46 protein-coding genes (1 of these 46 running past the window's edge) are annotated in these 57,671 nt (G+C 54.8%); 41 read left to right on the plus strand and 5 right to left on the minus strand.

Annotated elements, in window-relative coordinates; genetic code table 11:
- The first annotated feature begins 79 nt into the window (after window positions 1-79).
- The 5 genes from ELY25_RS04705 (at window position 80) to ELY25_RS04725 (ending at window position 7,669) form a co-directional block, all read left to right on the plus strand.
- Window positions 80-970, plus strand: coding sequence for a flagellin N-terminal helical domain-containing protein (locus ELY25_RS04705; protein WP_126950136.1), 891 nt, complete (start codon window positions 80-82; stop codon window positions 968-970).
- Window positions 971-1,240: 270 nt separating this feature from the next.
- Entirely contained in the window at window positions 1,241-2,092 is an 852-nt protein-coding gene (locus tag ELY25_RS04710; protein ID WP_126950137.1) for a flagellin N-terminal helical domain-containing protein, read from the plus strand.
- Between the two features lie 290 nt (window positions 2,093-2,382).
- A complete protein-coding gene (locus tag ELY25_RS04715) occupies window positions 2,383-3,240 on the plus strand; it encodes a flagellin N-terminal helical domain-containing protein (protein WP_126950138.1) in 858 nt (285 codons plus the stop codon).
- Window positions 3,241-3,441: 201 nt separating this feature from the next.
- Window positions 3,442-4,335, plus strand: a complete 894-nt coding sequence (locus ELY25_RS04720) for a flagellin N-terminal helical domain-containing protein (protein ID WP_126950139.1) — start codon at window positions 3,442-3,444, stop codon at window positions 4,333-4,335.
- Window positions 4,336-4,597: 262 nt separating this feature from the next.
- Window positions 4,598-7,669: a glycosyltransferase gene (locus ELY25_RS04725; protein ID WP_126950140.1), complete on the plus strand. Its 3,072-nt coding sequence runs from the start codon at window positions 4,598-4,600 to the stop codon at window positions 7,667-7,669.
- Window positions 7,670-7,700: 31 nt separating this feature from the next.
- On the opposite strand, the gene ELY25_RS04730 is transcribed toward ELY25_RS04725, so the two are convergent.
- The 4 genes from ELY25_RS04730 to ELY25_RS04745 form a co-directional block, all read right to left on the minus strand.
- Window positions 7,701-8,495 (minus strand): hypothetical protein, encoded by a 795-nt coding sequence (locus tag ELY25_RS04730; RefSeq protein WP_126950141.1) that lies wholly within the window; start codon window positions 8,493-8,495, stop codon window positions 7,701-7,703.
- Window positions 8,485-9,600, minus strand: a complete 1,116-nt coding sequence (locus tag ELY25_RS04735) for a hypothetical protein (protein WP_126950142.1) — start codon at window positions 9,598-9,600, stop codon at window positions 8,485-8,487. The genes ELY25_RS04730 and ELY25_RS04735 overlap by 11 nt, the downstream gene beginning before the upstream one ends.
- A gap of 82 nt (window positions 9,601-9,682) precedes the next feature.
- Window positions 9,683-10,771, minus strand: coding sequence for a DegT/DnrJ/EryC1/StrS family aminotransferase (locus ELY25_RS04740; RefSeq protein ID WP_126950143.1), 1,089 nt, complete (start codon window positions 10,769-10,771; stop codon window positions 9,683-9,685).
- Between the two features lie 666 nt (window positions 10,772-11,437).
- Window positions 11,438-13,261, minus strand: a complete 1,824-nt coding sequence (locus ELY25_RS04745; RefSeq protein WP_236995646.1) for a methyl-accepting chemotaxis protein — start codon at window positions 13,259-13,261, stop codon at window positions 11,438-11,440.
- A 689-nt stretch (window positions 13,262-13,950) separates the two neighbouring features.
- On the opposite strand from ELY25_RS04745, the gene ELY25_RS04750 reads away from it, so the two are divergent.
- From ELY25_RS04750 to ELY25_RS04820, 15 genes are all read left to right on the plus strand, one after another.
- The gene (locus ELY25_RS04750; protein ID WP_126950144.1) at window positions 13,951-14,727 is read left to right on the plus strand and encodes an amino acid ABC transporter substrate-binding protein; all 777 of its coding nucleotides are present in this window, start codon (window positions 13,951-13,953) and stop codon (window positions 14,725-14,727) included.
- An 80-nt stretch (window positions 14,728-14,807) separates the two neighbouring features.
- Window positions 14,808-15,476 carry an amino acid ABC transporter permease gene (locus ELY25_RS04755; protein WP_126950145.1) on the plus strand — a complete coding sequence of 223 codons (669 nt, stop codon included), beginning with the start codon at window positions 14,808-14,810 and terminating at the stop codon, window positions 15,474-15,476.
- On the plus strand, window positions 15,473-16,228 hold the full coding sequence (locus ELY25_RS04760; RefSeq protein WP_126950146.1) for an amino acid ABC transporter ATP-binding protein: 756 nt from the start codon (window positions 15,473-15,475) through the stop codon (window positions 16,226-16,228). The genes ELY25_RS04755 and ELY25_RS04760 overlap by 4 nt, the downstream gene beginning before the upstream one ends.
- 264 nt (window positions 16,229-16,492) lie before the next feature.
- A complete protein-coding gene (gene rpsT / locus ELY25_RS04765) occupies window positions 16,493-16,759 on the plus strand; it encodes a 30S ribosomal protein S20 (RefSeq protein WP_126950147.1) in 267 nt (88 codons plus the stop codon).
- Window positions 16,760-16,879: 120 nt separating this feature from the next.
- On the plus strand, window positions 16,880-18,469 hold the full coding sequence (murJ, locus tag ELY25_RS04770; RefSeq protein ID WP_126950148.1) for a murein biosynthesis integral membrane protein MurJ: 1,590 nt from the start codon (window positions 16,880-16,882) through the stop codon (window positions 18,467-18,469).
- A gap of 125 nt (window positions 18,470-18,594) precedes the next feature.
- Complete coding sequence (ribF, locus tag ELY25_RS04775) at window positions 18,595-19,638, plus strand: bifunctional riboflavin kinase/FAD synthetase (RefSeq protein WP_126950149.1); 1,044 nt, start codon at window positions 18,595-18,597, stop codon at window positions 19,636-19,638.
- 7 nt (window positions 19,639-19,645) lie between these two features.
- On the plus strand, window positions 19,646-22,477 hold the full coding sequence (gene ileS, locus ELY25_RS04780) for an isoleucine--tRNA ligase (RefSeq protein WP_185856302.1): 2,832 nt from the start codon (window positions 19,646-19,648) through the stop codon (window positions 22,475-22,477).
- A complete protein-coding gene (gene lspA / locus ELY25_RS04785; protein WP_126950151.1) occupies window positions 22,470-23,015 on the plus strand; it encodes a signal peptidase II in 546 nt (181 codons plus the stop codon). The genes ileS and lspA overlap by 8 nt, the downstream gene beginning before the upstream one ends.
- 94 nt (window positions 23,016-23,109) lie before the next feature.
- Window positions 23,110-23,556: an FKBP-type peptidyl-prolyl cis-trans isomerase gene (gene fkpB, locus ELY25_RS04790; protein WP_126950152.1), complete on the plus strand. Its 447-nt coding sequence runs from the start codon at window positions 23,110-23,112 to the stop codon at window positions 23,554-23,556.
- A gap of 74 nt (window positions 23,557-23,630) precedes the next feature.
- Window positions 23,631-24,608: a 4-hydroxy-3-methylbut-2-enyl diphosphate reductase gene (gene ispH, locus ELY25_RS04795; RefSeq protein ID WP_126950153.1), complete on the plus strand. Its 978-nt coding sequence runs from the start codon at window positions 23,631-23,633 to the stop codon at window positions 24,606-24,608.
- A 60-nt stretch (window positions 24,609-24,668) separates the two neighbouring features.
- Window positions 24,669-25,073, plus strand: a complete 405-nt coding sequence (locus tag ELY25_RS04800) for a type IV pilin protein (protein ID WP_236995647.1) — start codon at window positions 24,669-24,671, stop codon at window positions 25,071-25,073.
- Window positions 25,074-25,493 carry a type IV pilus modification PilV family protein gene (locus ELY25_RS04805; RefSeq protein ID WP_126950154.1) on the plus strand — a complete coding sequence of 140 codons (420 nt, stop codon included), beginning with the start codon at window positions 25,074-25,076 and terminating at the stop codon, window positions 25,491-25,493. It abuts the gene before it with no gap.
- A complete protein-coding gene (locus tag ELY25_RS04810) occupies window positions 25,493-25,957 on the plus strand; it encodes a PilW family protein (protein ID WP_236995648.1) in 465 nt (154 codons plus the stop codon). Before ELY25_RS04805 ends, ELY25_RS04810 begins: the two co-directional genes overlap by 1 nt.
- A complete protein-coding gene (locus ELY25_RS04815; RefSeq protein ID WP_126950155.1) occupies window positions 25,954-26,475 on the plus strand; it encodes a pilus assembly PilX family protein in 522 nt (173 codons plus the stop codon). The genes ELY25_RS04810 and ELY25_RS04815 overlap by 4 nt, the downstream gene beginning before the upstream one ends.
- 64 nt (window positions 26,476-26,539) lie before the next feature.
- A complete protein-coding gene (locus ELY25_RS04820) occupies window positions 26,540-27,562 on the plus strand; it encodes a tryptophan--tRNA ligase (protein ID WP_126950156.1) in 1,023 nt (340 codons plus the stop codon).
- A 78-nt stretch (window positions 27,563-27,640) separates the two neighbouring features.
- Here ELY25_RS04820 and ELY25_RS04825 read toward each other — a convergent pair whose 3' ends face one another.
- The gene (locus ELY25_RS04825; protein WP_126950157.1) at window positions 27,641-28,159 is read right to left on the minus strand and encodes an Hcp family type VI secretion system effector; all 519 of its coding nucleotides are present in this window, start codon (window positions 28,157-28,159) and stop codon (window positions 27,641-27,643) included.
- A gap of 624 nt (window positions 28,160-28,783) precedes the next feature.
- Between ELY25_RS04825 and tssB the strand changes: the two genes are divergently transcribed.
- The 21 genes from tssB to ELY25_RS04930 all read left to right on the plus strand — a co-directional run.
- On the plus strand, window positions 28,784-29,290 hold the full coding sequence (gene tssB, locus ELY25_RS04830) for a type VI secretion system contractile sheath small subunit (RefSeq protein WP_126950158.1): 507 nt from the start codon (window positions 28,784-28,786) through the stop codon (window positions 29,288-29,290).
- A 56-nt stretch (window positions 29,291-29,346) separates the two neighbouring features.
- Window positions 29,347-30,825, plus strand: coding sequence for a type VI secretion system contractile sheath large subunit (gene tssC / locus ELY25_RS04835; RefSeq protein WP_126950159.1), 1,479 nt, complete (start codon window positions 29,347-29,349; stop codon window positions 30,823-30,825).
- A 15-nt stretch (window positions 30,826-30,840) separates the two neighbouring features.
- On the plus strand, window positions 30,841-31,272 hold the full coding sequence (gene tssE / locus ELY25_RS04840; protein ID WP_126950160.1) for a type VI secretion system baseplate subunit TssE: 432 nt from the start codon (window positions 30,841-30,843) through the stop codon (window positions 31,270-31,272).
- Window positions 31,273-31,290: 18 nt separating this feature from the next.
- Window positions 31,291-33,054 carry a type VI secretion system baseplate subunit TssF gene (gene tssF, locus ELY25_RS04845; protein WP_126950161.1) on the plus strand — a complete coding sequence of 588 codons (1,764 nt, stop codon included), beginning with the start codon at window positions 31,291-31,293 and terminating at the stop codon, window positions 33,052-33,054.
- On the plus strand, window positions 33,018-34,040 hold the full coding sequence (tssG, locus tag ELY25_RS04850; protein WP_126950162.1) for a type VI secretion system baseplate subunit TssG: 1,023 nt from the start codon (window positions 33,018-33,020) through the stop codon (window positions 34,038-34,040). The genes tssF and tssG overlap by 37 nt, the downstream gene beginning before the upstream one ends.
- Before the next feature lie 3 nt (window positions 34,041-34,043).
- Window positions 34,044-35,423, plus strand: a complete 1,380-nt coding sequence (gene tagH, locus ELY25_RS04855; RefSeq protein ID WP_126950163.1) for a type VI secretion system-associated FHA domain protein TagH — start codon at window positions 34,044-34,046, stop codon at window positions 35,421-35,423.
- Window positions 35,420-35,971, plus strand: coding sequence for a type VI secretion system lipoprotein TssJ (tssJ, locus tag ELY25_RS04860; RefSeq protein ID WP_126950164.1), 552 nt, complete (start codon window positions 35,420-35,422; stop codon window positions 35,969-35,971). Before tagH ends, tssJ begins: the two co-directional genes overlap by 4 nt.
- Window positions 35,971-37,305, plus strand: coding sequence for a type VI secretion system baseplate subunit TssK (gene tssK, locus ELY25_RS04865; RefSeq protein ID WP_126950165.1), 1,335 nt, complete (start codon window positions 35,971-35,973; stop codon window positions 37,303-37,305). The genes tssJ and tssK overlap by 1 nt, the downstream gene beginning before the upstream one ends.
- 3 nt (window positions 37,306-37,308) lie before the next feature.
- Window positions 37,309-38,151 (plus strand): type IVB secretion system protein IcmH/DotU, encoded by an 843-nt coding sequence (gene icmH, locus ELY25_RS04870; RefSeq protein WP_126950166.1) that lies wholly within the window; start codon window positions 37,309-37,311, stop codon window positions 38,149-38,151.
- 8 nt (window positions 38,152-38,159) lie between these two features.
- Complete coding sequence (gene tssH / locus ELY25_RS04875) at window positions 38,160-40,808, plus strand: type VI secretion system ATPase TssH (RefSeq protein WP_126950167.1); 2,649 nt, start codon at window positions 38,160-38,162, stop codon at window positions 40,806-40,808.
- 3 nt (window positions 40,809-40,811) lie between these two features.
- On the plus strand, window positions 40,812-42,416 hold the full coding sequence (locus ELY25_RS04880; protein WP_126950168.1) for a sigma-54 interaction domain-containing protein: 1,605 nt from the start codon (window positions 40,812-40,814) through the stop codon (window positions 42,414-42,416).
- Window positions 42,413-43,066 carry a type VI secretion system-associated protein VasI gene (gene vasI, locus ELY25_RS04885; protein WP_126950169.1) on the plus strand — a complete coding sequence of 218 codons (654 nt, stop codon included), beginning with the start codon at window positions 42,413-42,415 and terminating at the stop codon, window positions 43,064-43,066. Before ELY25_RS04880 ends, vasI begins: the two co-directional genes overlap by 4 nt.
- Window positions 43,067-43,076: 10 nt before the next feature.
- Window positions 43,077-44,534 (plus strand): type VI secretion system protein TssA, encoded by a 1,458-nt coding sequence (tssA, locus tag ELY25_RS04890; protein ID WP_126950170.1) that lies wholly within the window; start codon window positions 43,077-43,079, stop codon window positions 44,532-44,534.
- Window positions 44,535-44,571: 37 nt separating this feature from the next.
- Window positions 44,572-48,219, plus strand: a complete 3,648-nt coding sequence (gene tssM, locus ELY25_RS04895; RefSeq protein ID WP_126950171.1) for a type VI secretion system membrane subunit TssM — start codon at window positions 44,572-44,574, stop codon at window positions 48,217-48,219.
- On the plus strand, window positions 48,203-48,790 hold the full coding sequence (locus ELY25_RS04900; protein WP_126950172.1) for a GNAT family N-acetyltransferase: 588 nt from the start codon (window positions 48,203-48,205) through the stop codon (window positions 48,788-48,790). Before tssM ends, ELY25_RS04900 begins: the two co-directional genes overlap by 17 nt.
- A 66-nt stretch (window positions 48,791-48,856) precedes the next feature.
- Window positions 48,857-49,144 (plus strand): type VI secretion system PAAR protein, encoded by a 288-nt coding sequence (locus tag ELY25_RS04905; RefSeq protein ID WP_126950173.1) that lies wholly within the window; start codon window positions 48,857-48,859, stop codon window positions 49,142-49,144.
- Window position 49,145: 1 nt separating this feature from the next.
- On the plus strand, window positions 49,146-51,224 hold the full coding sequence (locus ELY25_RS04910) for a type VI secretion system Vgr family protein (RefSeq protein WP_126950174.1): 2,079 nt from the start codon (window positions 49,146-49,148) through the stop codon (window positions 51,222-51,224).
- Entirely contained in the window at window positions 51,224-52,051 is an 828-nt protein-coding gene (locus ELY25_RS04915; RefSeq protein WP_126950175.1) for a DUF4123 domain-containing protein, read from the plus strand. Before ELY25_RS04910 ends, ELY25_RS04915 begins: the two co-directional genes overlap by 1 nt.
- Window positions 52,052-52,062: 11 nt before the next feature.
- Window positions 52,063-55,629 (plus strand): hypothetical protein, encoded by a 3,567-nt coding sequence (locus ELY25_RS04920; protein ID WP_126950176.1) that lies wholly within the window; start codon window positions 52,063-52,065, stop codon window positions 55,627-55,629.
- On the plus strand, window positions 55,629-56,822 hold the full coding sequence (locus ELY25_RS04925) for a hypothetical protein (protein WP_126950177.1): 1,194 nt from the start codon (window positions 55,629-55,631) through the stop codon (window positions 56,820-56,822). The genes ELY25_RS04920 and ELY25_RS04925 overlap by 1 nt, the downstream gene beginning before the upstream one ends.
- A 266-nt stretch (window positions 56,823-57,088) precedes the next feature.
- A protein-coding gene (locus ELY25_RS04930; protein WP_126950178.1) for an AI-2E family transporter crosses the window boundary here: on the plus strand, window positions 57,089-57,671 show its 5' portion. The gene runs 431 nt beyond the window's last position; 583 of the gene's 1,014 nt are visible here — the first part of the coding sequence; it begins with the start codon at window positions 57,089-57,091; its stop codon lies beyond the right edge, outside the window.

The following is a 57,671-nucleotide window of genomic DNA, read 5'->3' on the forward strand; positions in this document are numbered from 1 at the left end:
CTGCCGTTAATTATAACAACGGCGGCGTACGCGCCACCAAGCAGGCCATAAGGCCAGTTAATCTTTGGAGAGCATTTCCATGTCTGTAATCAACACTAACATCACTTCCATGATTGGCCAGAACAACCTGCGTTCTTCGCAGAGCATGCTGGCTCAGGCGCAAGAGCGCCTTTCTTCTGGCCTGCGTATCAACAGCGCATCTGACGATGCTGCCGGCCAAGCCATCGCCAACAAAATGACTGCCCAAATCAAGGGTATGGACCAGGCGAGCCGTAACGCTAGTGATGGTATCTCTCTGGTTCAGACCATGGAAGGCGGTCTTGATCAAGTTAACGATAACCTTCAGCGTATTCGTGAGCTTGCTGTCCAGGGCGCTAACGACACGAACACTGCCGATGACCGCGCCGCCATTACTACTGAAATCAACGAGCGTCTGGCAGAAATTGACCGTGTTGCGGGTAGCAACAACTTCAACGGTACTAACCTGTTGAACGTTGCCAGTGGTGCTGGTTCAACATTAAATATTCAGGTCGGTTCCAACACTACCGATCAGGACGTTATTACCGTTCAACGAATTGACGCAACTGTGAATGGTCTTGGCCTTGAAACGCAAGCTTCTGGTGCTACTGCTGCTGCAGTAGTTGGGGGAGAGTTTAATGTTGCTGACGCTTCTGGTGGCGCTACTCACGCTGAATTCCAGACGCTAATTAATGCAGTGGATACTGCTACCAAGTCACTCGACACTAACCGTGCAACGCTGGGTGCTACGCTTAACCGTTTTGACTCAGTAATTGATAACCTGGCTACCACGACCACCAACCTTTCTGAAGCGCGCTCGCGCATCGAAGATGCTGACTATGCGGTAGAAGTATCCAACATGACGCGTGCCAACATTCTTCAGCAGGCGGGTACCTCCATGCTAGCACAGGCTAACCAGACGCCTCAGTCTGTCCTGTCCCTGCTGGGCTAATACCTTAGGCAGTAATGTTTTACGAGTGACAGTAATGACGGGGCCAATAGGCCCCGTTTTTTGTTTGGACTTATCATTCTAAATATATTGATCACCTGCAGGGTAGTCATCAGAATTCACAAGCACAGTGGGCTGCTCATACAGGGCCAGCGATAAAAAAAAACGGGTATTTTTTAAAGTAATGACCGCTACTGCCGTTAATTATAACAACGGTGAAGCAAGCGCCGCTGAGCAGGCCGCTAGGCCAGTTAAATTCTGAGGAGCATTTCCATGTCTGTAATCAACACTAACATCACTTCCATGATTGGCCAGAATAACCTGCGCTCTTCACAAAGCATGCTGGCCCAAGCACAAGAGCGTCTCTCTTCCGGCCTGCGTATCAACAGCGCTTCTGACGATGCTGCTGGCCAAGCCATCGCCAATAAAATGACTGCCCAGATCAAGGGTATGGACCAGGCGAGCCGTAACGCCAGCGACGGTATCTCCTTGGTTCAAACCATGGAAGGCGGTCTTGACCAGATCAACGACAACCTGCAGCGTATTCGTGAGCTAGCGGTACAGGGCGCTAACGACACGAACACTGCAGATGACCGTGCCGCTATTACTACCGAGATCAACGAGCGTATCGCTGAAATTGATCGTGTCGCGGGTAGTAACAACTTCAACGGTACTAACCTGCTGGCCAGTGGCGCTTCTACTGCACTCAACATTCAGGTGGGTGCTAATACTTCCGACAACGACGTTATTACAGTCAATACTATTAACGCATCTACTTCTGGCCTGGGCATTAGCGGTTCGGCTGCTGCGTTGTCTGCCAACTCTGGTGCTGACGCAACGCATGCTAACTTCCGTACGTTGATTGATGATGTTGATGCTGCCGTTAAAACACTAGATGAGAACCGTGCAACACTGGGTGCTACGCTTAACCGTTTTGACTCGGTAATCGACAACCTAGCGACAACAACGACCAACCTTTCTGAAGCGCGTTCACGCATCGAAGATGCCGACTACGCAGTCGAAGTGTCCAACATGACGCGTGCCAACATTCTTCAGCAGGCGGGTACTTCGATGCTGGCACAGGCCAACCAGACGCCTCAGTCTGTCCTGTCCCTGCTGGGCTAATACCTAGGCAAAAATTTTCTCCAATGAACATAATGACGGGGCCAATAGGCCCCGTTTTCTTATTTAAGCTTGTCACCTGGCATACCGTTTTTCATAGGTAGTAGCCAGCCTGTATCAGTAGAAGGAGCATCAAGTACAGATAAAAAAGTCATCAGCTTGGTTACTTTTTCTTACACAGAAACAGGCTTATTTTCTAAAGAAATGGGCGAAGCTGCCGTTAATTATAACAACGGCGACGTAAGCGCCGCAGAGCAGGCCACTAGGCCAGTTAATTTTTGAGGGAGCACTTCATGTCTGTAATTAACACTAACATCACTTCCATGATTGGCCAGAACAACCTGCGCTCTTCGCAAAGCATGTTGGCTCAGGCGCAAGAGCGCCTTTCTTCTGGCCTGCGTATCAACAGCGCTTCTGACGATGCTGCCGGCCAAGCCATCGCCAACAAGATGACTGCTCAGATCAAGGGTATGGATCAGGCTAGCCGTAACGCTAGCGACGGTATCTCTCTGGTTCAGACCATGGAAGGCGGTCTTGATCAAATCAACGATAACCTGCAGCGTATTCGTGAGCTGGCGGTACAGGGTGCCAACGACACCAATACTGCTGATGACCGCGCCGCCATTGAAACTGAAATCAACGAGCGTCTGGCAGAGATCGACCGCGTTGCTGGTAGCAACAATTTCAACGGTACTAACCTGCTGAACGTTAGCGGTGGCGGTACTCTTAACATTCAAGTCGGCGCCAACACCGATTCTGAAGATGTCATCAGCGTTAGCACTATTGATGCAACTGTAAGCGGCCTAGGTCTGTCTGGCGGTGGCATGTCGGGCTCTACGTTTGCCGCAGGTGCTGCGAGCGGTGCACATGATAACTTCCAAAGCCTGATCAACTCTGTTGATGATGCAGTAAAATCTCTGGATACCAACCGTGCCACCCTTGGTGCTACGCTGAACCGTTTCGATTCTGTGATCGATAACCTAGCGACCACGACCACCAATCTGTCTGAAGCGCGCTCACGCATCGAAGATGCTGACTACGCGGTAGAAGTGTCCAACATGACCCGTGCCAACATTCTTCAGCAGGCGGGTACTTCTATGCTGGCACAGGCGAATCAGACGCCTCAGTCTGTACTGTCTCTGCTGGGCTAATACCTTGTAAGGTAATATCGCGATTGAAATTAAGAACGGGGCCACAAGGCCCCGTTTTATGTTTAGGTTTGATACCACTTTTTACATAAAATAGGGGAGGAGGGCTAAAGAATCGGGACTAATGGCCGTTAATTATAATAACGGCGATGAAAGCGCCGCCAAGTAGGGCGCAAGGCCCATTAAATCTTAAGGAGCTCTTCCATGTCCGTTATCAACACCAACATTACTTCCATGATCGGCCAGAATAACCTGCGTTCTTCACAGAGCATGCTGGCCCAGGCACAAGAGCGCCTCTCTTCTGGCCTGCGTATCAACAGCGCTTCTGACGATGCTGCCGGTCAAGCCATCGCCAACAAGATGACTGCCCAGATCAAGGGTATGGAGCAGGCGAGCCGTAACGCTAGCGACGGTATCTCCCTAGTTCAGACCATGGAAGGCGGTCTTGACCAGATCAACGATAACCTGCAGCGTATTCGTGAACTGGCAGTACAGGGTGCTAACGATACCAACACGGCTGATGATCGTGCGGCGATTAAAACTGAAATCGACGAGCGCCTGGCAGAAATTGATCGTGTAGCCGGTAGCAATAACTTCAATGGTACGAACTTGCTGAATGTGGACAGCGGCAGCACCACTGGTGCACTAAATATCCAGGTTGGCTCCAATACTGAAAGCGAAGACGTGATCAGTGTTTCAAGGATTAATGCCACTACTAGTGGCCTCGGACTAGTGACTGGTTCAAGCGGTTCCCTCACAACAGCTTCTGGCGCGACCACTCTAACTGGTACTGGTGCTTCAGGTGCGGTGACACACGGCGATTTCCAAAATCTGATCGACGCAGTCGACGCTTCTACTAAAACACTAGATACCAGCCGCGCCACCTTGGGTGCTACGCTAAACCGTTTTGACTCGGTGATTGATAACCTCGCAACAACGAAAACCAACCTTTCTGAAGCGCGCTCGCGTATTGAAGATGCTGACTACGCAGTGGAAGTATCGAACATGACGCGTGCCAATATTCTTCAGCAAGCGGGTACCTCCATGCTGGCACAGGCGAACCAGACTCCTCAGTCGGTACTGTCCCTGCTGGGCTAATACCTTACCGGTATGCTGATCAAGCAAGTAATGACGGGGCCAATTGGCCCCGTTTTTGTATAAGTGGGTAAAACGTTTTGTGAACCAATCACTCACACTTAGTAGCTCTAACCAGCCCGCGCTTAAGCTCTTTTGTTGTTTCTGCTCTTGCCTTCTGCCTATTGCGGGAAAACCTACGTAAATACGGCTGCATTCCTTCCTTTGGGGCTGACACTAACACAGTAAACTAGGCATATTGCCCTTTTCTCCTGTGAGCCGCTTAATGGTTAAGAATACCCCCTCGTCTGCCACTCAAAAACGCAAGCCCCGTCTGCTTTGGGCTAACCCTTTTTGTCTGCTGGATACCTCTAGCGGTGCCAGCATGACCGTGCGCCAAATGCTTCTGCAACTGGTAGCACAGGGTTATGAGATTCAGGTGCTAGGGGCGACCGTGTTCGATAACCCCAAAGGTATGGGTAAACTAAAAGAACAGTATCCAGACCTGAGTGCCCATCATCACCAGCTGATCGAAGCCGAAGACGGGCCGCTAACGCACAAGCTGGTAGTGAGCTACAGCCATAACCGTAATCACTTTACGACGCACGAAGAAGGGCTTTGGTACAGCCAGTATCTCTACATGCTGGACTCCTTTAAACCGGATATAGTCTGGTTCTACGGAGGCCAGACGCTCGACATGCTGATTGCTGATGAGGCACGTGATCGTGGCATTCCTGTTGCCTTCTACTTGGCCAACGGAAACTATAAATCGCCTCGCTGGTGCCGAGATGTGGATCTAATTCTTACTGACAGCCAAGCTACGGCGGATATGTACCGCAAGGCAATCGGCTTCGTTGCTAAACCAGTGGGCAAGTTTATCGCTCCGGAAAGCTTTATCGCGGAACATCACGAACGTAAGCGCTTGTTGTTCGTTAACCCCAGCTGGCAAAAAGGCGTTAGTGTATTTGTACAGCTGGCAGAGATATTAGAGCGGGAAAGGCCCGACATTGAGCTTGAAGTGGTGGAAGCCCGTGCCGACTGGCAGGCGGTACTACGGGAAACCACACGTAATATGGGGCAGCAACGAAGCTCATTAAGCAACGTAACCATAACGGCCAATACCAGCGACATGCGTGCTCCTTATAGCCGCGCACGAGTATTGGTTGCCCCTAGCCTTTGGTGGGAAAGCTCTGGGCGTGTACTGGCCGAGGCCATGCTCAATGGAATCCCTGCACTTATTACCAATCGTGGCGGCATGCCTGAAATGGTCGACAACGCGGGCATCGCTTTTGATTTTCCGGATGCCTGCTATGAAGAACCCTATCAACATCTGCTTAGTGACGAAGAGCTACAGCCGCTAGTTGAGTCTGTAATCCGCCTTTTTGATGATGAAGCCTTTTACCAGGAGTATGTGGCTCGCGCCTGGCAGGTGGGAGAAGAGAAACATCACATTGACCGTGCCACGGAACGGTTGCTTGCAGCTCTATCGCCTTTGGCGCAATTACGTGTTGGTAATAAAGAGTTCGCTATTACCCAGAAAAAGCACCACCGCCAGCGTTTAACTAGCCGAGCAATCAAACCCGAATTCAAAGTTGATAACTCGCTTCAGCATTTGTTTAATCATCAATCGGTGCATCAGCCAGGCCAGGCGCCACAGGTTAATAAGCTATGGCTGGTCGATGATTTTACTTGGCAAATCAAAGGCAAGATCGTGGTGCTCGACAATCGGGCGAGCCTGATCAAAAGTGGTCTGGCAGATCAGATGATTACTACAGGAGCGTTTGGAATCGTTGCTTTTGATCCCGCCAGCGAAATCAAGGATGCTAAGAAATACGAAGGCAGCGACACTGTCCAGTTATTCCAGCACGCCCTGCTAGGCGATGGAAAAGCAACAACACTGCACGCCTGTGTTGCCCCTGAGATGACCAGTACGCTAGCACCGTTACCAGCTGAGAAACTGCCTAAACGGCATCACTTGGGTACTCAAGCTCTGGCTGAACTGCCCATCAGTACCATAGCTTTGGATAGCATTAGCGGTCTGGACAGCCTCGATTGGTTGATTCTGGATGAGCTTAGTGATTCCATGGCGATATTGGAGCATGGCAAAAAGTCGCTCGTCGATACGTTATTGATCCAGGCCAGTGTTCCCTTCCAGCTTACCCACGAAAAACAACCCAGCCTTGCCGAGCTGCAACACTGGGCCAGCCGCAACGGCTTCCGTTTCTACCGCATGCATAACATTCAGCATTACAGCCATTTGCCGGAAAACCTGAATGCCGTGTCACCCTGCGCTACTGAACAGGAAAGTGCGGATGTACTATTTTTGCCCAGTCATGAGCGTATGGCAGAGCTAAACGATAAAGACAAGACAAGACTTGCCTTTATCATGAGCACCTGTTTTGGTGCCCATGATATTGCGTTTGAGTTAATGGCTGATGTTAGCCAGGAAAAAGCACTGGAGTTTCTTGAAGGCCAGAAGCTTTTACCGAAGGCTTCCGCGCCAAAGTCTCAGCTACCACTACCAGCAGGCCCACCGATCCCGCAGGTTGAGCATGTTAAAGGTGAGCCAGTCGTGAGTGTGATCTGTTCTACGTACAATCATGTAAATTATATAGAAGATGCTATCAAGGGCATTATTGCTCAGAAGACCGATTTTCCTTTTGAATTGATTATCCATGACGATGCATCCACGGATGGAACTCAAGAAATAATTAGAAATTACGCGGAGGAATATCCAGAACTCATTCGTCCAATTTTCCAGGAAATAAACCAATATTCACAGAACAAAAAGCCTATGGATATTTGCTTGCCGTTGACGAAAGGTAAATACGTTGCCATCTGTGAAGGCGATGATTACTGGACAGATCCTAGTAAGCTCAAAGTACAATTTAAATATATGGAAAACAACCCTAAATGCGTGATTACACATCATAATGCGTTTGTATTTAATGAAAATGGGCTTGTAAGAGATTCTAAACTCCCTGAACATATGATTAAAAGCTTTTCAAAAAATGAGCTGCTTAAAAACAACTGTTTTGTGTTGACGCTTTCGATGATGTTTAGAAAAGTGTTTGATAAGTTTCCTAAAGAGAAAGGAACCGTTGTCAATGGAGATAATTTTCTTATCTCTATGTTAGGACTCTACGGAGAAAGTGTGTTTATAAAGGATATTAAGCCAGCAGCGTACAGACTCCATGCTGATTCAACGTGGTCTAGTAAGAATGAAAATCAAAAAAGAAAAATACTGAGTAATAGTTTTTATTGGATCGGTAAGTATCATGAAAGAAAGTCTAGAAAGGAGCTTTCAGACTACTATTTCAAAGAGTCTCGAAATTTCTTGCAAGAGAACGGCAACTAAGGTGACGCCCCCAGCTTTGCTGGGGGAAAGTTTAACTAATAGCGCTACTTTTCTTGGCTTCTAAAATAAACAGCGGACGGTTGAGGAATTCGCCCAGGCTATTGTTTCTATCAAGATTTTGATTGTTAGCATCACAATATACAATTTTATTGTCAATTATTTCAGGAATGCCAATGTTAATGATATCCCAATTGTTTTGTGTACCTTTAACTAGATAATCTATCATTTCTCGCTTCTGTCCATTTTCGAATAGACCCATTTCTCGATCGCCTTTCCAGTTGAACCCCAGTTGGAAAACACAGAAATGGGTAATGTTGGCAATGGAGTTAAGTTGCTCAATGATTTTTGATTTTACTACTGGGATACTGTTTTCAACTCCATAGTCATCACCTAAATGATGTAAAACATTAAGTAACAGTACGATATTGAAATGCTCTCCATCAGCTACAGAATTCTCAAAATTATAGTACTCTGAAGTTATACTGATTTTTTCATTCCATTTTAATGCTCTAGAAGCAGCCTGAACAAATTCGGCGTGTGTTTTGTTACCTTCCACGTAGTTTGCGTTTTTAGCTCCCTCTGCTATTGATTGAAATGTAAAATAACCGGTGTTGCCTCCAATATCCATTATTTTCTTATCTTTGAAATGAAGAACACGTTGTATATAGTCAAAACGTTCTTTTTCAAAGCGAGATTTAGTGGTAATTGATTGTTCACTGATAAGGTTTTTTAAACAGTCAGGTAGAGTCTGATAATTTGAATGCTTGCTGGTCTTTTGATACAGTGCAGTGAGCTTTTCATGTTCATTTAAATAATTAATTGGCATGACCTAACTCCTCCTTGAAAAGTTCGTTAGTATCTTGACGGTTATAAACATCATTTTTTTCCCATTCAATGCAATTTTTATCCATATCTAAAGGAGAATGGACGACGATATCAGCTCCTTCTTTTTTAGCTAGCGAAACGCCACCTTGCCAATAATAACTCATTAACATGTTAGTCGAACCAATTGTTGGTTCCTTTTTCAATAGACCATAATCATAAAGAAGAAACTCAAAAAAATTGGTATTGTTATCTACAAATAGTTGAGAAGGGCCCCAAAAGCGAGGGTTAGCTTCGATCATATAGTATTCGTTTTTCTTTGTGTCTTTGATTATTTCCACCATGACAAGTCCATGAAAACCAATGCTACAAAAAAGGTTTTCATATTGAGTAGAAATAGGGTCGCCATGAATTTTTGAAGGTAGTGCAGCTACTATAGATTTTCCTTCTGTTTGTTGAGCCACATTTTTTTGCGAAAATTTATAAACTTGACCATCCCTGGAAAAATAATAAAGCAGGTAGTAACTTTGACCTATCACCAGTTCTTGATAATAGAATGAATTCTGGGGATAATTAGTCTTAAATTTTATTAGATCATTTTTATTATAAATGAGGATTGGCTTGAAGGCTTTTCCATCATCATTCAAGTATTTGATCGGTTTTGCTACTATAGGTAAAGAAGTATTGTTAAGGTCAAAATGTTCTACAGGGATTTTTATATTATTTGATTGGCATAGTTTAGAAAAGCTCTTTTTGTCTGATATCTCAATATATAAGTCGTGATTGACCAAGGGGATTTCTATAGAGTAGAGTTTGTAGAAAGACATGTTATCAAGAAAGTGGCGATTAAGAGCCTCTGTCGAAGGCGCCACTAAAAACTGGGAATGACCAGTTTGTTTCTTTATTTTTTGTATACAAAAGATAATATCTTTTTTGACAAGAGCCTCTTTGGTACGTACTGCTTTAACTTGGTTTCTGTACGAAGTCTTAAAGATAGGGTCATTATGAGATTTAGCAATGATAGAGGGTGTTACGCCGCACTGTTTGAGAGTCCGGAGAAAAGCTATAACAGCACGCTGATTGTAACCGCTAAAAATAATAATATGCATTTTTTCTATTGTCCATCCTTCATTAACAGTGAAGGTTTCGTTAAATTTTTATTTATTTCTAAATAATAAATTATTCTTTATTTTAAAATTCTAATAAGTGTTTAACTATTTCATGAAGAGTGCTTTCGGAAAGATCTGAGTAAATAGGCAAACAGACGATTCGGGATGCGATACTATCAGATATCATGGTTTTTTTATTTTTTTTATGCTCAATCTGAATGGTGCTTAAAGATGGATAAAAATACCTACGAACAGTAATATTCATATCTTGAAAATATTCAACTAGCTTTACAGTACGTTCTTCAGTATCTAGTACTAAAGGAATATAGGCGTTGTTCTGAGTAGCATCGCCATTCCAGACTTGATGTTGATAGTGGTTGGATAGTTGCTGGCGATAGAATTCAGCAACTTGATTCCTTGCAAAAATATTTTTATCAATCTCATCTAATACGCTTAAACCAATAGCCGCATGTAATTCACTCATCTTAGCATTGATGCCCAATTCTTCAATGCTTTCAGGCCCGGTGATGCCAAAATTGATCATCTTTTTCGCGCGTTCTAAATCCTCCTTTCGCTTGAAGATAATGGCGCCACCCTCACCTGTATGAAACAGTTTAGTGGCGTGAAAACTGAGTGTCGCGGCATCTCCGTAGCTAAGAATGCTTTTTCCTTGATACTTAACGCCAAAAGCATGTGAAGAATCATACACTACTTTGAGGTCGTACCTTTGTGCGATAAGATCAATTGCTTCTATATCGCAAGCGTTACCAAATACATGAACAGGCACTATAGCTTTGGTGCGCGAAGTGATCGCCTGTTCAATTAGAGAAGCGTCTAGGCACCAAGTTGTCTCGTCAATATCCGCAAAAACAGGCTCGACTCCCTCCCATTTAAGCGAGCTTGCGGTGGCGACAAAAGTAAATGGAGTGGTAATTGCTTCTGCTTCATAACTTGTACCACTGATTCCAAGAGCTCGGTAAGCAATTTGTAAGGCCAAAGTCCCATTAGCTACTAATAATAAATTTTCAACCTCTAGATATTCCTCAAGCCGGCGGGTGAGCTCTTGTACCAGCTGGCCATTATTGGTAAGCCAAGCGCGTTCATAAATACCGTCAATATAAGAATCTAGCTTTTCACGACTTGGCAAATAAGGTTTGGCTACTGGAATCATAAAGTACCTATAATTAAGCTTTCTAAAATATTATTGATAGCCAGATTTTCATAGCTATCTAAAAATAGTCTATATTGAAATAGTTTGACCAATGAATAATTTTAAACTAAATGTTTTATCTTTCTGATTTAAAAAACTTTATAGTTAGGGAGGCAATATTGATACGATATACTCGACATAGTTAAAAGATAGAATGTTAATTCTAATATAATTCCTTGCTTCTTGATTAATATGAGTTATTAGTCTCTGAAGTATTTTTAATACTGATTAGGTGTGTACATTCAATTGAGCTGTCTGTTGTGATTGGTAATTTTTCCAAAAAAATTCCGTCTCAATAATGATTGGAATTGCCATTCTTATGTACGTCTTAATATTCTGTTTTTGCGAACGAAGAGACCGAAGATTTTAAATATTTTGCCACTTTTTTACTGAATCAAAGGGTAGAAAAGGCTTGATGTATTGGCCTATGAAAGCCATTTAAATTCTGGTTCAAAAACTCGCCCTGGTTTGCCAAGGCGGTTTTATAGGTACAAAATGTGCAAAAAATGTGAAAGGACATTGCTTTGTCAGCAAAAAACTAAGCTGCATTGGCATTTGCTAAGAAAACTAGCGAGCTACGCCTAGCATGGCGAAACTGCTTTTCATACGCTACTTTTCGTGTAATTACTAATACCCCTGATGCGCCAACACCAGCGAACCACTTTCTTCAGTGACCTTGAAACGTCCCACCATATCCGCCATATCACCAGCTTGATCATCCAGCGAGCGGCTTGCGGTGGCTACTTGCTCTACCAGCGCCGCGTTTTGCTGGGTCACTTCTTCCAACTGGGTTAAGGCTTGGTTGATTTGCTCAATGCCCGCTGATTGTTCACTGGTGGCTGCTGATATTTCTGAAACCAGCGCGGCCGTATGCTGAGCGCGTTCTGCGATGGCCTTTAGCGTTTCGCTGGTTGACGTTACAAGACTTTCTCCTTCTTTTATGCTTTCAACATTGTTGTTGATAAGCATCCGAATCCGCTTGGCTTCTTCAGCACTTCGGCTAGCCAGATTCCGCACCTCTGAGGCCACTACCGCGAACCCACGCCCTTGCTCGCCTGCGCGCGCTGCTTCTACTGAAGCATTCAGGGCAAGAATGTTGGTTTGGAAAGCAATGTTGTCGATGGCTTCCACTATCGCGGTTACTTTCTGGTTGGCTTCGTGGATCTGCTCCATCGCCACGCGTGCCTGGTCGGCTATGTCATTAGCCGCATTCGCCTGATTGGCCATGTCCTGTGTGGAACGACGCGCTTCCTGAGCGGTATCCGCACTCTGTTTTACGGTAGCCGTAATCTGTTCCATGCTGGAAGCCGTTTCCACTAGCGAAGCGGATTGCTCTTCGGTGCGCTGAGCCAGGTCCGCATTACCTTTCGCAATTTCCTTACTGGCTACCTCAACGGACTCGGCCCCCTGTTTGATACTGGCAACTAATGCTTCTGTTTCAATTGTCGATTTATTGAACGCTTGGTACAGCTGAGAAAGCTCATCACTTCCTGGAACGGCCAAGCGCTGGGTAAGATCGCCCCCGCGTGTCTGAATGTTTTCAAGCGCTGCTTGCAAAGGGCGCACAATACTGCGGACGATAAGCACAGAAAATAGAATTGCTAGACCTGCGGCGGCAAATGAGAGCGTCAAGTAATAAGCCAGTTCGCTTACCGCTTTATCACGCAAGTCCTGGGCGGTCTCAAGAAGAAGGCTGGATGCGCTCAGGCCAACCTCGCCTAATCGATTGATCAGTTGGGTTTGCTGCCCAAACCATTGTTGATGGTCAACGCCAAAGTTGCCGGCAATACCTTGTTCCGCCGCGATACGCCGCATATTCGCCAGATTTCTGGCAAGATCGCTGGCCAATATCTCGGTTAGATCGCTTTGGATACGTTCATTCGATGAGTTGTTAAAGCTACTGATATACGCCTCAGAACGGCCTGTTAGAGAAAGAAGATTGGCATACATGGCGGTAGACATGGTGTCTGTACTAAAGGCGGTCGTTAACAGAGCACGTTCTATGCCGGCCAGCTCTTTAATATTCAATAGGTTGTAGTAAGCGTTAAGCTGTCTGACGATTTCTCCGCGTTCAGCGCTAAATGTCAATTTGCTTACGATGTTAATCAAAAAGCTATTGATATCTGTGTAATAAGCATTTGACTGCTCACCTGCTATATCTTGGCGGTCAGCGCGCTGGCGAAGGGTGGTTAATTCATTCAAAAGGCTTTTGGCTTGGTTTACCTGCGCCTGTACACCTGCATCTTTTTCAACAAAGACCAGGTTATTTGTATATGCATTGAATTCTTTGATTTGCTCGTCCGTGTTCTTCCGCTGCTGAGGCAGTTCCGTACGAAAGTTTTGCCCATTGCTGCCCAAGAATGCTGCTGTCATTCCGCGCTCGCGCTGAAGCTCGTGAACCAGATCACCGGCATATTGGCTCAGCACCGTCATTTCTTGAAGGTGGCTCATTTCCGAGACAACCGCTTTACGTTCCCAAATACCTGACGTCGCTAACCAAGCCATTGCTATTAGCGGTAAGGCTAACACCAGCACAAACTTACGGCCTATAGAAATGCGGTGTAGTACCTGCAGCATTATGTTTTCTCACGTTAAAAGGATAGTTCATGGCGTTTGCGGAGGGGGGGCGACCGTAAGCAGCACAATATTGAGTGCTATAGGCGCCTTTCTTATATCGACGCTGAGGTTTGTTACTAAAGTCTTGATAGGGGGTATTTGTTGGAAAATTGACCTACATCAAACTTATGGGCGTAGCGCTGCTCACAAGAAGGTTCAACTGGGTAAGTTGGTAACGCTGAGTAAAAAATTTGCCGCTCTGTAGGATCGGGGCTGGATGGAAAACGCCAGCCAGCCTCGCATAAAACGTTTAAAAATATTACCGGTGGTTAGGCTGGTTAATTGCCCTCCCTGGCTAACGCGCTCGTTCATCTATGTCTACACTTTGTGATCAAGGGCATTCGTATGCCTCTATAAGCTTGAAGCGTATTACGCCGTTTTTAATAACCATGATGCATAAAAACTATTTTTAATATTCTTTTTTGTGTTTATTATGCATGCATAGCGGATACGCTAACGTTTAGCGCCTGCTCAGCTTTTGCCCTAGAAGGGCAGCTACTCTTTGCCGATGAGGATGCCAATAGATGACACGATCACGCCGTTTAAATGCATTAGTCGCCGCGCTTTCATTAAGCGTTGTCAGCGGTTTGGCAGCTGCGCAGGCCCAGGCGGATACCCTGCGGGTCGGTATGTCCGGCGGCTATTTTCCGTTTACCTTTGTCGAGCGCGATGAACTTAAAGGTTTCGAAGTCGATGTCATGAACGCGGTGGGTGAAGTAACCGGCGACGATATTGAATTCGTGACGGCCAGCTTTTCCGGGTTGGCTGGCCTTTTAGATTCAGGGCGCATCGATACCATTGCCAACCAGATCACCATTACCCCCGAGCGCGAAGCCAAATACGTGTTCACCGCGCCTTATGTGTATGACGGCGCCCAGGTCGTTGTGCGGGCCGGTAACGACACTATTCATGGCGTTGAAGATCTTTCCGGTAAAACCGTAGCTGTTAACCTGGGGTCCAACTATGAGCAGCTGTTACGCGAGCTGCCTAATGCCGATGAGATCGATATCCGCACCTATGAATCCAACGTGGAGCAGGATGTAGCGCTAGGCCGTACCAATGCCTTTATCATGGATCGGGTAAGTGCCACACAGGTCATCAAGGAGCGTGGTCTGCCGCTGGAGCTTGCTGGTCAGCCGTTTACAGTGATTGAAAATGCACTACCGTTTCGTGATGACGAAGCGGGCAACGCCCAGCGTGACCGCGTCGATGAAGCGCTAGCAGAACTTCGCGATAACGGTACGCTGCGTGAAATTTCAGAGAAGTGGTTTGATACGGATATCACCCAGCAGCCGGAATAGCGCTACGCTATAACCTGAAGTCTGTGTATTGAACTCGGCCGTGGTTAACCCACGGCCGTTTGCTTATAAGCGAAACTGCCATGCTAAACTTGGAATACATGTGGGAGCTGTTGCCGGTCCTGCTGAGTTACCTGCCACTGACGCTTGAAATGGCCACCATTGCCATGCTGTTTGCGCTGGTGCTCGCCTGTCTATTGGCCGTGATTCGCGTGTCCCGCGTGCCGCTGTTGAACGGCTTCTCCTTGCTATTTATCTCGTTTTTTCGCGGTACGCCGCTGCTGGTTCAGCTTTTTCTGTTCTATTACGGCCTGCCTCAACTGGTGGAGGCGCTAGTGTCAATTAACGGTGTCACGGCGGCCGTGCTGGGGCTGACACTGCATTTCTCGGCATATATGGCCGAGTCGATTCGCGCGGCGATTGTGGGGATCGACCGCAGCCAGACGGAAGCGGCGCTCTCCATTGGCATGACCCAATCCCAGCTAATGCGGCGCATTATCCTGCCTCAGGCGACACGCGTGGCTACGCCCACATTAATGAACTACTTCATCGATATGATCAAGGCGACCTCGCTGGCCTTTACGCTGGGCGTCACCGAGCTAATGGGGGCGACACAAAAAGAGGCTTCCAGCAGCTTCTTGTACCTTGAAGCGTTTTTATTGGTCGCAATTATCTATTGGGTGGTGGTGGAGTTGCTCTCCTGGGGGCAGCGGCGTTTGGAGGTTTACCTGAACAGGGCGTACCAACGATGATTTCCCTTGAGGCGGTTACCAAGCGCTTTGGCAAGCAGAACGTGTTTGCCGACATCGATTTACAGCTTGAGCGGGGCGAGATCATCGTCATTATTGGCCCTTCCGGCACGGGCAAATCAACGCTTTTGCGGTGCATCAATTTTTTAGAACGCCCCGAATCTGGCCGGATTACCGTAGGTGATTTACGCGTGGATGCCCAACACGGCACCCGGGAGGATATTCTGAAGCTGCGTCGGCGGACGGCGTTTGTTTTCCAGAATTATGGGCTGTTTGCCAATAAGACGGCGCTTCAGAACATCAGCGAGGGCATGATCGTGGTGGATAAGATGCCCAAGGAAAAGGCCCACGCCCGCGCCAGGGAGATTCTCAAGCGCATCGGCCTGGCCGATAAAAGTGATGCTTACCCGGCGGCACTTTCCGGTGGCCAGCAGCAGCGCATTGGTATTGGCCGCGCCATGGCCGCTAACGCTGAGGTAATTCTATTTGACGAGCCGACGTCATCCCTGGACCCCCAGTGGGTGGAAGAAGTCTTGAATCTGATGAAGCAGCTAGCGGCTGAGCAGCAGACCATGATCATCGTCACCCATGAAATGCAGTTTGCCCGAGACGTGGCGGACCGCGTGGTCTTCATGGATGAAGGGCAGATTATTGAACAGGCGCCGCCAGAAGAGCTGTTTACCGCACCGAAAGATCCACGTACCCAGCGCTTTTTACGTAAAATACTCGCGCCTACTGGGCAAACGGTGCCATAAAAAGCTTGAAGCGTGCTTCATGACGCGCTAGCAAGGGGGCTTTGCGCGTGATAGACTACGCCATCCTCTCAGACAAGACCCGTGGGCGGGCAGCTAAATTGACTGCCGGTCACACTATTTGATTAAGCTTAATTGCTTGTCAAATCAATTGGTTGTTACGGAAGCCGCGTGTTGGGCACCTTTATGAGTGAACATATCAGCGGCGAACACATAGTTAATCCGTTGCCGAATTAGCGGCAACCTTTATTCTCCAAGGAGATACCTGTGGCGAACAGCAAGCAAGCACGCAAGCGCGCCCGCCAGGCCGAGACTCGTCGCGTCCTGAAAGCCAGCCAGCGCAGCATGGTCCGCACCTACATCAAGCGTGTGATCAAAGCGATCAGCACCGGCGACCACGGCAAGGCGATGGAAGAGTTCAAGGTGATGCAGCCGGTCGTTGACCGTATTGCTGATAAAGACGTGCTTTCCAAGAAGAAAGCGGCGCGTCTGAAAAGCCGTTTGAACAAGCGTATTAAGGCTCTGGCGGCGTAAGCCGGCAGGCGCCATAAAAAACCGGCTGCGGCCGGTTTTTTTGTGTCTGATGGTTTTTCCTGACATGGTTTTTGACGAAGGTTACTGGGTATTACCTGCCCGCGTGAATGGATACAAGCGATGACCTCAACCACGCCTCCAAATCAACCCTCCTCTGAGACAATCGCCCCGCCTGGCCGTGGGCTAATGCGCTCAGGGCTGGTGGTCAGCGTCATGACGATGCTTTCGCGTGTCATGGGGCTGGTGCGTGATGTGGTGGTGGCAACCCTGTTGGGGGCCAGTGACGGCGCAGACGCTTTTTTTGTGGCATTTAAAATACCCAACTTTCTGCGTCGGTTGTTTGCTGAAGGGGCGTTCAACCAGGCTTTTGTGCCGGTGCTTTCTGAATACTCTTCTAAGCGCAGCAAGCAGGAAATACGCGAGCTTTTAAACGCGGTGGCGGGCAGCCTGACCGCCTTGCTTGCGCTGATTACCGCCTTGGCGATGCTGTGCGCGCCGTGGCTTATTTGGGTGTTTGCGCCTGGTTTTGGCAGCGACCCGGAAAAGCTTGCCATGACCGCCGATATGCTGCGCCTCACGTTTCCGTATTTGCTGCTCATCTCGTTAACCGCCTTTTCGGGTAGCGTGCTGAATACCTGGAACCGTTTTGCGGTGCCTGCCTTTACACCAGTGTTGCTTAACCTTTCTCTGATTGGCGCGGCGATGTTCTTGACGCCGATAATGGATGAGCCGGCCATGGCGCTGGCCTGGGGCGTCATGATTGCAGGCGTGGCCCAGCTGGCTTTTCAGGTGCCGTTTTTAATGCGCCTAGGGTTAATGCCGAAGCCGTGGCCCAATTTCGCTCATGAAGGCGTCAAGCGTATCTTGAAGCTGATGGCGCCCGCGCTGTTCGGGGTGTCGGTTTCGCAGATCAATCTGTTGCTGGATACCGTCTTGGCTTCCCTGCTTACGGCAGGTAGCGTCTCCTGGCTTTATTACTCTGACCGGCTGGTCGAGCTGCCCCTTGGCGTGTTTGGCATAGCGATTGGTACGGTAATCTTACCTGCGTTATCCCGGCGCCATGCCGAGCAGTCCCAGGATCACTTTGCCGCGATGCTCGACTGGGCGCTGCGCGTGGTGCTGCTGCTTGGCTTACCTGCCGCGCTGGCACTGGCGGTGCTGGCGGAGCCTTTGTTGATTACCCTGTTTCACTACGGCGCGATGACCGACACCGATATCCAGATGGCCGCCATGAGTCTGCGTGCCTATGCATTTGGCCTGGTGGCATTCATGTTGATCAAGGTACTGGCCCCCGGCTTTTTTGCCCGTCAGGACACGAAAACGCCAGTGAAAGTGGGAATTATCGCCATGGTGGCCAATATGGTATTCAACCTGATCTTGATCTGGCCGCTTGCCCACGCTGGCTTGGCGCTTGCGACCGCGCTTTCAGCGTTCTTGAATGCCGGGCTGCTGGGGTATCTATTACACAAGCAGGGCGTTCTGGTCTTTCAGCCCGGCTGGGGCCGTTATGCGGTACAGCTGCTAGGAGGAAGCGCTTTGATGACGGCTGGCCTTTATGCGGTGTCGCCTGAGTGGCAGACATGGCTGGCATTTAGCCTGTGGCAGCGGGTTGGCTGGGTCGCCGGGCTGGTCGGTTTAGGGGGCGCGCTTTACTTTATCTGGCTGGCAGCGCTTGGCCTGCGGCCACGGCATTTCAAAATGCAGAGTTAAATCTGTACGTTGATATGCATAGAGTTAGACATTTAGTGCGGCGGGTTCGCTATAATCAGGAGTTTTTACGCTCGTCTAAGCCTTACAAGGCGTAGGCGTTGCAAATTATCAACGGCTGAGGTGCCATGCGCGTCATTCGAGGTCTGCACAATCTGGCAGCGGTCAATCAGGGCTGCGTGGCCACCATCGGTAATTTTGATGGTGTGCATCGTGGCCATCAGGCGATCTTGCAGCAGTGTCGCGAGCACGCCGCACGCCTGAACGTGCCGCTAAGCGTCGTGGTGTTCGAGCCCCAGCCGCGCGAATATTTTGCGGGTGACCAAGCCCCGCCGCGATTGACGCGCCTGCGCGAAAAGGTTCGCCTGCTGGGCCAGCATGGGGCGGAGCAGGTGGTGTGCCTGCCTTTCAACAATGCGCTTCGAAGCCTAACCGGCCGTGAATTTATCGATCAGGTGCTGGTCGAGGGGCTGAACGTCAAACACCTGGTGGTTGGCGATGACTTTCGCTTTGGCTGCGACCGGCAGGGCGATTTTGCGCTACTGGCGGCCGTGGGCGAGAAGTGCGGCTTCGGGGTAGAGCATACCCGCACCTTCACGGTTGAAGGCGAGCGGGTGTCCAGTTCGCGCGTGCGTACCTTGCTTGCCAGCGGCAATTTTGCAGCGGCGGCCACCCTGTTAGGGCGGGCATATTCGATTGCCGGACGCGTGGTACGTGACCAGCAGCTGGGCCGCACCATTGGTGTGCCTACTGCGAACCTGCCGCTGTTACCCCAGCCGTTAACGCTGCGCGGCGTGTACGCCGTTGAGGTAGCGCTTGAAAACGGCCAGCGTTACCAGGGCGTTGGCAACATCGGCTTTCGCCCAACGGTTGGCGCCAAGCGGCCAACCCTTGAGGTCCACCTGTTTGATTTTCAGGGAGACCTCTACGGCCAGCGCATGACGGTATTTCCCTGTGCACGGCTACGGGGTGAAGTGAAATTCGACAACTTTGATGCGCTAAAAGCGCAAATTGAGCGCGACCAAGGCCAGGCGCATCGCTATTTTGCGACAGCAGTGACTGACCGTAACAATGCGCTACCGCTGGCCTCGGCCCCGCTTGGGCGGGTTTCCAAGACAATTTCTTCTGATCCTTCTTCGGCGGATGACGCTGCCGATGCTAACAACGGCTGACCGAACCATGGACTATAAGCACACGCTAAACTTGCCTGAAACCGACTTTCCCATGCGTGGCATGTTGCCCAAGCAGGAGCCGGGGCGCGTTTCCCGCTGGCAGGATATGAACCTGTACCAGCGTCTGCGCGAAGCGCGGGCGGGCGCACCGCTGTTTGTACTGCACGATGGCCCTCCCTACGCCAACGGCAGTATCCATATTGGTCATGCCGTTAATAAAATTTTAAAAGATATTATCGTTAAATCGAAAAACCTGGCGGGCTTTGATGCGCCTTACGTGCCGGGTTGGGACTGCCACGGTCTGCCCATCGAGCACAAGGTGGAAACGACCCACGGTAAACACCTGGCACCGCAAAAAGCGCGCGAGTTGTGCCGCGAGTACGCGGGTGCCCAGGTCGAAACACAGCTGGCCGACTTTGTGCGTCTGGGGATCATTGGCGACTGGAATCACCCTTACCGCACTATGGACTACGCCAATGAAGCGGGTGAGATTCGCGCCCTGGCCGATATGGTGGAAGCGGGTTACGTCTTCAAAGGTCTGAAGCCGGTCAACTGGTGCTTTGACTGTGGCTCGGCCCTGGCCGAAGCGGAAGTCGAGTATCAGGACAAGAAGTCCGATGCGATTGATGTCGCCTTCCCGGTGGAAGATGCCGACAAGCTTGCCGCCGCGTTTGGCCTGAGCGAACTGCCCAAGCCCGCGGCCGTCGTGATCTGGACCACCACGCCCTGGACCATTCCCGCCAACCAGGCGCTTAACGTTCATCCCGAATTTACCTACGCGTTGGTGGATACCGGTGAGCGCCTATTGCTGCTGGCCGAAGAGCTGGTAGAAAGCTGCCTGGAACGCTTTGGCCTAGAGGGTGAGGTTATCGCCACCACCCAAGGCGAGAAGCTCGATCTGATCAATTTCCGCCATCCGTTCTATGAGCGGCTGTCGCCGGTGTATCTGGCTGATTATGTCGAGTCGGAAGTGGGCAGCACGGGTATCGTTCACTCGGCGCCTTCTTACGGCCTGGACGACTTCAATACCTGCCGCGCCCACGACATGAGCTTTGATGACATGCTGAACCCGGTACAGGGCAACGGCGTGTATGTCGATGACCTACCGTCCTTTGGCGGCCAGATGATCTGGAAGGCCAACCCCAACATCATCGAAAAGCTTGCCGAAGTGGGTGCACTGATGGCACATAAGCCCATCGTGCACAGCTACATGCATTGCTGGCGCCACAAGACGCCGGTGATCTACCGCGCGACAGCCCAGTGGTTCGTCGGCATGGATATTCAGGGTAAAGATGGCAAGACCCTGCGCGAGCGCGCTCTGGAAGGCATTGAAGCGACGCAGTTCACGCCCGCCTGGGGCCAGGCGCGTCTGCATAGCATGATCGCCAATCGCCCTGATTGGTGTATCTCGCGCCAGCGTAACTGGGGCGTGCCGATTCCCTTCTTCCTGCACAAGCAAACTGGCGAGCTGCATCCGCGCACTATTGAGCTGATGGAAGAAGTCGCCAAGCGCGTAGAGGAGCAGGGCATTGACGCCTGGTTTAACCTGGATGCCTTTGATCTGCTGGGTGCTGAAGCGGCCGACTACGACAAAGTGACCGATACGCTGGATGTCTGGTTTGACTCCGGCACCACGCACCGCCACGTGCTGCGCGGCTCGCATCCCCATGGCCACGAAAGCGGCCCGCGCGCTGACCTGTACCTGGAGGGCTCGGACCAGCACCGCGGCTGGTTCCACTCGTCGCTGCTGACCGGCTCGGCAATTGACGGCCATGCGCCATATCGTCAGCTGCTGACTCACGGTTTTACCGTTGATTCACAAGGCCGCAAGCAGTCCAAATCGCTGGGTAACGTCGTCGCGCCGCAGTCGGTGATGGACAAGCTGGGTGCGGATATTCTGCGTCTTTGGGTGGCCTCGACCGATTACTCCAATGAAATGGCCGTGTCTGATGAGATCCTCAAGCGCACGGCGGATGTGTACCGGCGTATTCGTAACACGTCGCGTTTCCTTCTGGGCAACCTGAACGGCTTTGACCCGGCGCGCGATATGGTAGCTTTCGAAGATATGATCGCTCTGGATCGTTGGGTCGTTGACCGTGCGCTGCAGCTGCAGGAGCGCATTCAGAAAGCGTACGACGAATACCGCTTCCTGGACGTTTACCAGCAGGTGCATACCTTCTGCGCGCGTGACCTGGGTGGCTTCTACCTGGATATCATCAAAGATCGCCAGTACACCACTCAGCCTGATTCACTGGCACGCCGCAGCTGTCAGAGCGCGCTCTATCACGTTGTCGAGGCGCTATCCCGCTGGGTCGCACCGATCCTCTCTTTCACCGCGGAGGAGATCTACGAGCATATCCCGGGCGAGCGTGGCGATAGCGTGCTGCTGGAAACCTACTATACCGGCCTGAAGCCCCTTGATGCCGACGCCGAGATGGGGCGCGAGTACTGGGAGGCCGTACTAGAGGTCAAACAGGCGGTGAATAAGCGCCTGGAAGAAGCACGCAGTGAAGGCGCAATCAAAGGCTCGCTGGATAGCGAAGTCACCCTTTACGTCAGCGACGAACTCAATGCGTTGCTGTCACGACTGGGCGACGAGCTGCGCTTTGTGCTGATCACTTCTGAAGCGACTCTCAAGCCGCTTGCGGATGCCGAGGCATCTGCCTATAGCGAGCTTGAAGGACTCAAGGTAGCGGTTGTGGCCAGTACGTTTGATAAGTGCGAGCGCAGCTGGGAGCGTCGCCCGGACGTAGGCACGCATCCTGAGCATCCTACGCTGTGCGAGCGCTCGATTCTTAATCTGCCGGATGGCCCGGGTGAGGTGCGTCGCTATGCCTGAGTCCAAGGAGCCCGTCTCTTCTTCCAGCGCCTGGCCGCCCATGCGGCAGCCGCTGCGCTGGCTGTGGGTGGCGGTCGCCGTTATCGTGCTGGATTTGGCTACCAAGGCGCTTGCCAGCAGCCAGTTGGGTTACCTGCAACCGGTGGAAGTGCTGCCGTTTTTTAACCTGACGTTAATGCACAACACCGGCGCGGCCTTCAGCTTTCTGGCCACCCACCCTGGCTGGCAGCGCTGGTTTTTTGCGCTGATTGCGATTGGAGCGAGCGTAGGCTTAACCATCTGGCTTTCGCGCATCAGGGCCGATGAGAAGGTGCTGGCCATTTCTCTGCCGCTGATTATCGGCGGGGCGCTGGGTAATCTTTATGACCGCCTGGTGCACGGCTATGTGGTCGATTTCCTGTCGTTTCATGTGGCAGGCTGGTATTACCCGGCCTTTAACGTGGCGGATATCGCGATTACCCTGGGAGCCATCGGCTTGATTTGGGAGTCCATCATGGGTGACCGGCGGCGCAGAAAGGCCCATCGGACGACGGCTTAAAAACTGTTTAGGTCAGACAAGACTCCATCAGGTCAATGTCTGGCCAAGCCTTGGTTGGGTTAAGCCAGGGCGTAACCATATAGCGAGCAGCGTAATGAGTGATTACCTGATTGATGACGGGATGGAAGTGACCCTACACTTCACCTTGAAACTTGAAGATGGCACGGTGGTGGATTCAACCAAGGAAAAGGCACCGGCTACCTTTCAGTATGGCGATGGCAATTTGCCCCCGGGCTTTGAGCATCCCATTAAAGGCATGGCTGCGGGCCAAAACGGGTCGTTTCAAATAACCCCTGAGCATGCGTTTGGCCAGCACAACCCGCAGAATATTCAGACGTTGAAACGGTCAGATTTTGGTGACGAAGCGCCCGAGCAGGGAATGGTCATGTCATTTGCCGATAAGGCGGGAACGGAACTGCCCGGCGTGGTCAAAACCATCGAGGGCGACCGGGTTGAAGTAGACTTCAATCATCCGTTGGCAGGGCGTACGCTGACCTTTGAGGTTGAAGTACTCGACGTCAAACCTGTCACCACGCACTAATCTACACGCACTAATCTATTAGTTATTCTGGTTTACTGTTCATCAACGATGCGGCTACGCATCAAGGCGCTATTATGCAATCGACGCAAGCACAGCCCATACAGATCAAATTGGCCAATCCGCGTGGTTTTTGTGCCGGCGTGGATCGCGCTATCGATATCGTCAACCGGGCACTGGATGTATTCGGGCCGCCCATCTATGTCCGCCATGAGGTAGTGCATAACCGCTTTGTGGTGGAAACCCTGCGCGAGCGCGGGGCTGTCTTTGTTGAAGAACTCGACGAAGTGCCGGATGACGTGATCGTTATCTTCTCGGCTCACGGTGTCTCCCAGGCCGTGCAGGCTGATGCTGAACGGCGTGGGCTGAAAGTGTTTGATGCCACCTGCCCGCTGGTCACCAAGGTACATTTGGAAGTCCTGCGTTACGCCAAGCGAGGCCATGAGTGCGTGCTGATCGGGCACGCGGGCCACCCGGAAGTAGAAGGCACCATGGGGCGCTATGATACTTCGCATGGTGGGCATATCTACCTGGTGGAGGACGAGCAAGACGTCGCCAATCTGGCGGTCAACGATCCTTCGAAGCTGGCGTTTGTCACCCAGACGACGCTGTCGATGGATGACACAGCCAAAGTGATCGACGCGCTGCGCGAGAAATTCCCCGAGATCAGCGGGCCTCGCAAGGACGATATTTGCTATGCCACGCAAAATCGTCAGGACGCGGTGCGCGAGCTGGCCGCTGACAGCGATCTAGTACTCGTGGTGGGAAGCCCCAATAGCTCCAACTCCAACCGCCTGCGCGAGCTATCAGAGCGGATGGGCACGCCAGCCTACTTGATCGATAACGCTGATCAAATTGAGGCTGCCTGGCTTGAAAGTGTAGGCCGTATCGGCGTTACCGCGGGTGCTAGTGCCCCCGAGGTGCTGGTAAAAGGAGTAGTTGCCAAGCTGCAATCCTTGGGGGCCGCCGTGCCTGAAGAATTGCTTGGCCGGGAAGAGAACATTACCTTCTCCATGCCTAAAGAGCTTCGCGAGCAGGTAATTGTTAGCAGCTGATGCTGCGTATCGGTTTCTGACATACTCAATACGTATGGGTGGCTGAGACAGGAGCCCCATTTGGCGTTTTTGGTTTACCCCGTCCCGTTACGCGCTGGCTACCCGGTAGGTGGCCAGCGCGGCTTTACACTGATTGAGTTAGTGGTGGTGTTGGCCATTCTTGGCCTGCTAGCTGCCATGGCGTACCCCAGTTTTACCCGTCAACTCCAATCGTCCATGCGTACCGATGCCCATGCGGGGCTCTTGAAGGCGGCCGCTGAGCTGGAACGCTGCCATACCCGTACCTTTGCCTACCATGAGTGCACCATTACGCGCGAGTCGCCAGACCGGCGCTACACCATTACTCCCACAGAAATTACGGCACATACCTACCTGATAAGCGCCTCCTCGGCGCAGGATGATGGCTGTGAAAGCGCCATAACGCTTGATAGTCGTGGGGAGCGTTTGCCCGAGGCCTGCTGGTAGATGCCGCGCCAGGCGGGGTTTTCGCTGGTAGAGGCGCTGATAGCACTGGTGCTGTTGGCGTTTGGGCTGATAGGCATCGCGGCAATGCAGTTGACGTCACTGCAGGGCGCCGCCGCTGGTTTTCAGCGTTCAGTAGCCAGCTTGGCAGCGATTGATGCTCAAGAGCGCGCCTGGGCGCGGCTTTCAACTGCGCAAAGTTGTCAGCGTATTGACCTGACAGCATTGGAGCGTGATTGGCAAGCGCAGTGGCTTGAAGATGCCCATGCGCCGCTTGGTAATGCCGCAGGTACTATTAGTCGCGCTGTAATACATGACAGCTGCCAGTTGACGGTTACTATCGTGGTTAAAGCGCGTGCCTCAGAAGATACTGAGGAGCGCTTCGACTACATGTTTACCCTGCCGGCGTGGGAGGAAACCTAGTGCTTTACAGGCGCCAAGCTGGCTTTACCCTGGTTGAGTTGATGGTTGCCATGGCGATTGGCACCATCATCATTCTGGGAGCCGGGCAGCTGTTATTGACCACGTTTACCACCTTTGAACGTGTGGATACGCTAAGCCGCCAGCAAGAGGCGCTGATCTTTGCCGCCCAGACGCTCACGCGGGATATTCGCCGGGGCCAGGGGCATCTTTATGAGATCAACGACTCACTGGTAGACGATGCCACCTGCGCCTTGCGCCGAGACAGTCAGCCGCTGATTGAAGGGCTTTATAAAGGTAGTAATAAGTGCTCGGCCATTACGCTTTTCGATAAAGATGCCCAGGGTATTGCGGGGCTTCACCACGTCACGCTCACGTTTGCAGGCGATAGCCAGCGTTCCTTTTCATGGCACGTCATGCAGCGTGATCAGATAACCAATCTCGCCCTCCCGGATGATGGATTATGAAGCATCAACAGGGCGCTGCGTTGGTGATCGTGATGGGGCTTCTATCCGCAGCGCTGCTGGTGGGTGTGGCGAGCATGCGGTCCGCGTTGGTGGACGAGCGTTTAGCGGGTAATTTTCGTGCCTATGTACAGGCGCAAATGGTGGAGGAGAGCTTGCTAGTCGCCGTGGCAAGCCATCACCACACCACTCAGCGGGACGCACTTTTTACCCGGTTGTCAGAGGTTCTAGGTAGTGGCGATCATTATCAACTTCAAGAAAAGCAGTTAGCTGAATTGCTTGGCGCGGGCACGCTTGAAGTACTTTCAAGCCATTTACCGTTTACTCAAAAGACTGCTGACGGTAACCCACAGGCAAATAGCCTTGCCGTTGCTATCAAGAAGCTTGATAGCAAACGTATGGCCGTTACGGTGAGCCGCCATGGCCAGGCTGGCACTCAGTCGGATACCCCATCCCAGGCGCAGCTGGTGTTTGTTCAAATGGATGCTGAGCCTCGCTGGCATCTGAACAGCTTTCACTGATGCTATTCGCCACGCGATAGGTGGCGCGTTATCATAGGATTATTTGCCCAAGAGCCTGAATACAATGAGTCAAACTGCTAAAACCCGCGTCCTGACGGGTATTACCACTACTGGTACGCCGCATTTAGGTAACTATGTCGGGGCCATCAAGCCGGCTATTGAAGCAAGCCAGGATCCTAACGTGCAGTCGTTCTATTTTCTGGCCGATTACCACGCGCTGATCAAGTGCCAGGATCCCAAGCGCGTGCAGGAATCGCGCTTGGAGATCGCGGCCACCTGGCTGGCATTGGGACTGGATACCGACAACGCGATTTTTTACCGCCAGTCTGATTTGATTGAAGTTCAGGAACTTTCCTGGATGCTCTCTTGCGTATGCGCCAAGGGGTTGATGAACCGGGCTCACGCCTATAAGGCAGCCGTTGCAGAGAATGAAGAGGCGGGCGATCAGGACGCCGATAAAGGGATTACCATGGGGCTGTTCGGCTATCCGGTGCTGATGGCTGCCGATATTCTGATGTTCAACGCCAATAAAGTACCTGTCGGGCGCGATCAGATTCAGCATATCGAAATGGCGCGTGATATGGCGGGGCGTTTCAATCACCTTTATAAAGGCCAGTACTTTACCCTGCCAGAAGCCGTGGTGAGTGAGAAGGGCGAGGTGTTGAAGGGATTGGATGGGCGCAAGATGTCCAAAAGCTATAACAACACCATTCCGCTATTTTCGCCTGAGAAAAAACTGCAGAAGTTGGTGCGCAAGATCAAGACCAACTCCCTGGAGCCAGGTGAGCCCAAAGACCCGGATACCTGTACGTTATTTCAAATTTATTCGGCGTTTGCCAGCGAAAGTGAAACCGCGGCCATGCGTGAGCAGTACGCAGAGGGTATTGGCTGGGGGGATGCCAAAAACCAGGTCTTTGACTATCTCAACGCACACCTGGCCGCCCCGCGTGAGCGCTACAATGCGTTGATGGAAGACCCCGCCTATATCGAAAGCGTGCTGCAAAAAGGCGCTCAACGCGCGCGTGAAGAAGCGGCTATTACCATGGATAGGCTGCGCAGTGCTGTAGGGCTTGGGCGCTTTATATAGAGCCTTTAAGTATTACCCACTAAAAACCCCTCCCAGCTCAGCTGGAAGGGGTTTTTTAATGCGAGCATCAAAAAAGGCTTAGCCTTCGATGGGTGCGCGCCAGTCGTCCGAGCCAGAAGTGCCAGCAACGGTGTGTTCCCAATCAATCTTGCGGTACGCCAGAGAAACGTCCATCAGCTGGGTAAACTCAGCCTTGTTGATGTCCTGAGCGTGCGGCATGCGCAGGTTGATATCCACGATAGTGGCATCGGTCAGCGTAGTGGTGAAGAAGTGCTCCTGCTTACCTTCAACGGAGGTGCGGTACCATTTCAGCGCAACGTTCGGCAGCATTTCACCAGAGGCGAGTGCGTTGTACATCAGCGGCACGGCCTTGTTCAGGGCGACCGTAAAGACAAACGGCTTATGAGCACGCTGGCCGGAAGGCTGGCCTGACTGCGGGTCGGTCGGCACGGTGACGACGTGCTTGAACTCTTGTACCAGCATTTCATCTTCATGGCCTTCAACGTAGATGTTGCCTACGGAATCAGGGGTGAACGCGCCGGCAGTGATGTTGCCCTGAGTCTGGCCTTCAATGCTGATATAACATGGTGTTGGCATGGTCTGCTCCTTGACGAAAAAGTCATTAATGTCCAACGGACACGAGTATATAAGGCAAATCTTATGCCAAATGTATTAATTTATTTTAATTCAACAGTTTGTGGATTATCCAGAAATTAATTTAATCATAATTAGGCAATGAGTTGCTTGTTATAAAGCAAGTTGTTGCTTCGCTGGCAATAAATTGCTTGCTTTGAGTATTAAATAAAAATAGTGCGGCTTCCTTTTATTGAATGATACATTCTGTATTTAAAAGTAAATAATGTGTTTTTTTAATTAGAATAAATTGTAGTTATTGCCTTGCTTACCCTCATGTTTATTTAATTGAAGTGTATTTCCTTCCTTGCGATTTGTACGTAAAAAAGGACAGTTTTGTTAAGAGATTGACGACAGTTTTTGTAAGATATTTCTTACAAATCAACTGATTTTTATAAAGTATAATTAATTATATGTTTATCTGTTTTTAAGATCGCTGAAAATGCAGAGGAAATGACGATTCCTTAGTGCAAAGTGTTGTCTCAATTTAAAGGTGTAAGTAGAGATTTCATGCTTATTTCGTTACCTTTGTTTGATTAAGAATTATTCGCTGTTACATTTTGAAAACCTCTTTCAGGGCGGAGTAACATGGCTAAGCAAGGGACCGTTGCGCCAAAAGAGCGCATTAACATCAAGTATGTGCCAGCAACTGATGGCCAGCAGGCTGATACTGAACTTCCGTTAAAACTGTTGGTTGTTGGCGATTTTAAAGGGGGTGAAGAAGAAACTCCTATTGAAGAGCGCCAGGCTGTTTCAGTTGATAAAAATAACTTCCAGTCTGTAATGCGTGAAGCGGGACTGACACTTAATACAGCGGTGCCTAATCGTTTGGATGATAGCGAAGAGCCATCCGATATGCCTGTTGATTTGACGTTCAAGTCGCTGGACGACTTCTCTCCGGATGCCATCGCTAAACAAGTTCCCGAGCTGCGCAAGCTGGTTGAGTTGCGTGAAGCACTTGTAGCTCTGAAGGGGCCGCTAGGCAATGTCCCGGCATTTCGTGACCGTTTGCAGAAGCTCCTTGAGAACGATGATGCTCGTCAGCAGCTGTTAAACGAGTTGGAGTTGCTAGATACAGATCGCAAGAGCGAATAACGGTTTATCGCAAGTAGCGCATCTATCAAACGGCAAAACGATTTCGAGGCACAGCGATGAGTAAAACGGCTAAGCAACAAGCGACAGTAACTGAAGCAGCGGAAGGCTCGCTTCTGGATCAGGTGATGGCGCAAACGCGAATGGCGCCAGCGGATGAAGGGTATGACGTTGCCAAACAGGGCGTGGCAGCTTTTATAGCGGAGCTTTTGAACAGCAACGACGAAGCGCCCAAGGTCAACAAGTCGCTTGTTGATAGCATGATTGTTGAACTTGACCGCAAGATTAGTCACCAAGTTGATGAGATTCTGCACGAAAGCGAATTTCAGCAGTTGGAGTCTGCCTGGCGAGGTTTGAAACTTCTCGTTGATCGCACCGATTTTCGTGAAAATATCAAGCTGGACGTTTTGCACGCGACCAAGCAAGAGCTGCTTGATGATTTCGAGTTTGCCCCGGAAATCAGCCAGAGCGGCCTTTATCACCACGTCTACAATGCGGGTTATGGCCAGTTTGGCGGTGAGCCTGTTGCCGGTATTATCGGGCACTACGATTTCACGCCCTCAACCCCGGATATGAAGCTTCTGCAATACTCCGCCGCGGTCGGTGCGATGGCTCATGCGCCCTTCATGTCGTCGGTTGCACCTTCTTTCTTTGGTATTGACAGTTTCGAAGAATTACCCAATATCAAGGATTTCAAGGCGATTTTCGAAGGCCCGAAATACGCCCGCTGGCGCAGCCTGCGCGAATCAGATGACGCACGCTATCTGGGGCTGACGGCTCCACGTTTTCTGCTTCGCACGCCCTACGACCCCATTGAAAACCCTGTTAAAACCTTCAACTACCGCGAAACCGTTAGTGAAGATCACGAGCATTATCTGTGGGGCAACACCTCTTACCTATTGGCCGAGCGCTTAACGGACAGCTTCGCTAAATACCGCTGGTGCCCGAATATTATTGGCCCACAAAGTGGCGGTGCCGTAGAAAATTTGCCGGTTCACACCTATGAGGCCTTTGGTCAGCTGCAGGCCAAGATTCCAACGGAAGTCCTGATTACCGACCGGCGTGAGTTCGAGATGGCCGAAGAGGGCTTTATCTCGCTGACCATGCGTAAGGGTAGTGACAACGCGGCGTTCTTCTCCGCTAACTCCGTGCAAAAGCCGAAGGTGTTTCCCAATACCGCTGAAGGCAAGGCGGCAGAAACAAACTTCAAGCTGGGTACTCAGCTTCCTTACATGTTCATCATCAATCGCCTGGCGCACTACGTCAAAGTGCTGCAGCGCGAGCAGATTGGCTCCTGGAAAGAGCGTCAGGATCTGGAACGAGAGCTCAATGCCTGGATTCGTCAGTATGTAGCCGATCAGGAAAACCCGCCGGCAGACGTGCGCAGCCGTCGTCCCCTGCGCGCCGCCTCCATCCAAGTATCCGATGTTGAGGGTGAACCAGGCTGGTATCAGGTCTCCATGTCGGTACGTCCGCATTTCAAATACATGGGGGCAAACTTTGAGCTGTCATTGGTCGGACGTCTCGACAAGGAATAAAGGGCTGGCGGAGTCATGGCAACTGACCGTAGCGGTTTGTTAAGTAGTCGGTTGTTTGAGCGCCTTGCTACATCCCATCAATCCGCGCCTCTTGAAGAAGAGGCGCAGTTGGTAGAGGTAGTCGAGTCGATCAAACGCCACTTGGTTGAATTGCTCAATAGCCATCCTGGCAATAGCCCCTGCGCGCCTGATCTGGGCCTACTTGATTTCAATGACGCCACCATTGGCGTGCTGGATCTGGAACTCAATATCCAGCACGCCATTCGTCAGTGCATCGAGCGTTTTGAGCCGCGAGTAAAGCGGGTGGATGTTGAGTCACTACCCAATTCCGGCGACCCGCTGCAGCTGCGTTTTCAGGTTCATGCCACGGTGGCGTTAGGCAGAGAAAGTACGCTTACCTCCATCGACTTGCTGTTAAACAACAAGCGTTATCAGTGTCTCAATTGATTGACCCGAGGGGCACGCATGCTCAACCGTTATTATCGTGACGAACTCAATTTTCTAAAGCGCCAGGGGCGCGAGTTTGCACAGGCAAACCCGAACCTCAGCCGGTTTCTGTCCGAGCGCAGCACGGACCCGGACGTTGAGCGGCTGTTGGAAGGCTTTGCCTTTCTGACCGGGCGCATGCGGGAAAAAGTGGAAGATGAGTTTCCGGAGCTTACCCACTCACTGATCAGCATGCTGTGGCCGAACTACTTGCGGCCGGTGCCCAGCATGACGGTTGTGCAGTTTACCCCCATGTGGCACTCCCTGAGCCAGTATCAGCAGGTAAACCGGGGAACCGAGCTTGCCAGTAACGCTGTCGAAAACACGTCTTGTCTGTTTCGTACCTGTCATGACGTCACGCTTTATCCGCTGGAACACGCGGGCGTAGAGGCGCGGCATACGCGGGAAACCTCGTTGGTCGAGTTGTTTATGGATGTACATAGTGACCAGCCCATGAAGGATCTGGGCATCACGTCACTGCGCCTGCATCTGGGCGGTGATACCTATACGGCGCGCACGCTCTATCTATGGATGAGCCACTACCTGACCCGCCTTGAAATCGACATCGATGGAAAGCGCCAGACGCTGCCAGCCAACGCATTGAAGGCCGTCGGGTTCGAGCGCGACCAGGCGCTGCTACCTTATCCAAGCAATGTGCATCAGGGGTATCGCATACTGCAGGAGTACCTCTGCTTTCCAGAGGCGTTCCACTTCTTTGATGTGCAGGGTCTGGACCAGGTATTGCCTGATGCGCCGGCCAAGCGGGTCACGCTTCGCTTTGTCTTTGCACGCCCGTTGCCGACCGATGCGCGTATCCAGAACGAGCACCTGGCCCTTTACTGCACGCCAGCGATCAACCTCTTTGAGCACGATGCAGAGCCCATCGATCTGACTGGTGAGCGCAGCGAATACCGCATTCGGCCCAGCAGCAAGGCCCCCTCACACTACGAAATATTCAGTGTGGATAGCGTGGTAGGGCGTCTGGAAGGTGAACAGAGTACGTCGAAGACAACGTCACGGCGGTATGTGCCGTTCGAAAGTTTCCAGCATCAGATCGAGCGCGACAAAGGGCGTCAGGCGCTTCATTTTCGCGTGCGTGTCGGTAACAGCCTGCGTAGCGACGGGTTCGATCACGACATTGCGTTTATACGTGAGGACGAGCAGGCGTGCCTGGGGCGGCGGGAGACCATTTCGCTCGCCCTGACCTGTTCCAATCGCGAGCTGCCCGAGCGGCTGACCGTTGGTGATGTCTGCGTCGGCACGGAAAAGAGTCCCTCTTTTGCCACGTTTTCCAACATTACCCGACCCACGCCGGTACTTCGACCCGCCATTGATGACGGGCTTTTGTGGATTCTGATCTCGAACCTGTCGCTTAACTATCTCTCGCTGCTCAATCGCGATGCGCTGTGTTCGGTATTGAGGGCGTATGACTTCCGCGCCCTGGTAGACCGCCAGGCCGAGCGCATTGCCCAGAAGCGCTTGACGGGAATTATCAGTATCGACACCCAGCCGGTTGATCGTTTGCGCAAAGGGCTGCCGGTGCGCGGCTTGCGCTCTGTCATGACGCTTGATCAGGACGCGTTTGGCGATGAAGGCAGCCTGTACCTGTTTGGTAGTGTGCTCGCCCGATTCATGTCGCTTTACGCCAGCATCAATTCGTTTCATGAGCTTCAGGTCATCAATCGCCATAACCAAGAGCGCTACGTATGGAGCTTACAGGAAGGGCAGCAGCCACTGATGTAGCGCTGGCGCCCTTGCTCGACAAGGCGCGACGCTACGAATTTTTCCAGCTGGTCGAGCTGCTGCACCGTCATCACGGCGATGATCAGGAGCGGCGGCATGGCGGTAGCGTGCCGTCATTTCAGCGCGTGCGCTACAAGACCTCTGCTTCGTTGGGCTTTCCAGGCAGCGACGTACTGACACTTGAGGCCGATGGGCACGGCCAGTATGAGATGGAAGTCAGCTTCCTGGGGCTGCAGGGCGCGCAATCGCCGTTACCCAGCTACTACCTGGAGGCGCTGGCTCACGAGTCCGCGCATCAGGAGGGAGCGGCCGGCGACTTTCTGGATTTCTTCAACCACCGCCTGCTGACCCTGATGCACCAGAACTGGCGGAAATATCGCCACTACGTGCGCTATCAGGACAATGCGCGGGACGGCTTTTCGGCGGCCGTATTTGCACTGGTAGGGCTTGCCGATGACGACCTTCGCGGCGAGACGCCCATCAACTGGAGCAAGATGCTGGCCTATGCCGGGCTTCTGGCAGGGCGCTCGCGCTCTCCGGATGTGGTCATTGGTATTGTCAGCCACTGCTTTGACTTGGCCCGTGTGGAAATCGAGGAGTGGATTCATCGCTGGGTGGATATTCCTCCGAATCAGCGTAGCCGCATGGGGCTGTCGGGCATGACGCTGGGCGAGGACATGGTTGCAGGTGAGCGGGTGGCCGATGTGAACGGCAAATTTGCGCTATGCCTTCGCGGGTTGAGCCTTGAACGCTTTCGCGACTTTCTGCCCGACGGTGAAGAGCATCAGCCGTTAAAGACACTGGTCAGCTTTGTACTGCGCGAGCCGCTCGCCTACGACCTGGAGCTTGAGCTGCTGAAAAGCGAGGTCAAGCCCATGCGCCTTGGCGATGCCGGGTCCTGCCAACTGGGCTGGACCACCTTTGTAGACCCTGATGGTGACGATACCTCGACGCGTCGCCGTGTACGCATTCAGATGATGAGTTAACGCATGCAAGTCGATCCGTTTGACGCCTTAACGCTAGTGGTGGTGAACAGCGAACAGCTGGAAGGCCGTTCGTCCAGTAGCTATGTCTTCCAGGGCGAGGGAGGAACCCTTGGCAGCAGTGATTATGACGACTGGCTGCTGCAGGACCACGCCGGAAGGGTACGCCCCCAGCATGCTGAAATTACCAAGATCGATGGCAAATTCTGCCTGATCGACTGCAGCGGCCACACCTTTATCAACCGCGCCACGTTGCCGGTAGGCCGCAATCGGAAAGTCGCCTTGCGCGATGGTGATGAGCTGACGATCGGAGTGTATCGCTTGAAGGTGCATACCGGCGACCGTCACGCCTGGCAGCCCGGCATGCATTCGCTTACCACATTGATCGACGAAGAGCAGGACGACGTTACAACGTATGAACACGCCGCCTGGCCGATGGGAAGCGAGCCAGCGGGGCGTTATCAGGCCCAGCAGGAAGACCCGATAGAAGCGCTAGGGGGTGTTGTTCCCGGTTCGCTGCAGCATGACCCCATGGTCGCGCTGGATAAAGACGCCGCGCCGCCAGCCACCCTGGAGCCCCTGGACACAAGCCCCAGCACGTACCGCAGTCACACTAACGAATGGCGCCAGCAAGAGCAGCGCGACGAAGCGGTACGCCTTCCCGATATCAAACCCTTGAATGGCACCACAAAACAGAGGAGCAGTGGCATGGATGAACGGCAGCTAAACGACTTGGAGCGCTCTGTTGGCGAGCAACTGGAAGATCGCTGGCAGCAGCCTACTACGCAGGCGCTGAGCCATGTGGGTGCCGACCCGCTGCTGAGAGGGCTAGGGCTCGATCTGCCATTTCAAAACAGCGAAGAGCAGCAGGCGTTTCTAGAAGAAGCTGGCCAGACGCTGCGCGCCACTATCGATGGTCTGCGTCGACTGCAGCAAAGTCAAAACGATAGCAAGTATCCGCTTCGCGACCGCCGCTTGCAGCCTATCGAGGACAATCCTTTGCGCCTGGGGCTTACGTTTGAAGAGACGGCGGAGACCATGTTCTCGGCACAGCGCAGCCCCGTTCATCTGTCGGCCCCTGAGGCGGTGGCCGAGAGTCTGCGTCATCAAGGTCAGCATCAGGCGGCGGTCGAAGAGGCCATCGGCCAGGCGCTGGGCGCCATTCTGGATGCCTTCTCGCCCGAGGCGCTGCTCAAGCGCTTTCATGCCTACCGCGGTGCTGGCAATCGTATCGAAGACGAAGGCAGCTGGGCCTGGGAAATGTATCAGCACTACTACCGCGAGCTGAACTCTGGCCGCCAGCAGGGCTTTCAGAAGCTTTTCTGGGAAGTATTCGAGCAAGGCTATGACCAGTCAGTACGCCGTCAGCAGCGGGAGGAGGCATGAGCGCGCCAGGCCTGAATGTAACGGCCTTGCGCCTTGCTGGGCTGTTCTGCCTGGTGCTCCTTATGGCCGGTTGTGCATCGACCCGGGAGGCTGCGGGCAAGACGTGGCAGGTAATGCGCGACCCTGCCATTCCGGTGGGCTACCCCGAAGACCGTCCGACGACGGTAGATATCAGTATGGTGGCCGAGCCCAATGTAAACCCCAATGTGGAAGGGGATGGCACACCGCTGCGCTTTCAGGTGCTGCAGCTCAAGGATGACTCCATGCTGATGGCGGCTGACCTGAGCCAACTGCATGCAGACCTGGAAGCCGCACTGGGCACGAACTACCTGACCCACGACGACTTTACCCTGCTGCCGGGCCAATGGAAGTTCTACGAGCCGTTCGCGGTTGATGAAGAGACACGCTACATCGGGCTGATCGCTTTTTACGCCACGCCCAACGAGGCGGAATGGAAAAAGGTCGTGAAAGTCGCCAGCCGTGGAGAGCACTACCACCTGCTGGTTCACCTCCGTGACAGTGAAGTAGAGCTAAGGAAGGAGGAGTAATGGCTAGCCGCAATCGAGTGGTATGGAGCGAGGGCCTGTTTATCAAGCCCCAGCACTTTCAGCAGCAACAGCGCAGCCTGGAAGGGCTTTTGGATACGCGCCTCAAGGGGGTCAGCCACTACCTCTACGGATTTTTATCCCTTGAGCTTAATAACGAGTTTCTCAGCTTTGGGCGCATAGCGATCAGCCGGGCCAGCGGCGTCACGCCCGATGGGGTGGCCTTTCATTTGCCTGCAGACGACGTCGAGCCGACGCCGCTCGAGATTGATGATGCCAGCATTACCAACCAGGTGGTCTACCTGGGCCTGCCGTTGGCCACCGACGGTGTAGGTGAAGTGCGCTGGCCAGAAGATGACCTGCCAGGGCGCTACCGCCTCTCCTCGCGCAGTGTGCGCGACCTTCACTCCCAGGATGGCGCCACCGCCGAGCTTGAAGTCGCGCGGGTTTCACCGCGTCTACTGCTTGAGCGCGATGATCGCAGCGGCTATGCCTGCCTTGCCGTGGCACGTATCGTCGAGCGCCGCCCGGACGGCAGCCTGGTGCTGGATGAGCAATTCCTGCCCACGCTTTTGAACGTACAGGCGGCACCCGGCTTGCAGCGGTTCGTGGGTGAAATGGCAGGCCTGATGCGTGAACGTGCGCGCAATATCGCCCAGCGGCTTTCCACTCCTCACCAGGCAGGCGTTGCCGATGTGTCTGACTTCATGCTGCTGCAGCTGCTTAACCGCTCTCAGCCCCGTTTTCAGCATCTGGCGCGCCTGGGGCAGCTGCATCCGGAGCGTCTCTACGAGACCATGCACGAAATTGCCTGTGAGCTGGTGACCTTTACCGATGAATCCCGGCTGCCGCCGGAGTGCCCGGCCTACGATCACGACCATCCCGAACGGGCCTTCAAGCCGTTGATGAAGATGCTGCGTCAGGCGCTTTCTACTGTGCTTGAGCCGCGAGCAGTAGCGATCCAGCTGCAGTCGCGCCGCTTTGGGCTACTGGTCGCACCGCTTTCCGATCTCAGCCTGATCGAATCTGCCGAGTTCATTCTCGCCGTGCGTGCCGACATGCCCAACGAGCGTCTGCGCAAGCTGTTCCTGCAGCAGACCAAGGTCGCCAGCGTCGAGCGTATTCGCGATCTCATCAGCCTGCAGCTGCCTGGCGTACCGCTTGAGCCGCTGCCGGTGGCTCCCCGTGAGCTGCCTTATCACGCCGGCTACACCTACTTCCAGCTGGATCGCCAGAGCGAAGCGTGGGGAATGCTTAACGGCGCCAGCGGCTTTGCGTTCCACGTGGCCGGGGAGTTCCCAGGTTTGGAAATGCAGTTCTGGGCGATCAGGAGTTAAACCATGCAACATCTTGTCACCGATGGGCAAAGCTCGACCCGCGGGCGCGCCGCGCCGCATAAGATGCGCCACGAAGACCTAATCAACGAGCGGGGCCTTGAGCATCTTATCCATAGCCACGCCGAACAGCTCGATGCTGACGAAGACTACTGGTTCCGACTGCGGGGGCATAACCTCAACCCCCTAGTGGATGCCGCCAGCAGTCTGCTGGGCATGGTGGTTCGCGTTCGTCAGCTCGACAGTGCAGGCGATGTCGAGCGCCTCTATCGCCAGGTGGTCGACGAAATTGCCGCCATCGAGATCGAGCTGACCGAACAGGGCTACGACCGTGCCACGCTGCTCGCCTACCGCTATGTGCTCTGCTCGTTTATCGATGAAGCGGTCATGGGCATGCCCTGGGGGCGGCAAAGCAAGTGGGCCGAACACTCGCTGCTGACCCGGTTTCATAACGAAACCTGGGGCGGAGAAAAAGTGTTCTCCATCCTGGCGCGCCTGCAGCAGGAGCCCCAGCGCTATCGTGACATGCTCGCCTTTATCTACCTGTGCCTGTGCCTTGGGTTTGAGGGCCGTTACCGCGTCATGTCTCACGGGCGCGATGAGTATGAGCAGATCGTTCGTGCTCTAGGCGACCAGCTCTCCTCACTTGAGCAGCCCGCTGAAGACACCCTGACCCAGCCGCTTAAAAACGTGGTGCAGGGGCGTTCGCAGCGCACGGCCAGCTTTCCGACCTGGGGCATCTTTGCGCTGTTCACCCTTGCCATGGTCGCGGTGTACCTGGGCTTCTCCTGGTCGCTCGATCAGCAGGCCGAACAGATCACCACGCTTCTCAACCAACTTTATCGCTAGGAGTTACCATGCTCAGGGTAGAGCTACCGGCACTTATTGATCGCCTTAACATCATTGCTCGCCAAGGGCTTGAGCAAGCGGCCGTGCTTTGCGCCCAGCAGCAAGCGCCTGAAGTAACCGCCGGGCATCTGCTTCAGGCGATGCTCGACCAGCCGCTATGTGATGTGCGCTGCATCTGTGAAAGCCTCACGGTCGATACGGCCGCCTTGCGTGCCCAGTTGGCAGAAGAGACGCGCCCGCCGCGCAACCTGGAAATAGCGACGCCCAGCTTTTCACCGTTACTCGTCGAGTTGCTGCAGGATGCATGGCTGCTGGCATCCACCGAATATCAGCACCAAACCTTACGTAGTGGCACCATATTTACTGCGCTGCTGCACAATCCGGAGCGCTACCTGGGCGTCGGTTCCGTGCGGCTGCTTTCCGAGATCAACCGGGAAAATTTGCGCCGCCACCTCAATCGCCTGACCGCCGACTCGGCAGAAGCACCGCAAGAGGCGGACGCCAGCGCCCAGCGTACCGGTACCTCTGGCCCAAGCGATGACAGCGCGCTTGGCCGCTTTGCCACCTCGCTCACCGAGCAGGCGCGCAACGGCGAGCTGGACCCGGTGCTCGGCCGCGACCCTGAAATCGATCAAATGCTTGATATCCTGGGACGTCGGCGCAAGAACAACCCAATCGTGATCGGCGATGCTGGCGTTGGCAAAAGCGCTGTGGTGGAAGGGCTGGCCGCGCGTATCGTGGCAGGCCAGGTGCCCACCGCCCTGGCGGGTGTAGAGCTTTTAACACTAGACCTGGGCGCGTTGCAGGCAGGGGCCGCCGTAAAAGGCGAGTTTGAAAAACGTCTCAAGGCCGTGATCGATGAGGTCAAGAACGCCCCGCGCCCGACGCTGCTGTTTATCGATGAAGCGCATACGCTGATTGGCGCGGGTAATCAGGAGGGCGGGGGCGACGCTGCCAACTTGCTGAAACCGGCGCTGGCGCGTGGTGAGCTGCGCACGATTGCCGCGACCACCTGGCGCGAGTACAAGAAGTACTTCGAGAAGGACCCGGCGCTTTCGCGGCGCTTCCAGCCTGTGGCACTTTCCGAACCCAGCGTTGAGCAGGCTTTGGTGATTCTACGCGGGCTGCGGGACGTGTATGAGCGCGCTCATGGCGTACTCATCGGCGATAGCGGCCTGCGCGCCGCGGCATCGCTTTCTGCCCGCTATCTGGCCGGGCGACAACTGCCCGATAAAGCCATCGACGTGCTGGATACGGCGTGCACGCGCCTGGCGCAAGCGCTGGATACACCGCCGCGCAAGTTGAGCCACCTGCAAAGCGAATACACCGCCGCCCTGCGCGAGCGCGACCAGCTGGCCCGTGAAAAACTGCTGGGCCGCGAGCCGGATGCCTCGATGGGCCAGGCGCTCACTGAGCGTCTGGCGGCACTTGAAGCCGAGCTCGCTACCCTGGAAGCCGCCTGGCAGGAGCAGCGTGAATGCGTCGACGCTATCGTCACGCTGCACCGCCAGTTGTTGGATGCCGATGTCGCAAGCGAAAGTAACCAAGACGATGAGCAGCCGACCGAGCCGCGCTCGCCCGAACAGCTACACGCAGAGCTTGCCGAACGCGAGCAGCAACTGACGCGCCTGCAGCAGGCCCATGCGCTGGTGAACCCAAGCGTTGAAGAAGCCCAGATTGCCCAGGTCATCGGTGACTGGACGGGGGTGCCGGTAGAGCGCATGACCAGTGATGAACTGACGCGCCTGACCGAACTCCCTACGCATCTGGGTAGCCTGATCAAGGGGCAGGACATTGCGATCGAGCGGGTGCACCGCCATCTGCTGACCGCGCGTGCGGATCTGCGCCGCCCGGGCCGCCCCTTGGGGGCCTTCCTGCTCGTCGGCCCAAGCGGCGTGGGCAAAACGGAAACCGTGGTGCAGATCGCTGAGCAGCTGTACGGCGGCCGCCAGTTCCTGACCACCATCAATATGTCCGAATACCAGGAGAAGCACACGGTCTCCCGGCTGATCGGCTCGCCCCCTGGCTATGTCGGGTTTGGTGAAGGCGGGCTTTTGACCGAAGCCATCCGTCAACGCCCTTACTCGGTCGTTCTGCTGGATGAAGTGGAAAAAGCCCACCCGGATGTGCTCAACCTCTTCTATCAGGCGTTCGACAAGGGCGAGCTTGCTGATGGCGAAGGGCGGCTGATCGATTGCAAGAACGTGCTCTTCTTCCTTACCTCCAATCTGGGCTATGAAGCGATCGTTACTCACAGCGAGGATGCCTCGGCTCTGGATGAAGCGCTTTACCCAGAGCTTGCCGAGTTCTTCAAGCCGGCCCTGCTGGCGCGCATGGAAGTGGTGCCTTACCTGCCGCTCAATGGCGATACGCTGCGCGATATCGTCAACGCCAAGCTCACGACCTTGGCCACGCGCATCCGTGAACGCCACCGCCAGGCCGAGGTAGTGCTGGAAGACGCCTTGGCCGAAGCCATATGCGCGCGGGCCACGCGCAGCGAAAATGGCGCGCGCATGCTTGAATCGGTCATCGATGGCGAGCTGCTGCCGCCGCTTTCAAGGGCCTTGCTTGAGCGCATGGCACGCCGCGAGACGGTTTCCAGCGTGGTGCTGGGAGTAGACCCCAAAAACGGCACCTTCACCGCAGAGGTTGCCTAGCCCATGACGCAGCCCGTTGCCCCTACCGCCGCTGGCTCGGCGCTATCCGTCGAGCTTTCGGCCATGCCGTTGGCGCTGACGCTGGTGGAGAGCCACTGCGCGGCGACGCTACGCCAGCGTTCGGCCACGCTGTTAAAGCGCCATTTAGGGCTTGTGATGGCGGAGTGCCTTTACATCGATGGCAGCGGGCGCTGGTTGGGCCGTGACGGTGATGAGGACCAGTTCGACTGCGGCGATTTTCATCACCCTTATGCCCACGTTATCCGCAGTGGCAAGCCGTTGACACTGAGCGTTGCCGATGCACGTATTCGCCTGGATCACCCAGGCTTTCAGGCCCAGGTAGCAACGCTTGGGTCTGCGCTGCATCTTCACATACGGCCGCTGCGCGGGGTCGAGGGCGGGCGTGAATGGCTAGGAGTGATGCTGCTGGCAGGGACGTCGGCAAGGTTGAAGGCGCTGGCGGAAGACACCGGCATGGCGGCTTTTGAAGCACTGCTGTGCCGGCTATGGATGCGCCTTGCCCGCGAGCAGGGCGAGCGGCACCGCTCGCAGATCCTGCAGGACTCCTTGGCCAAGCTCAACGATGGCACGCGGCGCCAGGCGCTGGCCGACCAGCTGGCCGAGGACCTGCTCGGCCAATCTGCCGCTATGCAGGCACTGCGCCGGCATATCGTGCGGGCGGCAGAGACAAACCTGGCGGTGCTGTTACAAGGCGAAACCGGCACCGGCAAGGATCGCGTGGCGCGCGCCATGCATCAGCTCTCGGCGCGGGCGAAAGGCCCCTTCATGGCGATCAACTGCGCCGCGATTCCCGAGGCGCTGCTGGAGTCCGAGCTGTTTGGGCATGGCAAGGGCGCTTTTTCAGGAGCGGATCACGCCCGCGAAGGCCTTATCAGCCAAGCTGATGGCGGCACGCTGTTTCTCGATGAGATCGGCGACATGCCGCTGGCCCTGCAGGCCAAACTGCTGCGCGTACTTGAAAGCGGCCGTTACCGCCCGCTGGGGGAAAACGAAGAGCGCTGTGCCGACCTGCGTGTGGTGGCGGCAACGCATCAGCCCTTGCGTGAGCAGATCAAAAAGCAGCGATTTCGTGCCGATCTCTACTACCGCCTAGGCCAATTCCCCATCACCCTGCCGCCCTTGAATGAGCGCCGCGACGATATCGCTCAGCTGGCGCAGGCCTTCATCACCGATTTCTGCGTACGGGAAGGGCGCGACGAGATGGGTATTACACCCGCCGCATTGCGGCTGCTTTATCGCCGGGATTACCCGGGCAACGTACGCGAGCTTAAAAACGTGATCGATTACGCCTGCGCGATGACGCCCAACGGCGCCGACATCGACACCTATCTGCTGCCCGGCGAACAGGATAGCCAGGTTGCAGACAGCAGCCTGGATGACGTGGCGGCCCCAGTTGAAGAGATGCCGCTTGCGCTGCCAGGTGACATTGATGATCTGCGTCAGACGCTGCGTGATATCGAATCCACCATTATCCGCCAGCGGTTGCGTCTTTTTGGAGGCAATCGCGCCCAGGCGGCGCAAAGTCTGGGGCTGCCCAAGCGAACGTTGGCCCATAAATGTCAGCTACTGGAACTGGATATCAAATGAACGCGATGCTGCTAAAACGCCAGTGGACAATCGGGGGCTTGCTGATGCTCTGCCTGTTGGCCTGTCCCCCTTCCCAGGCCGGTGAGCAAGACACGCGGCTCAAGAGCGCCCAGACCTGCGCGGAAGAAACCTCCCGCCTGGAGCGCCTGAACTGTTACGACGCGCTCTTTCTGGAAGCCAATGTCAGCGTTGACGACGACGAGCTGCCTGCGCTATGGCAAGCCATTGAGCGCCAGGAGGCCGCAAGGCCCGATGAAAACGTCGGTCTGATAGTGCACGAAGCAGGGGATAGCGTACGGGTTAGCGTGCCGGCGCTTGGCACGACCCCGCCCAGACCCATCATGGTGATGGCCTGTGAAAGGCTGATCACCCGCTTCCAGCTGCATCTGCCCACACCCATCAGTGGCGCACGCGTGGATCTGCGGTTAACGGGAGGCGGGCATACGGTGCAGCAGCAGTGGCGCGTACGCGACGCGGGCCGGGTGGTCAGTGGCGGGCGAGGCTTGCCCGCCATCGACACGCTTCGCCAGCTGCTGGGTGCCGAGGAAGTCACGCTACATAGCGACGTAGCGGAGCTTGATGGGCTGCGTTTCAACGTGGCGGGGCTGCGTCAGGAAATTGCTCCGCTGCGCGAAGCGTGCCGCTGGTAAGGGAGGTTTAATGCGAATTACTGCCGAGTCACACCTAGACCCCTTGCTGGCCCCGCTGCCCGCTAACGCCGAGGGCGCATCGGTAGGCGAGCCGGTGGAAGATAGCAGCGACTATCTGACGCTGGATGAGGAAATGATGAAGATTGGCTCGCTTCAGCACGCCAATGTGCAGTGGGAGACCGCCGAGACGCTGGCCATCCGCCTGCTAAGCGAGCGCAGCAAGGACCTGAAAGTGTTGGGCCACCTGATGCACTGCATGCAGCACGGAGGCAATGGCGTGCGTTTTGCGCTCTCGCTGCGCCTGCTGGCCCGAAGCATTGCCCAGCCTTGGTGGGAGCACGCCTACCCGTTTGCAGGAAAACGCGGTGCCAAGATGCGCCCCCGGCTGTTTCAACAGCTGATCCAGCGCAGCATCAAACTTGTATCGACGCTCGATTTTCATAATGCCGAGGATGAGTTTGACGCCTGCCAGGCTTCGCTGACAGAACTTGAGCACCAAGTGGCCGAGAAGGCGTTGCCGGATGAGGCCCTGACTGAGCTAAGCCGCCAGCTAAAGGCCAAGCGACCAACCCAGCAGGCTGCTCAGAGCGCTTCTCCGTCATCGGCTGGCGAGCAATCGACAAGCCAGCCGGCGGCTCGCCAGGAGCAGGCGACCACCACGCCTTCGGCGGCCAAGGCGCCCGAGCTGCGCCTTGAGGCGGGCAACGAGCGTTCGAACCGCCAGGCGCTGCTCAAGATGGCGGAGTTTCTGGGCGAGCAGTCACCGGGCGAACCGCTGGCATACCGCCTGCGCCGCTATGCGGTATGGAGCACGATTCAAGCGCTGCCCGCGGCCAAGGAGAACGGCAAGACCGAGCTTGCGCCGGTCTCGGCGGATCGCGTTGCCGACTACCGCGAAGCGCTTGCCAAAGGGGGCGACAACGAACTGTGGCAGCGGATCGAGAATAGCCTGGCGCTAAGCCCCTATTGGCTGGAAGGCCACCGCTTGAGCGCCGGGCTTGCCAAACAGCTTGGCCACTCCCGCTGTGCCGAGGCGATCCGTGATGAAACGCAACGGTTCGTGGAGCGCCTGCCGGGTATCGAGGCGCTCACTTTCAACAGCGGTGCTTCATTCGTCGATGAAGAAACGACGCGTTGGCTATACAGCAACGAAAACAGTGGTGGCGCGACGGGTGGCGGTAGCGAGGCTTGGCACGCTGGGCTTGAAGAGGCACGCGAAGCCGTGGCGAGCGGGGATCTCGGCACGGCACTCAAGGTGCTTGATCAGGGCTTAAGCAGTGCCAGAACGCCGCGGGAAAGCGCGTACTGGCGCCTGGCCAGCGCGGATCTGCTGCATGAGACCGGGCTTGAAAGCCTGGCACAGCAACACTACCGCACGCTGCACCAAACGGTAACGGAACTGGCACTAGAGCAGTGGGAACCCGCGCTGGTATCGCGCCTGAAAGCCGCAATTCAAGAAACGCACTGACAACGGTCAATATTAAAGGGACGAGGGATAAAGGCTAATGTGGTCAACCATAACGTCGAAGCTGAGCCGCTGGGTGCCTGGCTTGTCGCGGGCGCAAACAGCAAAAAACCGAGCCAACGCGCACGGTAATAAGGCCAAGGGACTTTTGCGCCTCTCAACGCTGCTTTGGGCAGTGCTGCTGGTCATTCTGGTAGTGGCTATCTGGTGGTGGGGGCCTGGCTGGGAAGTGCGCGGCGTGATGCCGCTGGCCCCGCTTACCAACCGCCTGCTGGCAACACTTGCGGTCGTCACGGTAGTGGCCGTTATCTGGGGGGTACGCCTTGCCCGGCGGCTGCGCGCTCTGGATGACGAGCGCCAACTGGAAGAGTCGCGCCTGCAGGACCCCATCATGTCCCAAGTGGAGCGCCAGGAAGACTCGCTCAATCAGGTACTCAACGAGCTTACCGACAGCCTGGGTGGCAGCAACAGCCGTTATCGCTTGCCCTGGTACCTGGTGATGGGCGTCGAGAACGCCGGCAAAACCAGCCTGATCAACCGCTCGGGCCAGAACTTCGCCCTGACCCACGTCATGAAGGCTTCGGGCCAGAGCAGCAAGCAGGGCCAGCTCGGTTTTGATTGGTGGATCGGTGACAAGGCGGTATTGATTGACCCGGATGGTGAGCTGCTGACCCAGGGCGCGATGGAAGGGGGCGAACCCCAGGAACTCCAGCGCCGGTTATGGGACCACTTCGTCGGCTGGCTGGAGCATAACCGCCCCCAGCGCCCGCTGGATGGCGTGGTGCTGGTGCTGGACCTTGCCCGCCTGAGCCATGCCCAGGTAGCCGTTCGCAAGGCCTACTCGGCGCTGCTGCGCAGCCGGCTGCGTGAGCTGATGGAGCGCCACGGCACCCGCCTGCCGGTGTACGTCACGTTCAGCAAAATGGACCTGCTGCACGGCTTTGATGACTTCTTCCGCCACTACTCCCGCGCTGCCCGACGGGCGCCGCTAGGGTTCACGTTCACCCCGGCATCCATGAATACCCCCGGCAAGTGGGAAGCGGAATTCGAAGCTGATTACGACGCCATGCTGGCGCGCTTGAATCAACTGATGCCCACCATGCTTTCCGAGTGCCGCGACCGTGAAGAGCGCGAATCGGTCTTTCGTTTTGTACGTCAACTGGCAGGGCTGCGCGAGGTGCTGTTCGGCTTCTTGACCGAAGGGCTCTCCAGCGACCGTTTTTCAACGGCGGCCATGGTGCGTGGCACCTATTTCACCTCGGTGTACCAGCAGGGCGTGCCGGAAGACCCGTTCGTGGATGCCGCGGCCCGGCGCTACGGAATGGATGACAGTGTTCAGCCCGCGCATCGGGCCACACGCAGCGCGCTTTATTTTACTGAAGAGCTGTTCGACAAGGTCATTTACCCCGAAGCGGGGCTTGCCGGCGACAATGCTCGCGTTACCCAGCGGCGCCAGCGCATGCGCAAGGCAAGCCTGGCGGCGTGCCTGGTGCTGGGCGTTATTCTGGTCGGCGGCTGGACACACTTCTATCAGAAAAACAGTGTGTCGCTTGCCGCAGTTGAACAGCGCGCGGAAACCTTCCTGGCCACTCAGCCGGAAGCGTTCCAGAGCGATGACCCGACCGGTTTTGAACTTCTCGACCCGCTCGACCGGTTGCGCCATGCCCTGGAAACCTTTGACGGGTACCGCACGCATACGCCGTATCTGGCGGACATGGGACTGTATCAGGGCCATGTGATTGGTGCCCAGGTAGAGCGCGCCTATCTTGCCATGCTGGAGCGTCAGTTCCTGCCGGCACTGATGATCGGCATCATGGACGACATGAACCGCGCCGAAGACGGCAGCAATGCCAAGCTTTCTCTATTGCGCGTGCTGCGCATGATGTCGGATGCCAGCGGCCGCCAGCCGGAGCGTGTCGAACGTTTCATGGCCCAACGCTGGCAGGGCAACTTTCCCCAGCAGGGCGAGGTTCAGCGGCGTCTGTTGATGCACCTGCACTACGCGCTCGAGCATAGCGATCTGGAAGGCCGTATTGCTGAAGGTAGCCCGAGCGCTGAGCGGGCCATGGCGCCGCTTCAGGGAAGCATCGCCGCCGCCCAACAGGAGCTTTCACGCCAGCCCATCGACGAGCGCGTTTACGCTGCCTTGAAGGCGTCCGGAAACCGCCAAGGCGAGCCGCTGGATCTGCGCCGCAGTGTGGGCACGCTGTTCAACACCGTGTTCATGTCGCACAACGATGACCCGGAGAATGTGCGCCTGCCGCATCTGCTCACCCGCGATGGCTTTGAGAACTACTTCCTGCAAGAGCTTGACCGGGCGACGGAGCTTGCCCTGATCGACGCCTGGGTGCTCGGCCAGCGCGATAACATCAACTTCAGCGAGGCCGACCGGCAACAGCTGCAAGTGGCCCTGCGTGAGCATTATGTAGGGGATTACCATGCCAGCTGGCGCGATGCCCTGCGTGATACCCAGCTAGTGCCACTGCCCGATATTCATCAGGCCATTGTGGTGGCAGACGCCCTGGTGGGCAGTCAGCGTCCGCTTGACAGGTTGTTGGCCGCGGTGGAGCGCAATACCAGCCTCTACCCCGAACTCCCCGAAGATGACGAGCAGGCCCGCGAGGCGTTGCGCCAATCCCAGCGTTATCAGCTGGCATTTGCCATCGAGCAGCCGTTCACGCCGATCAATCAGCTGAGCCAGGCGCGCAACGACAACCCCTCTTCACTCGAGGAGATCAAAGCCGCCGTGACGGCGCTGCGCGATTACCTGATGGAGATCGAAGAGTCGAGCAATGCCGGGCGTGCCGCCTTCGTCAGCGTGCGTGACCGCCTGTCGCTGCGCGGTAACGACCCCATCTACAACCTGCAGCGCATTGCCGACAGCACACCAGAGCCGGTGGGCCGCATGCTGCACAACCTGGCCGACCAGAGCTGGCAGCTGATGATGGTCAGCGCTACGCGCCATCTTGAAAGCCAGTGGCTGGATGACGTGGTCGCACCCTATCAAGAGCGCCTGGCGGGCCGCTATCCGTTGGCGCCCAATGCCACTCAGGAAGTGGCGCTGAGCGATTTCGAGGATTTCTTCGCCCCGGGCGGCACGCTGGATACCTTCTACCAAGACAGCCTGCAGCCTTTTATCGAAGGCGCGCCTGAATACCTGGTGGATGCCGAAGGCAATTCACTGCTGCGAGATAGCCTGTACACGGCCATTCAGCAGGCCGAGCAGATCCGGCGCGCCTACTTCAGCCGTGACGGTGCGCTGGACGTGGAGTTTGCCCTCGAACCCGTCAGCCTGTCGCCGGACAAGCGGCGCAGCGTGATCAGTGTGGATGGCCAGTTGATTGAGTATGCCCACAGTGCCAGCCAGCGGGTGTCGATGATCTGGCCAAACGCGCTGCGGGGCGGGACGGAAAGCCGTATTACGATGGTGCCAAGCGAGGTGAACCGCTCACCGAGAAGCGTTGCCCAGGATGGTGCCTGGGCGTGGTTTCGGCTACTGGAACAGGCCGATATCACCAGTGTAAGCGAGCGCGAACTCGAGCTCCGGTTCAACGTTGACGGCGGCACCATGCGCTACCGTCTGTTTGCCAATGGCGCGCCTAACCCCTTCACACGCCCGCTGGCTGCAGGCTTCCGACTGCCGTCCGCCCTTTATGCTGAGCGAGGTAGCAATGCTGACCAAACTTAAGCAGCTGTTTACCTCCGATAAAACCAAGCCGGCGGCGCGTCACAAGCGTCAGGGGAAAAAACGCTCGCGTCCTTTGGAGGACGCGCGCAATGAGGACATCGACAGCTTTATCGAGGCGGTGTATCAGGCCGATGCCAAAGGTCGCTCCCCCTGGGTGCTGCGCGATAAAAGAGTGCTCGACACGCTGCGCCGGGCGCTTGAGTTCACCGTTAACCGGCAAGTGTGGATGCAGCGGGAAAACGGCCAGGTGGCCCATTGGCAGGGTCGCCTGCTGGCGCTGCGCCACGGCGACGGGCCCCCGCTGGGCATGGTGCTGGCCTGCCGGCCGGATGACGAAGCCGCCTGGCAGCTCAAGTTTTTCTACATCAGCCGGGAGTGGAAGGGCAGCGGCCACGGCACTCGCCTGCTGATGGCGGTGAGGCGCAGTTTAAGCGGGGTGCCGCTGCAAACGCGCCTGCCGCTGGCCTGCCATTCGGCCATCGACAGCCTGGAGGCGGCGGGCTTCACCCGTCAGTACGTGGATGCGCTAGAAGTGGCAAGTTACGAAGCCCCTGCCCAGTGGGATGAGTAACCCGTCAGCGCAACAGCACAGTGGCAGGCAGGACGAATACGCGGAACCGGAACAGGAGCAGTGACAATGGGCCAGAAATTTGTACTCGTAGGCGATATGGGAACCGACCACGATGGTTTCCCCCCAACGCCCGTCACCGCGGGTAGCGGCACGGTGATCATGGACGGCAAACCGGTGGCCCGAGTGGGTGACCCGCTGGAGCCCCACGATAAACCCAAGCACCCCATGCACCCACGGGCGATTGCTCAAGGTTCCGGCACGATTCTTATTGACGGCAAGCCGGCTGCTTTAACAGGCCACGCGGTCGATTGCGGCGGCGTGGTGATTGGTTCCGGTTCAGGAGAGGGTAGTTAAGATGGCAAGCACAGGACTGCAATTCACGCTTACGTTACCCGGCGTTGATGACATCGCGGTAGTCGATTTTACCCACCGCGAGGCGCTCTCCCAGCCTTTCGAGCTGGTACTCAACCTGGCCAGCCGCGATGGTAGCCTGGACGCGGCCGAGCTGCTGGACCGCGAGGCCACCCTGACTATTTGGCAGGATGGCGAAGCGCTGCGCCAGATACACGGCATCGTCAGCGAGTTTGGCCGCGGCGACCGGGGCCACCGGCGCACCTTCTACTCCCTGGTGCTGCGCCCCGCGCTCTGGCGGCTTTCGCTACGCCACAACTCACGTATCTTTCAGAAAGTCGACCCGCTGACCATCATCAATACCCTATGCGATGAACGGGGTATTACCGATATAGCCTTTGCCGTCACCCGCGAACTGCCCGAGCGCGAATACTGCGTGCAGTACCGCGAGACCGACCTGGCGTTTATCGAACGCCTTGCCGCCGAAGAGGGCTTGTTCTACTTCCACGAATTTGAAGAGAGCGCCCACCGGTTGGTATTTGCCGATGACCCTCAAGTGCTGGCGAATTTAGGTGAGCGAACCTACCACAGCCGCGCCGGCGGCACCGCACCCACGCGCCATGTGCGCAAGCTTAGCCACACCGCCCGCGTAGCCGCCGCCAGCGCCTCGCTAAAAGACTACAGCTTCAAGAACCCCGCCTACGCCCAGCTGCACGAACACCTGGGCCGCGACGTGGAAGCCCACGGTCAGCAAACCGACTACGAGCACTTTGATTACCCCGGTCGCTACAAGGAGGACGCCTCGGGTAAACCCTTCACCCGCATCCGCTTGGAGCAGCTGCGCCGCGAAGCGATTACCGCGAATGCCGAAAGCGACTTGCCGGAACTCGCCCCCGGTGTGCGCTTCAGCCTGACCGACCACGACACGCAAAGCCTTAACCGCGATTGGCAGGTAGTGGCAGTACGCCACACGGGCGAACAGCCCCAGGCGCTGGAAGAAGATGGTATGACGCACAGCGATGCCAGCGGCATGACACGCTATTTCAACCAGGTCACCTTCATGCCCGGCGACGCCCCCTGGCGCGCCACGCCCAACCCCAAGCCCCGCGTGGACGGCCCCCAGGTCGCGTTCGTGGTGGGCCCAGAAGGCGAAGAGATTCACTGCGACGAGCACGGCCGAGTGAAGGTCCAGTTCCCCTGGGACCGTTACGCCGAACCCAATGAAACGGCGAGCTGCTGGGTACGCGTGGCCCAAGGCTGGGCCGGCGGCGGCTACGGCAGTATTGCGATTCCGCGCATCGGCCACGAAGTGATCGTTTCCTTCCTGGAAGGCGACCCGGACCAGCCGCTGGTGACCGGGCGTACCTATCACGCCGTGAACACTGCCCCGTACCCTCTGCCCGAGCACAAGACCCGCACGGTCATTCGCACCCAAAGCCACAAGGCCGACGGCTTCAACGAACTGCGCTTTGAAGACGAGGCAGGTGAAGAGCAGATATGGCTCCACGCCCAGAAAGACCTGGAGCTGTTAACGCTCAACGACCGCACCGAAGAGATTCAGAACGACAGCCACCTCAAGGTGCACAACGACCGCATCAGCGAGATCGATAACGACGATCACCACACGGTGCACGGCAATCGCTACACCCAGGTGGACGGCGACGACCACCTGACCGTGAACGGCACCCGCCACGACAACATCGGCCAGGCACAGCTGGTGGAAGCCGGGCAGGAGATTCACCACAAGGCAGGAATGAAGGTGGTGATCGAAGCCGGCGCCGAGATCACCCTGAAAGCCGGCGGCAGCTTCCTGAAAATCGACCCCAGCGGCGTCACCATCGTGGGCCCGCAGGTCAAGATCAACTCCGGCGGCAGCCCGGGTTCGGGTAGTGGGCAGGCGGCGCAGGCGCCGCAGTTGCCGGGGCAGGCGGTTGCGGAGACGCATGAAGCGACTCCGCACGTGACTCATGAAGCACTACTGGAAGCCTCGGCAGTAGAAGCCAGTATCGTGCAGCTATGCCAAAAGCAAACTGACGGCAGCTGCCCCTTGGCCGACTGCCCATGCCGTGGTGAGGCTGGCTGATGCGTTATGCATTGAACCTACCTAAACAAAGCGATAAGCGTTATTGGTTAGTCGATACGGCTAGCCTTCCAGAAAGCGAGGTATTGTGTCGCTTTTATGCTATCGCGAAGCAGCCCGATTTCCGTTGGCTCTACGATGGCACGCCCTATCAAACGGTGCGGGATAGCGGCCCCGTGTTATTGGATATCACGCACGATGATAGCGTTTGGCATCAGTGTAGTTTTGAGTGGGCGGGAGTGGCCGCGTCAGCCGTCATCGATACATCGGAATCGCTGGATGCTTTGCAAGAACGATTGGCAAACAGCCTGACCATCCAGACGCCTGGTGGCGGTTTCGGATTACTGCGTTTTCATGAGCCTGCCCTTCTGCATCTACTGCTGGGTGAGGAGCTGTTCTCGCCTGGCAATCGCTTGGCCCTGGCGGGGGAGAATGCTTGCTGGCATTGGCCGTTATGTCAGCATCAGGGGGATGTCCTCCATGAGCGCTATGACTCAGTTAACAGTACTGGGATCGAGCCGAGCGAGACAGTAAAACTGAATAACGTTACGCAGCAGCGGCTTGCGGGCTTAAGGCAGTTCTCCCGGCTGACGGTACTGCTGGGAGAAGCAATAAGCCGTTTCGATCTTCTGCAAACAGAAGAAGACATCACGTTTCTCTGGCGCGAGCTGGAACACTACTGGCACGCTACCTGGAAAGTCAGCCTGAAGCGTAAGCAGGCGGTTGAAAAGGTAGAAAGTATGCTGGCGCGTAGTGACACGCTTGAACAGTTCGTCGAAGAGTTGAGCGCGTACGTGAACGCCCCACTCTCTGTTGCGATGACACGATAAAGGACATAGGAATGCCACAGAACCACGCATGCAGCCCCAAGGCAATCTATCTGGAAATCACTGGCCATCATGAAGATAACGCCCAGAATGAATACTGGCTTTATCAGGGAGACGATGCCGTTGAACGCCTGGCTGAAGGAGATGCATCGGAAGGGCGTTTCGGGCCCATCGTCGAGTCGCAGAAAGAGTTTTTAGAAGAAGAGCTGGCAGACTACCGCCTGGTACAGAAGATAGGCGATATCGAGGTGCCGTTGCTTCAGGTAGAAGAGGTTTCGCAATGCGGCCTGATCCCCAAGCAGCGAGCTTTTCAGCATAACCTGATGGTATCGACTGTCCCCATGCTGTACCTCGACCACCATGAGTTGGCAGCAGGGCCTTGCCGGGGTGGTTTCATTTACGTATTTCTGCAGGGACGGCTGATTCGTGAATTGGTCGTCACCCGTCTCGTAAACGGCACATTACAGTTTCTCGATAGTGATATTGCGGCCTACCGTGAGCAGGGCGAAGTACCGACGGTACGGGAGTTTTCTGGGCCTGCCTTGTCTCACGTGCATCTACCGCTCAAGCTTAATGGTGAGACCACCAATGTACGCCTGGCCTTCTCTGACCATCCCTGGCCTTGGGTGCATATCGAACAATTGGAAGCCAATCCAGATCTGATCGAAAAGCGTTGCCAGCCTCTAGCGCTGAACGAGTCCGCTGTTAGCGTCATGCTTCAAGGGCAGGGACAAAACCTTTACCAGCACGGGCTTGAGGTCAACCGTGATGCGTGTGCGGGTAAAGCCTGGTTGGACTGGTTGCCGCCCATGCGCGCCCGCGATGCGGTATATGAGCAAGCATGGGGCAGCCCGCGCGACTATATTGAAGATCTTACGGCAGAAGGCTGGAGCGCACTGCTTGATCAGCTCGCCTCTGAGCGAACCTTCTTCGATTCCGATGAGCAGGAAGCCTCATTTCCGGATATTGACATGGCGCGCCGGCAGCGCAATTTCTCACCAGCGCTGCGTGGCACGCTGCTGCAACAGTGGTGCAACCCGCTGCGCTCGGATGAGGAGCAGGCCGAAGAAGCCCAGTTGGCGCTTATGCCAACACCGGCGGCCACGGAGGACTGTTTCGCGCCGTTACGCGATCAGAAGCTCTGCTGTATCTTCCTGCGTGACCCCAAGCAGGCAACCGAACACCTCATCGCCGATATACAGGCCAGCACCGAGCTGCTAATGGTGTTGGCAGAAAGCATGAAATACCACCCCCATGGCGCTTCGGCGGAACTGGTGCATGCCAACTGCTTCATGGACAAAGGTCCTGATGGTGAAAACAATCCACGCTATCTTGACGACTGGCTGGATCGCCGATTGGATAGGAGCCGAGAAAGCCTGTTTTCACGCCTGGCCAAAATCGAAGAGCGCCGCTTGGCGCGGTTACGACGTGATGAAGCGTTATCTGCACTGGCCGATCTTTGGGACGATACCGCGCCGGGCGCCCTGGTTCACACACTGCACGATGCCATGCTGTTTGATGATATCAACCTGCTGGAACCTTATATCATCCTGGCCCGTAGTATCGATATTCTGCTCAACGGAACTCAGCCGTTTGACCCGAAGGGAACGACCGACGAGCTGAGTGACTACCAATCTCCCGCACGCTGCCACTCGACTTTGGAGACGTTGTATAAGGGTGAACATCTTGCCTCAGCGCTGCTATTTGAGCCCGAGCGATGCAAAGAGAATGGCTGGGGAGAAGCCTACGCACGAGACGTAGGGCGCATCACTCAAGCTTCGCAGCAAATACTAGCTCAGGAAGCCAACGCCGCCACGATGACGGCGAATGACCTTTTGGCCCTGCAGAACCAGCTGGTCGAAGAGACCAACCCTACGGCAGATGTTATACGCCGTGTGCTCAATGGCTCCGACGCGATTGTCATCAACACACTGCCTCCGCTGATCGCCGCCATTCCCTGGCTCAAACTGGGCCAGTCCATGTCTTTGGATATCGCTTCGGACTATGCTGATCTAAAAGGGGCCTTGGGAGGTGGGCTACCGATTAAAGCCGAACTCCAAGGTGGCGGAATTGTCTGGATTGCTCCGCGCGAGTTTAAAACAGTCACCGCTGAAATGGCCCAAGCTAGTGCAGCCCTGCAGGCCACTGCGACTACTAATGCCTTGGGCGGCAATGCTGTCTCGTCATCGGGCAGCCAGGCCGTTCGCGTTACTGGCCGCGAAACGGGCGAATGGCGTTTTTATGGCGCGCGTACAGGCTATACGGCTTTTTGGGCTGTTTTGGCAGTGCTCGAAACCTTTAATCTATTAAATAGCAGCGCGGAGTTTCTTCCAAATTGGGATTTAGAAAGTGGAGCAAAGTTAGGGAGTGCAGGATTTGATGCATTTTTATTAAGCGCTCAAGGTTTAAAGCTCGCTAATAGCCAATGGAACATAGCTGTTAAGATTAATAACTTTCTGGATAGTTCATACGTTAAACCAATGGCTTGGCAAGATGCCATGGGCGAGGCTGCGCGATATAGAGGTGGTTTTACATTGGTTGCTGGTCTATTGACCACCACCCTAGTGGCTAATGATGCTTATCAACTGGCCCAGCGTGGCGAGCAGCGGGCTGCATGGTTGACCGCCGCTCAAGCTGCTTCAATGGGGGTAGCTACCGTTTACGGTTCGGGCTTTGGTGAAGCCGCCGGGCGTATATCCAAAGCTCAATTAACGCGTAATCAATTAGTCAATCGGATGCTGGGATGGGTAGGTACATCAAGGCCCGTACCAATAACGATAGTCAGCCTTGTCGCCTCTGTTTTTTTTCAATATCTAGCGACTAATAACCGAGATGATGGTTTCTCTCTCTGGGTACAGTATGGCCCGTTTGGCAGCCGTCGCGATGAGCTTGAAGGACGCCTTGCTAAGCTATCAGATCAAGAAGACGACAGTGATTCAGTCGCTATTCATGATTATCTGGTACAGCTAAGAGGGGTCAGCCCCCATCAAGCCTATCTTTACCTACTGCAGGGGCTGCATGACACCTATGCTGAACTGGTATCTCCTCGAGCGTTAGCTGAGCGAACACCGCGCTTTGCCGACTGCGATATCGCGGTCAAGTTCAGCTGCGCCGGGTTACGCTATGGCGAATTTCAGCTTCCCCCTTTAGGAGTCAGCGCCGACTACTTGGCACCGGTGCCCGATATGGGGTTCACTTATCAGTATTACTCTGTCGTAAAAGGCCAACGCTTGGTGGCCTCCGCAGAAGCGGAAGACCCTGAAGATAATGCTATCCGTTATCTGGGGATCAGTTTGCCTCGCGAATGGCGACGCACAGGTATTCCTCGTTCACATTTAGGCGTAGATCCAAACTGGCTGCGCACTAGCCGTGAGCGTTTCCAGCATGAGCCCGATTACACGCGGGAGTATCACCAAAAAGCCAATCTGGTGCGCCTGTACCTTGACGATCTAACGGGCCACGGCTCCATTCAGTTTTGGGATCGGGCTAGCAGAACCTATCAATCCATTGAGGACGAAATGACCTTTACCACGCACCCCTCCTCGTTGACTTGGGTATGGCGCCAGCAGGGAGCCCGTTGATGAGCTTGCAAAACGAACCGCTAACGCCAGCGGAAGGCTACGCAGAAACCGCCTACCGCGCCAATGCTATTCCTGAGCAGAGCTACGCTCCTCAAAATGAGATGTTGCGCGGGCGCATACTAGAAACCCGTCTGCCTTGGGGTAGTTATCTGGGGGTAAATCCTACTACTTATCAATACTCGGATCTTTGGTTTCGGGAGTACCAATATATCGGCGATGATTATCATGACTACACCATGATCAACGAGTCACGTTGGTCTAAACGAGTCGATGAAAATGCTAATGACCTATATCGAATTGCTAGGTTCTTTTTTATTATCTTTTCTCACCTTTTTAGTTTTACTGGTGGAGGTGGCTGGGTATTTACTGGCATTGCCATTTTCGTTTCGGTTGTAGGGACGGTAGGACAACTATTTGTCGATGAGCCCAGCTTTCCCTTTCTCATTATCGGCATTCCCCTGACCATTGGTGGTATTTGTGGTGTTGCGACTCTTCTCCGATGGCTTTGGGAAAAGTATGAAATAAAATTTTATAAAGGTAATCGCAATTGGTCGGATAATTATGCTTTCTGTCGCCGTACAGGTTTGATCAATACGGAAATTGGCAATTTTTCATTCTACGAATTTGATGCTTATATTGAGATGACAGTGGGTACCCAGGGGTCGCAGTTTCATTCCTTTAAATTGATTCACCGTTACCCGCATCGAAGCCGTCTCCCGCATACCAAAGATCCGCTGGAGTTCAGCTTTTCCGTGGATGGTAGTATCGCCCAGCTGTACGCTATTTGGGATATGTTGCAGCGTTATATGGATGTCTCTCAGCCGCTTCCAGACGTGCCTGAATTAGAGCCTTTCCGTCATCTCGATCCCACCACAAAGGCTTATGACGAAGCAGACAAGCGCGGTAGACCTGCTACCTACTGGCGCGATTTGTATGCCAATAGCAGCGCGGAAGAACTCAAAGCAATGCGCGAGGCGCACCGCGCCGAAGTGGATAGCACCGCCTGGGGCGGCCGCCCGGATTTGATGGAGCTTTCGGTGCCCAACTACCGAGAGACTCGCAAGGGCGAACCCGAAGACGTGAATGATTTTGGCCGTTTCCCTTGGAAGGCGGGGCAGTTTCTAGATCGTCCGGAAACAGCGCAGCCCTTGGATTCAGCAGGCCATCAGCAGAACAACGAAAAGTCACGCTGAGAGCGAGTACGGCATACATTCAGGAAGGCAGCTGCCCGTTAAGCGGCTGCCGCTTTAATGGGTGCCCCCTTTACCCGTCTTTGTAAACGGCTACGGCTGCGTATACCGTGGCTGAGGCTATCGTTTCTTCAAGCCTCTTCCTGCCAAGCACGAAAACTAAATACTGAAAGAACTAATGATCTATAGTGCTGTTCACATAAGCCGGGCACGTTACCAAGCGTGCATTAGACTTAGCGATGGCAACGTATTCACAAAGGGATGAGGGAATGCAAACCACGGATCGACAACGGACGTTTACACAATACGCGCTGATTGTATTAATGCTGGGGGTTGTGGCGTTAGTGCTTTGGCAGCTTGTGGGCCTGCTTATCTTGATTTTTGGTGCAGTGGTGGGTGCCTGTGTGTTGCAGACAGGCATGACGCCGCTATTGCGGTTGGGGGCACCGCGGTGGCTTGCGTTGTTAGCTGTGATTATTGGGTTGGTGGTGGTGCTGGGATTGATCAGCTGGGCGTTTGGGGCTCAGGTGTCTTCTGAGCTTGAAGCCTTGACCTCCTTGCTGCCCGATGCCTGGGCGCAGCTTCAGGAGCGCATTGAGGGAACATCGCTGGCGCCGCTTTTGGATAACACCGCGGAGCGGGCGGGTAGCCTGTTTGAAAACGGGATTTCCCAGGTAGGCATGGTGGTGGTCTCCATGGGGGGCAGCGTCGTCAACTTCTTCGCGCTGATTGTCGGCATGGTGTACTTTGCCGCCCAGCCCGGTGTGTATCGGCGTGGCCTGCTCTTGCTTGCGCCGGTCAAGAGCCGGCCCAAGTTGGCGGATGCGCTGGATGAAAGCGGTAAAGCGCTGC

Source organism: Vreelandella populi, from assembly GCF_003989825.1.
Taxonomy (GTDB): Bacteria; Pseudomonadota; Gammaproteobacteria; order Pseudomonadales; family Halomonadaceae; genus Vreelandella; species Vreelandella populi.

Excerpts from the sequence above, each read along its gene's own strand:
- tagH (WP_126950163.1), top strand. The coding sequence starts at position 34,044 with ATGCAAGTCGATCCGTTTGACGCCTTAACGCTAGTGGTGGTGAACAGC.
- ELY25_RS04880 (WP_126950168.1), top strand. The coding sequence starts at position 40,812 with ATGACGCAGCCCGTTGCCCCTACCGCCGCTGGCTCGGCGCTATCCGTC.
- ELY25_RS04720 (WP_126950139.1), top strand. The coding sequence starts at position 3,442 with ATGTCCGTTATCAACACCAACATTACTTCCATGATCGGCCAGAATAAC.
- tssF (WP_126950161.1), top strand. The coding sequence starts at position 31,291 with ATGCTCAACCGTTATTATCGTGACGAACTCAATTTTCTAAAGCGCCAG.
- ELY25_RS04710 (WP_126950137.1), top strand. The coding sequence starts at position 1,241 with ATGTCTGTAATCAACACTAACATCACTTCCATGATTGGCCAGAATAAC.
- icmH (WP_126950166.1), top strand. The coding sequence starts at position 37,309 with ATGCAACATCTTGTCACCGATGGGCAAAGCTCGACCCGCGGGCGCGCC.
- ispH (WP_126950153.1), top strand. The coding sequence starts at position 23,631 with ATGCAATCGACGCAAGCACAGCCCATACAGATCAAATTGGCCAATCCG.
- ELY25_RS04825 (WP_126950157.1), bottom strand. The coding sequence starts at position 28,159 with ATGCCAACACCATGTTATATCAGCATTGAAGGCCAGACTCAGGGCAAC.
- ELY25_RS04730 (WP_126950141.1), bottom strand. The coding sequence starts at position 8,495 with ATGCCAATTAATTATTTAAATGAACATGAAAAGCTCACTGCACTGTAT.
- ELY25_RS04715 (WP_126950138.1), top strand. The coding sequence starts at position 2,383 with ATGTCTGTAATTAACACTAACATCACTTCCATGATTGGCCAGAACAAC.
- ELY25_RS04915 (WP_126950175.1), top strand. The coding sequence starts at position 51,224 with ATGCGTTATGCATTGAACCTACCTAAACAAAGCGATAAGCGTTATTGG.
- lspA (WP_126950151.1), top strand. The coding sequence starts at position 22,470 with ATGCCTGAGTCCAAGGAGCCCGTCTCTTCTTCCAGCGCCTGGCCGCCC.
- ELY25_RS04900 (WP_126950172.1), top strand. The coding sequence starts at position 48,203 with ATGCTGACCAAACTTAAGCAGCTGTTTACCTCCGATAAAACCAAGCCG.
- vasI (WP_126950169.1), top strand. The coding sequence starts at position 42,413 with ATGAACGCGATGCTGCTAAAACGCCAGTGGACAATCGGGGGCTTGCTG.
- fkpB (WP_126950152.1), top strand. The coding sequence starts at position 23,110 with ATGAGTGATTACCTGATTGATGACGGGATGGAAGTGACCCTACACTTC.
- tssB (WP_126950158.1), top strand. The coding sequence starts at position 28,784 with ATGGCTAAGCAAGGGACCGTTGCGCCAAAAGAGCGCATTAACATCAAG.
- tssH (WP_126950167.1), top strand. The coding sequence starts at position 38,160 with ATGCTCAGGGTAGAGCTACCGGCACTTATTGATCGCCTTAACATCATT.
- ELY25_RS04705 (WP_126950136.1), top strand. The coding sequence starts at position 80 with ATGTCTGTAATCAACACTAACATCACTTCCATGATTGGCCAGAACAAC.
- tssJ (WP_126950164.1), top strand. The coding sequence starts at position 35,420 with ATGAGCGCGCCAGGCCTGAATGTAACGGCCTTGCGCCTTGCTGGGCTG.
- ELY25_RS04725 (WP_126950140.1), top strand. The coding sequence starts at position 4,598 with ATGGTTAAGAATACCCCCTCGTCTGCCACTCAAAAACGCAAGCCCCGT.
- tssK (WP_126950165.1), top strand. The coding sequence starts at position 35,971 with ATGGCTAGCCGCAATCGAGTGGTATGGAGCGAGGGCCTGTTTATCAAG.
- ELY25_RS04920 (WP_126950176.1), top strand. The coding sequence starts at position 52,063 with ATGCCACAGAACCACGCATGCAGCCCCAAGGCAATCTATCTGGAAATC.
- ELY25_RS04745 (WP_236995646.1), bottom strand. The coding sequence starts at position 13,261 with ATGAGCCACCTTCAAGAAATGACGGTGCTGAGCCAATATGCCGGTGAT.
- murJ (WP_126950148.1), top strand. The coding sequence starts at position 16,880 with ATGACCTCAACCACGCCTCCAAATCAACCCTCCTCTGAGACAATCGCC.
- ELY25_RS04750 (WP_126950144.1), top strand. The coding sequence starts at position 13,951 with ATGACACGATCACGCCGTTTAAATGCATTAGTCGCCGCGCTTTCATTA.
- ELY25_RS04735 (WP_126950142.1), bottom strand. The coding sequence starts at position 9,600 with ATGCATATTATTATTTTTAGCGGTTACAATCAGCGTGCTGTTATAGCT.
- ELY25_RS04740 (WP_126950143.1), bottom strand. The coding sequence starts at position 10,771 with ATGATTCCAGTAGCCAAACCTTATTTGCCAAGTCGTGAAAAGCTAGAT.
- ELY25_RS04760 (WP_126950146.1), top strand. The coding sequence starts at position 15,473 with ATGATTTCCCTTGAGGCGGTTACCAAGCGCTTTGGCAAGCAGAACGTG.
- ileS (WP_185856302.1), top strand. The coding sequence starts at position 19,646 with ATGGACTATAAGCACACGCTAAACTTGCCTGAAACCGACTTTCCCATG.
- ELY25_RS04925 (WP_126950177.1), top strand. The coding sequence starts at position 55,629 with ATGAGCTTGCAAAACGAACCGCTAACGCCAGCGGAAGGCTACGCAGAA.
- ELY25_RS04820 (WP_126950156.1), top strand. The coding sequence starts at position 26,540 with ATGAGTCAAACTGCTAAAACCCGCGTCCTGACGGGTATTACCACTACT.
- ELY25_RS04755 (WP_126950145.1), top strand. The coding sequence starts at position 14,808 with ATGCTAAACTTGGAATACATGTGGGAGCTGTTGCCGGTCCTGCTGAGT.
- tssE (WP_126950160.1), top strand. The coding sequence starts at position 30,841 with ATGGCAACTGACCGTAGCGGTTTGTTAAGTAGTCGGTTGTTTGAGCGC.
- tssM (WP_126950171.1), top strand. The coding sequence starts at position 44,572 with ATGTGGTCAACCATAACGTCGAAGCTGAGCCGCTGGGTGCCTGGCTTG.
- ELY25_RS04910 (WP_126950174.1), top strand. The coding sequence starts at position 49,146 with ATGGCAAGCACAGGACTGCAATTCACGCTTACGTTACCCGGCGTTGAT.
- tssA (WP_126950170.1), top strand. The coding sequence starts at position 43,077 with ATGCGAATTACTGCCGAGTCACACCTAGACCCCTTGCTGGCCCCGCTG.
- ELY25_RS04815 (WP_126950155.1), top strand. The coding sequence starts at position 25,954 with ATGAAGCATCAACAGGGCGCTGCGTTGGTGATCGTGATGGGGCTTCTA.
- ELY25_RS04905 (WP_126950173.1), top strand. The coding sequence starts at position 48,857 with ATGGGCCAGAAATTTGTACTCGTAGGCGATATGGGAACCGACCACGAT.
- tssG (WP_126950162.1), top strand. The coding sequence starts at position 33,018 with ATGGAGCTTACAGGAAGGGCAGCAGCCACTGATGTAGCGCTGGCGCCC.
- ELY25_RS04805 (WP_126950154.1), top strand. The coding sequence starts at position 25,074 with ATGCCGCGCCAGGCGGGGTTTTCGCTGGTAGAGGCGCTGATAGCACTG.
- tssC (WP_126950159.1), top strand. The coding sequence starts at position 29,347 with ATGAGTAAAACGGCTAAGCAACAAGCGACAGTAACTGAAGCAGCGGAA.
- ribF (WP_126950149.1), top strand. The coding sequence starts at position 18,595 with ATGCGCGTCATTCGAGGTCTGCACAATCTGGCAGCGGTCAATCAGGGC.